A 57671-nucleotide genomic window follows, 5' to 3' on the forward strand; every position below is an offset into this window, starting at 1 on the left:
ATTAGCTTGAAACCTGCCTCTTTCACACGTGCAAACCATTCAATCAGTTCGGGCGTAGCGTCAGGGGCTTTGGCTCCAACGAGTGTGTTATCCAGATCAGTTATAATTCCACGGTAGCCTTGAGCGTACAGCTCTTCCAGATTAATGTCAAAAACCGTGTCTACACGCAGCTTGGGCATTAACATTTTAAACAAAGAAGTCACCTCAGTTTCATACGACACACTATATCACAAATCCGTCTTTCCTGAAAATGCATACAGCGCCTGATGGCATAGGAAAAAAGGAAAAACGGGACGGGCAACAACTATGCCCGTTCCGCTTTCAGTTCCTTCCGCAGCTTCAAGGCGGTCTGATAGACGCCCTTCCAGTCGTCGGCAGTTACGGACGCCGGACTGTAACGAGTCTGTTCAAACTTCGTGAGAAGCTCATAAAATATTGCTTCTGCAGCAGGTTTTGCCTGGCTCCAGCGGGCTACCGATTCACGAAGTGTCTCGTCTCCGCTCCGGGTCAACCCTTTGCGTTTCACATACTGAATCCAACGCTCGGTCTCTGCCACTACCTTCTGTTCAGGGGTGAGCGGTCCACCTGTCCGTAGACGAAGCAGGAAGAATCGCATGGAGAAACGATTACGCCAGAACATGTATGCTACCCACAATACTATAATGGCTCCTGCAGCCCAGATAACAAAAGTTGGGATGGCAGACGAAGTCTGCTCAGGTGCAGGGGTCTGCTCTTCCTCTTGTACCGGCTCCTCTTCTGGCTCTTCTTCAGGCTCATCTACAGGTTGTACATCAGGCTGTTCCGTCAGCAGCGGCATATCAAAGCCCGGCGTTGCTTCAACAGGAATCCAGCCATACTCACCAAAATAAACCTCTGCCCAGGAGTGTGCATCTGCATTGGTAACGGTGTAGGTCGTCTCAATCTCCGCACCAGGTTGACGTGGGGCCTGCATGTCCGAATTCAGGGACAATTGTCCAGGCGCATAACCTTTAACCCACCTTGCAGGAATGCCCTCCGAGCGCGCCATCATCACCAGCGCAGTGGAGAAATAGTCACAGTAGCCTTCCATAATATCAAACAGGAAACCTTCCACAAAGTCGCTGCTTACTTTTCGAGATAAATCCGGATTGTTCGTGTATTCAAAATTAGTTTGTAAATAGTTTTGCAGTAATGCCACTTTTTCATACGGAGTATTGGCAGATGCCGTTATCTCGGCTGCCAGATTCGACACCCGGTCAGGGAAACGGGATGGTAACTGCAAGTACATATCATCTGCCGGATTACTGTTATACAGATCTTCAAATGACTTCGTACGAAGCTCATCTTCCACAATCACAGGGGCTTCCGATACGATAGTATACGTCTTGGGATACTGTGGTTGCTGACGGTCTGTCACCACATGCAGTTCAGCCTGTTCAGCATTCCACAACATCCGTTCCGTTCTGTCCTCACCATTAATCGAGCTCACTTCCGAGATCGAATAAGCACCAAAGAGAATGGGATAGACATTATCATTCAGCATCGTTACGTTCTGAGTTACTTGTTTGGTATTCACATTACCGGATTCTTGGTTCTCCAGAGGCTGTCCGGCTTCAACATTCTCTGTCGCACCCCGTCCACGGTCATCCCAGCCTGTGCCTGTATACTCTGCACGTGTCTCACCACGCCAGTAACTGCGCTCATTGGTCGTGACAGACATGACAGGGGTATAGTCGAAGTTGAATCCTCCACCAAGCTGATTGTCTTCCCTGCTGTATCCCGATTCGGTAGCCGCGGGAATATCAAGGTTTCCGTTACCAGCCTGACTTGTGGAAGTTCCGGTATAGTTACGCCACGCAGTATATGGGTCCGTCAAGGTGGGTGGGATCTCCGGCATATTAACGCTGGCTACAATAATCAAAGAAAAGATAATGGCAATATTGGCCAGGACTTTATAAGGATACCGGATGATTCGTTTCCAACCTTGTGGATACTGTAGCTGATAGTTACGGAAATGCTGACATACGAGCCATCCCATCCCCGCAAACATCACCCACGCGATTTCAATCCAGAGTGGAATCTGAGTGAAAGAATCGAGAATCCCCATCGAAATGATGTTAACACCCAGAAAAACAAGAATACGACGTGTTGTGGTCACGAGTCGAAGTGCAGCTTCAAGCATCACCCATGCACACAGGGAGAACCAGATGTACGGCGTCATGTGTAATATGAATTGTTCCGCTCGGTCCGTTAAAGAGCCATAAGGGATGTACACCGTATAATCAATCAGCGTTTTATGCAAAATGTAACCAACAACGACCGCCTTGATGATCGCCCGATACATCGTTTTGAAGGGCAGAATGACCTCCAGCACACTGACCGCTGCAAGTGTCCATAACACCAGAGAAGTTGTCTCCGTGTACCACGATTCCTGCGTAAATGAAATCCACTGCATTCCAATCAGGAAAATCCAGAGCAATGACGCTGCATGATACCAGGATCGTTTGCCTGCAATACTTTCATTTCCTTTTGTACTCATACAGAACCTCCCCCCATCACCGTTGGAAGCTCCTGCAAGTGAGAAACAGTGAATGACCTCGTGCCTCTTCCACGCAACATGGCATTCCACTCGGCACTCCGGCGGGATTCACTGGTATCGATCAGAATATGACATGGCGTCATGCCCCGCGTATCGGCCCAGCGCAACAGCTCCATTATTTTTTCATCCTTCTGGGGAGAAATCACGACAAAGTAAGCTCCCTGAGGCAGTTGACGTGCGATTCTTTCCACGCCGGGCAACAGATGGGTATCCTGACCGTTGTATTGAATATCCACCAGATGATGCATCATCTTCTGTCGTTCCATCAGACTTTCACTGGGGGCCATGAAGGATGTCTCGTCGGACAATGTCAACAATCCCATCCCCATTCGTTCCCTGACACCATACTCCAGCAGAGAGGCAGCCGTGGAAACGGCAATTTCGAATGCATCCCCATGTTCATAACTTGATGCCAGCGCATCCAAAACCAGAATGGTTTTGGGCACAGACTCATGTTCAAACTCCTTGGACTTCCAGTTCCCTGTCTTTGCCGTTGCATTCCAGTGAATGCGGGAAAGTCGATCTCCGTATACGTAGTCACGTACACCATTGATCTGAGTGGTCTCTCTCCGTGAACGGGTTAACGCCGTCTGAGGACCGGATAACCGTGATTTGCGGTCGTAGAGCTGCCAATATGGAATAAATACCGTTCTTGGCAGTACGCGAAACTCACCTTTGGCCTTAAACTTTCCCCGATGTTCAATCAGTCCAAATATGTCCTCGCTGGCACATTCCGTTTCTGAAAAAACATACTTTCCCCGCTCAAGTGGCGGTGTCTGAAAAGACAACTCGCCATTACCTCGCATATTGGGAATCAAACTTTCCTTGAACGACCACGATTCTCCGTTATGCCGATGCAGCATTTCACGCACAACAACATAGGGAAGCGGGAGGAATCCCGGAATCGTCAGACTCAGCTGTACTTGAACCTGGTCACCCGCATGCAGCAATTCTTCGTGGTCTGGACCAGAAGATAACCTACGAACTCCCTGAGCACGTCTTACTCCGCTAAAACCAGCAATGGCAAGATACACACAGAGCAGGGTCACCATCGACAGCAACATAAGGGATGTCTTCCCGCCCTGAAACAAAACATAAGCCAGACAGCACATCCACACCATTGCGATGCTCCATACGCGTGGGTGGCGTAACCCTCTATTGACTGTTCTCAAAAGCGGCTTCATGAACTATTGCCCCATGGAGACGGGCACGCGTACTTGCTGGAGTACGGCATTCAAAACGGCCTCGGAACTCATACTGTCCAGTCTCGATTCGGGACGAAGCACAATACGATGAGAGATCACATAAGGGGCCATCGTTTTCACATCATCCGGAAGCACATAATCACGTTCCTGCAAGAAAGCAAAGGCTTTTACGGCCATCATGAACGATATGGCTGCCCGTGGGCTGGCACCCAGCAATACAGATGGGTGGGAGCGGGTTTGACGAACAACATCCAGCAAATAGTCCATAACCGGATCACCGATAAAGACCTCTTTAATCTCCTGCTGGATTGCCGAGATCTGGTCCATATGAGTCACGGATTCAAGACGATCTACAGGCTGACCGAGCTGATGCTGTTTCAATAGGATTTTCTCAATTTCCTTATCGGGATAACCTAGACTTATTTTCAACATAAACCGGTCGAGTTGGGCTTCCGGCAATGTATACGTACCTTCAAAATCAATCGGATTCTGAGTTGCACAGAGCATGAATGGATGTGGCAGATCATACGTATCGCCATCAACGGTTACGCTGCGCTCCTCCATAACTTCGAGCAGAGCCGATTGGGTTTTTGTTGTGGCACGGTTAATCTCATCAGCCAGCAAAATGTTGGTCATCACAGGACCTGGTCGGAAATAAAAACGCTCATCCTTCGGATGGAACACAGATACGCCCGTAATATCACTAGGTAAAATATCAGGATTACATTGAATACGCCGGTACTCACCGCGCATGGATTTCGATAATGCCTTGATCAACTGCGTTTTGCCAGTTCCCGGTACGTCTTCAATCAGAACGTGCCCGCCTGCAAGCAAAGCTGTAAGTAAAAGTTGAATTTCAAAGGATTTCCCCATAATACAGGATTCCAGATTCGAACGAACTGCGGATATGATTTGGATCGACTCTTTGCGCACAGGCATGTGGTCTAACCTCCTAAAAAAGCATACAGATTTCCTTTTATTGTACATGATCCAGAGTCACGAGTACACTCGAAGGAACTCACAATTTGTTTCCAGCCCGTCAGATTCACCGCAGTTCTCGCATGAATACGACAAAAAGCCCCGGATAGAAGTTATCCGAAGCCTCTGCTGAACCGCAATATGTTCAAGTAGATTTCTTATTCTATGTTAGCCTTTTGGTCTAACCACCAATGCCGCGAGAAAAGAAAAGATAATCGCTGACGAAATCCCAGCCGCGGTCAGATCGAAAATCCCCGTAATGACACCAAGCCATCCCTCTTTCTCCAGCTCCGTCAATGCTCCGTGCACCAAGGAATTGCCGAAACTTGTAATGGGGATTGAAGCTCCCGCACCTGCAAATTTAACCAAGGGGTCGTACAAGCCAAATGCATCAGCAACCGCCCCTGCCACAACAAGTGTACTCATGGTATGTGCCGGTGTTAGTTTGACACCATCCATTAGAAGCTGCCCCACAACACAGATCAAACCGCCAACGATAAATGCCCACAAGAACTGCATGACTTTTATCCCTCCTTTTCTATAGCTACCGCATGTGCAATACAGGGAATACTTTCACCCTGCTGGTACGAGAGCGGAGATAACAGCGCCCCGGTAGCAACAACGAGCACCCGTTTAAGATCACCCTTCTGCATCCGGTTCAAAATGTGACCATAGGTGACGGTGGCAGAACATCCGCAGCCACTTCCCCCGGCAACAACATAAGGCTGTTTCTCCCGATCATAGATCATCAGGCCGCAGTCATTAAAAACCGTCTGTTCCATGGGAATGCCTTCTTTTTGCAGGAGTTCTTTCGTAATCGGCAGACCGACGGAAGCCAGATCCCCGGTCACAATGAGATCATAATAGCCGGGTTCCAATCCTGTATCCCTGAAATGGGAGATTATAGTGTCGGCTGCTGCTGGCGCCATGGCTGAACCCATATTAAAGGGATCTTTGATACCCAAATCCATAATGCGTCCAATAGTGGCTTTGGTAACAACGGGACCAACACCAGTACGGGAGACCACACCACACCCTGATCCTGTGACGGTATATTGCGCATAAGGCGGCTTCTGGGAGCCATACTCCGTCGGATACCGAAATTGTTTTTCCACCGTACAGTTGTGGCTCACCGTTCCTGCAAGGACATAATCTCCAGCTCCGGAGTCAACAATCATGGACGCTAACGCTAACGTTTCCATGGAAGTTGAACAGGCTCCAAAGACACCCAGGTAAGGCACACCCAGTTTTCGCGCTGAAAAGGAACTGCTGATAATCTGGTTCATCAGATCTCCACCAACAAAAAAGTGAAGCTCTTCCTTGGTGATATTTGCATTTACCAAAGCCAGTTGGGAGGCCTGTTCGAGCAATTTGCGTTCTCCCTTTTCCCACGTTTTCTCGCCGATCTCGAGGTTGTCATAGACATAATCGAAATCAGATGACAGTGGACCCTCGCCTTCTTCTGGTCCTACAACTGCGGCTTTACCGATGATCCGCGGACGATTCTCAAACTGCCATGTCTGGCGACCCAATCGTTTCATAGATGTCCACCTCCAAATCCCAAAAAGGCGTAAACGATCCCTACGACAAATGCTGCCACGACACCAAACACGATAACGGAACCAGCAAGTTTAAACATGTTGGCCCCTACACCGAGCACCAGTCCTTCAGCACGATGTTCCAGTGCAGCAGAACACATGGAATTGGCAAAGCCGGTAACCGGCACAGCAGTTCCTGCTCCTGCCCATTGAGCCATTTTATCGTAAACGCCGAGACAGGTTAGAATAACCGATATGAGAATCATGACCGCCACCGTAGGACTGGAAGCTTCCTTCGATGTCATGTCGAAACCGGCCATAAAAGCCTCTTGAATGGCCTGTCCAATCAAACAGACGGTACCCCCAACCAGAAATGCTTTGAGGCAATTTTTCAGGATTGGACGAGGCGGCTCATGTTTTTTTGCGACTTTTTTGTACTCCTTTTCATCCATGGACAGGGACGACGATTTTTTTTCGCTTCCGGATGCAGATTGAGCTGGCAAGATACAAGACCTCCTCTATGTGAAATGGTTCAAAGCTACGGCTGAATGCCAATGTGTGTAATCCTATATTCATTGTTTGTTAATAATCAGAAGGTTATGTATCCGGCGACAGACAGCATATGTTTCCAACAAGATCATGTTGTGGAAGCAGGATGGGAATACGCCGGTGCTGAGGACGTTTAGATACGTTCTATAAATAAAGAAGAACAATCACGAGCAAGATAAAAAGAACGATAAACAGTACTTTTTCCGTGCCCTCTTCTGGAGGCTTCATTGGATATATAGCTCCTTCCTAATAAACAGACCAACAAATATTGAACAAAAAGAACATCACAAAATGATGACATCTCCTCCATATATTCATATTCATTGAAGTGGCATCAGGGTTACGACTATAGCGGATAGAGTCATGAAAATTGGAAAGGTAAGCGCCCAAAACATGCCTTAAATACGTGACATAAACATGGACAATCACTTGCGCAAGGTTCATACTGTAATGTGACCAGTGGTTAAATAACAAGTCCTCAGCATATTAAAGTGCATGTTCAAAAAGATAAAAGACTTTATGAACTACATTTAAAGGACAACAGGCGGGTAGCCGTTCTACTGTGACCTGATTTACATACCAACAGAGGAGTTGTTGACACATGAATGAAAAAACGATGGATATGTTTCGTACGTTGACGGAATTTCCTTCCGCATCCGGTTTTGAACGTGAGCTTCGCGGCTGGATGAAAGATAAGCTTTCCGCTTATACCGATGAGTTCGTCCAGGATCGCCTGGGGAGTCTATTTGGTGTATTACGCGGGGAGGAATCCGGTCCCAAAGTTATGGTAGCCGGACACTTTGACGAAGTGGGTTTCATGACTACTGGCATTACCGAAACAGGTATGATCAAGTTCCGTCCACTGGGTGGATGGTGGAGTCAGGCTGTACTGTCTCAACGATTGGAAATCATCACACCTGATCGTCGGATTACCGGAGTTGTAGGTTCTACACCTGCACACTTGCTGGACGAGTCCCAGCGGAATAAACCTGTGGATCTGAATTCCATGTATCTCGATATTGGAGCAGACAACCGTGCGGAAGCAGAATCCTGGGGCATTCATCCAGGGATGCAGATCGTGCCGATCTGTGAATTTACGCCTATGGCGAACCCGAAAAAAATTATGGCCAAAGCGTGGGATAATCGTTACGGCGTAGGACTTGCACTTGAACTGGTTGAAGCGCTGCACAAGGAAAAACTGCCTAACACGCTTTATGCTGGTGCAACGGTTCAGGAAGAACTGGGGCTTCGCGGTGCACGTACGGCGGCCAATCTGATTCAGCCTGATATCTTCTTTGCACTGGACTGTAGCGCGGCAAATGATATGACAGGTGACAAACAGTCATTTGGACATATTGGAGAAGGCGCATTGCTTCGTATTTTTGACCCGGGTATGTTCACCCATCGCGGAATGGTGGAATATGTTCAAGATACGGCTTCATCCAATCAGGTTAAAATGCAGTATTTCATCTCACCAGGTGGTACCGATGCAGGTCAAGTTCACCTGAGTGGCATTGGTGTACCATCAATAGTTGTTGGTATCTGCGCACGTTATATCCATACCTCATCTTCCATCATTCATACGGATGACTACGATGCAGCCAAAGAACTGATCGTGAAGCTGGTCAAAGGTCTTGATCGGACAACGATGAATACCATAATTAATAACGCGTAAAAGTTGACAAGAGACCTCCTAACCATCGGGAGGTCTCTTTTTTATATTCACAACGATATCAGTTAGACACGTAGATTAATAGGCCGAACATTATAGGGAATTACACATAAGATACAATAACGGAAGATGGAATTAAACACCAAACAGCGGGGGACCTGTTATGGCAGTGAGAAGGAATGGAAAATCGAATAAAGGTTCCAAAAAAACAAATGCCGCAAACACCCTTCTCAATGGCAACCTTAAAGGAAGAAATCTGGAACTTATCGTTGCAGCATTACTGGTAAGTGGGAAGTTAAGAGTGGATGCGGTCACGTTGTTTCGAGAAGCTACACTGGTCGTTGAACTGGTTGGGCAGTATAAATCGCTACAAAATATTACACCATCGAATCAAGACAAACTGGTGCAATTCCTCGATGAGATCGGTGGCGATATGACGTTGAATGACGTTATACGGGCTTTCCAACAGAGAATCAATTCCTAAACGCCAAGAAATGAGGTAGAAGTGATGTCTGACTTTGACGGAAATGGGTTCGCTGAACTACTGATCATTGTCATTCTTGTTGTTTTATTTGTATTTGGTTCTTCCGATATTGACGACCTGACTGATTCTCCTTCTCAATCCTGAATTGGCTAAGTTATTACGATCCATTCATATGAAATGCATTCCTGTAAACGCCAGCCCACAATATGCGGGCTGGCGTTTTTGGATGGCTATAGAAATAGCGGTGAGAATGCAATCCAGGCCAAAATAAGAGTAAGCACAATGCAGACATTCTCTACAACGGCACCACGCTTGGTCCCTGTACTCATCAGATTCACCCGTATGCGCCACTTGAGCGGTGGTAACGGACGAATACCCCGATTGGTTAGTGAATCAGCCAACAGATGCATCGCATATGCCGTGCCTCCCGCTACCCAGATCTCCGGGCCCTGCTGCTGGGTCGTGCTGTACAACAAGCCAGCCCATATTGCGGTTCCGTACAGAGTATGTGTCAGTCCCCTATGAGTCAGTGTGGTGCAGAGCATTAACAAACTGCCTGCAATCAAGTTCCACGGTGCGAACGCGTGACCATAGAAAACCAGCCCAAGTCCAATCGCAAACATCAACACTTTGCGAAGCGAACGCGAAGGCAGGAATGACACGAGCGCTATGAGGATCGCAAGCAACAGGTTCCATGGTTTGGCATGAACATAGAAGTACACAAATACAGCTGTGGGCAACAGAATCGTCTGTAACAACCTGATCAGACTGTTAGGCAAGGCTCTGGATACCAGCAGCGAATTTGGCTCATCAATGTCAGGCAATAACGAACCAATCAGAGCAACCGTAACGGCCGGCGCAGTCACTGGCATACCGGCCAACTGCAGAACAGAAAGCGACACGCCTGTCCCGATAATAAGGTGGGATCTTCCCATCATGATGCAAAAACGTCCTTTCGAAGAAATCGGGAACAATACGGCCCAGTTCCGATTTTACAACGAAAACAAAATAAGAACAATAGTTCGCATTTCTTATTTGTATGAAAATAAATATAACTTTCTGTGATGGGGCTCACACTATTATATTTATGACTCTTCTATCTTTATTAGTGAATTAAATCACATAAACTATCTTCAACTACTTGTATAATTTCAAATATAAACCACTAAAATTGTTGGTAATGTACAGCGTCTATCCAAGGAGGCATACACACATGAACGGAAAAAAAGAGAAACTCGTTATCATAGGTAACGGAATGGCAGGAATTAGTACCGTTGAGCAAATTTTAAAATTAACTACGCGATTTGATATTACCGTTTTTGGCACAGAGCCCTATCCTAACTACAACCGCATTATGTTGTCTTATGTACTGGAAGGAAGCAAAACACTGGACGATATCGTGCTGAACGACCTTCACTGGTATGAAGATTACGGCATTACGCTGCACACAGGCACAACGGTTACACGAATCGATGCCGAGACACACGAAGTTGTGACTGAAGATGGAACTCGCGTTCCTTATGACAAAATCATCATTGCGACTGGCTCCAACTCCTTTATTCTCCCCGTACCAGGACATGACAAAGAGGGTGTTGTCGGTTTCCGTGATATCGCCGATTGTAATGTCATGCTGGAAGCTGCTAAGCAGTATAAAAGAGCGGCCGTTATCGGGGGCGGACTGCTAGGCCTTGAAGCTGCCAAAGGGTTGGTACAACTTGGCATGGAAGTTACCGTAGTGCATCTGATGGAAGATCTGATGGAGCGTCAGCTTGATCCGCAAGCTTCAGCCATGTTGAAGGCAGAACTCGAACGTCAGGGTATCCGCTTCAAAATGGGTGCGCAGACTTCCGAACTGCTGGGCGGCGAACGCGTTGAAGGGATACGTTTTGCAGATGATACGGTTCTGAATGTTGATTTTGTGGTCATGGCTGTAGGCATTAAACCCAATACGGCTGTAGCCCGTGAAAGCGGTATGGAAGTGAACCGGGGTATTGTCGTGAATGACTATATGCAGACTTCACTTGAGAATGTGTACTCGGTCGGGGAATGTACAGAGCACCGCGGGGTATGTTACGGCCTCGTTGCCCCATTGTTCGAGCAAGGTATGATTCTGGCGAAACATATCTGTGGTGTGGAGACCGCTCCTTATGAAGGTTCAGTTGTATCCACGAAATTGAAAATTTCGGGTGTGGACGTGTTTTCAACTGGTGAATTCATCAACAGCCCAGAGCACACCGTCATTTCGCACAAAGATGACTGGAAACGGACTTACAAAAAAATTCTGCTTCGTGATAATAAAATGGTTGGCGCCGTTCTCTTCGGTGACATTACGGATTCTGCCGAATTGCAGAAACTGATTAAAAATCAAACCGTAATGACCGAGGAATTGTATGGTTCACTCATGGGTACAGGCTGCGGCGGTCATAAGAAAGCAACCTCTGTTGAAACGATGCCCGAGGACGAGATCGTCTGTGGATGTAACGGGGTAACCAAAGGAACCATTGTTGATGTCATTACAAACCAGGGCCTTACCACTGTTGATGAAATCAAAGCCTGTACCGGTGCAACACGCTCTTGTGGTGGGTGTAAACCGGTTGTTGAACAGATTCTGCAATATGTACTTGGAGACAGTTTCAGTACTGGAGCCAAACAGGGTATCTGCGGATGTACTTCCATGGGACGGGATGAGATCGTAGCCGAGATTCGTGAAAAAGGATTACAAACGACCAAAGAGGTCATGAATGTACTGGGTTGGAGTCAGCCAGAAGGTTGTTCCAAATGTCGTCCGGCGATCAACTATTACCTTGGCATGATTGCACCAGACACACACGAAGATGAGAAAGAATCCCGTTTTGTTAACGAACGGATGAACGCGAATATTCAAAAAGATGGAACGTATACGGTTGTACCTCGGATGTACGGCGGGGTGACTACACCAGCGGACCTCAAACGTATCGCTGACGTTTCAGTCAAATATGATGTAAAAGCAGTCAAAGTGACTGGCGGTCAGCGTCTCGATTTGATTGGTGTTAAAAAAGAAGATCTGACCAAAGTCTGGGCTGAACTGGATATGCCTTCAGGTTATGCATACGCCAAATCGCTGCGTACGGTCAAAACATGTGTCGGCTCCCAATTCTGCCGATTCGGTACACAGGATTCCATGGCCATGGGCGCTCGCATCGAACGTAAATTCGAACGTCTGGATCTGCCAGCCAAGTTTAAATATGCCGTCAACGGTTGTCCGCGAAACTGTGCAGAGGCATGTACCAAAGATATCGGTATCGTTGGTAACGACGGAGGCTGGGAAATCTTCATCGGTGGTAACGGCGGTATTAAAGCAAGACTGGCTGATTCCTTATGCAAAGTGAAAACGGATGAAGAGTTGATTGAACTGTGCGGAGCCATCATGCAATATTACCGCGAGACAGGTAACTATCTGGAACGGACGTCCGAGTGGGTGGAACGCATGGGTCTGGAGCATATCCGTTCGGTTGTTGTGGATAACCTTGAGGAACGTAAAGCGTTGATGCAGCGGATTGAATTTGCACTTGAGCATGTTGAAGAACCTTGGCAAAAAGCGATTCGCAATGAAGAAGGCCAAAGTAAAATGTTCCATGGCATCGAAGTATCAGCTCGTCCATAAGTAAGCTTGCAGATTAATACTGCCGGAATGTTAAATATAGATAAGGAGTGGTTTAAGATGACGACAAAACAATCAGGCACCTACTTCCCTGCCGGAGTAGTTGAAGAATTCCTGCCACGAATCGGAAGAGTAGTTGAGATTAAGGATCATCAGCTTGCTGTCTTTCTTGCATCGGATGGTACCATCTTCGCTGCGGATAATCACAACCCCCATCCTAAGGGTGGGCCGCTGGCTGAAGGCATCGTGTCCGGGCATTATCTGTACGATCCGCTGTATGATTGGAAAATTGACCTGACTACAGGTCTTGTGCAAGCACCGGACAACGGTCAAGTACAGATGTATCCGGTAAAGGTAGAGAACGGCCAGGTTTGGATCGAAATATAGCGAAACGTTCAAAGATTGATGCAAAATAATGGGGGAAACCGTGATGTATACACCAAGTGTTGAGGGAATTATTGAAGCTGCGGTTAAAAAACGGGATCAAATGAACGCAAGCCTGTCACGATATATGGTTGCTGCCTTGATGGCTGGTGCCTATGTAGGGCTTGGCATCGTTCTGATCTTCAGTATTGGTGCTCCGCTCCTAGCGGCACAGTCACCACTGCAAACTATGTTGATGGGTATGTCCTTCGGACTCGCGCTCACGCTGGTCATCTTTGCCGGATCGGAACTGTTTACAGGTAACAATATGTTCTTTACCATGAGTACACTGGCAGGCCGAACCACAGTGAACGAAACGCTGAAGAACTGGGGGCTCGTCTTTGTTGGTAACCTGCTCGGCGCAATTCTATTAAGTCTACTCATTGTCGGTAGCGGTCTGTTCAAAACGGCCACACCGGAACATCTGTTATTCGTTGTCTCTGCCAAAAAGATGGCGGCGCCCGTGTCTGAGTTGTTCTTCCGCGGCATTCTCTGTAACTGGCTCGTCTGTCTGGCGATCTGGATGGCAGCTCGCTCCAAAGAAGATATCGCCAAACTTGTTCTGATCTGGTGGTGTCTGTACGCATTTATCGCAAGTGGTTATGAGCACAGTGTTGCCAATATGACTTTGCTGTCTTTATCCTGGTTGCTGCCAAACCACCCGGATACAATCACGATGGCAGGCTGGTTCCATAACATGATTCCGGTAACGCTTGGTAATATTATCGGCGGTGCCCTCTTTGTTGGAATGGCGTATTGGTATACTTCTCCGGTACGAAAAAAAGCATAATTCTTGATTCAACTGCACTTATGTAGCCTAGAGCACAACATCTACACACACTGAAGCCACGATGGATGCCGAACTCACGTTCAGTCACACATCGTGGCTTTTTATTGTTTGTCAATAAGCTGCTACTCTCTCGTACGGTTACCTTTAATCCTCCCGTAATCCTCTCGTCCTTCTATAGAGAATTAAAACTTCATTTTACCTTCGTCGCTATCCGCGTTAATCCACAGTTGACATAACTGGCGTATAGTCGACTCATACTCACACTTATACTCAACCAGCAAAGGATGAACGCTTATATGGGGATTCACACATACTTCAGGTCACTGAATGATCTTGAACGTATTATTCGTACACCTGGCAAATTCAAATTCGAAGAACATAGCGTATCCGCTCATTCCTGGAAAGTGGTACAGTACGCCAAAACGCTCGCAGATATTGAGGAGCAACATGGAACTACAATAGATTGGAAGAAGTTATACGAAATTACGAGCAGTCATGATTATGGCGAAATCTTCATCGGTGATATTAAAACACCCGTCAAACATTATTCACTGGAACTGCGTTCGATGCTGCAAAAGGTGGAAGAAGGCATGGTTGAACATTTTATTAATGAAAATATTCCTGAAGAGTTCCAGCCTATTTTCCGCAGACAGCTGCGTGAGGGCAAAGACCAATCGGTTGAAGGACTGATTCTCGAAGTCGCAGACAAGATGGATCAGGTATATGAAGCCTTTGCTGAGCTCCAACGTGGCAATACGGAGAAAGAATTTATCGTTATGTACCGTTATGCGTTGGTCAAAATCAAAAATATCGACCTCCACTGTGTGCAGTATTTCCTGGAACAGATTCTCCCCGACATGATCGAAGAAGGTATCCGCTCCCCGTTTGATATTCGCAAAATAACCGAAGAAGCTCTGGCCCAGTAATCAGCTCAAGTCAACATCGTGCTCATCATCCATGGACAGGGCTTTTTTTCGTTCCTGCAATTGCAGTCGGTACTCGCTAGGGTACATGCCCGTTTTGTTTTTGAAGATCCGGCTGAAATAGTGGGAATCACTATACCCTACCGCTCCACCAATAGTCTTGATATCCATATTCTCGTGCGTGACGAGCATACGTTTTGCTTCATTAATCCGCAGACCTGTCATATATTTTAGCGGAGTCTCACCCGTTACTTTCTTAAAACACTTCCCCAGATAGTCCACACTAAAATGCATCTGTCCCGCCATGTCCTGGAGTGTAATCTCATGCATGTAATTCTGCTTCAAATACAACTTAACGGCCTCTGCGATATCCTCCGGCTTCACCTGCTCATCCAGCACGGCACTGACATGCGCAAGCGAATCCACAGCGCTCCCAAGCTTCAATTCCATCGCATCCAGCAGTGTCCGAAGCTGTTCTTCCGATAATGGTTTGAGCAGATAATCCTCCACCTTGTAACTGATCGCCTGCCGTGCATATTCGAATTCATGATAACCACTCAGAATGACAATTTTCACATGCGGATAGGCAAAGTACAGATGTTTGGCGAGTTCCAATCCATTCATTACCGGCATCTGTATATCAGTTACAACCAGATCAGGTACGGAATGTTCAATGAGCTGTAACGCTTCCTGACCGTTCCGCGCCTCACCGATCACCTCGAACCGGGTGCCCAGTTCCCTGAATTTGCGTGAGACATTCCGGCGAATCAGGGCTTCATCTTCCACAATAATCGTTCTATATTTGATTGTCATGGGTTCAGTCATGCTCCTTTCGAATGGAACCACCTATGGTAATCTGGACACCGCCGGAAGGCTTGTTCGTAATCTGCATGTGGGCTGCCGTGCCATACCATAATTTCAATCGGACCCATATATTTTTGAGTCCCATGCCGTTGATTTCGAGGTCAGGCATACGCTCCCACTCCTGTGACTGTTCGATGTAATGCATGATCTTGGCAAGTGCCTCGGGTTCCATGCCAGGTCCGTTGTCTTCCACGTGGATCTGCCAGGTCTGCTGTACCGCATCCATATCTCCAGTAATATTCAGTTTCCATGGAGGGGTATCACCCAGTCCATATTTCATGGCATTTTCGAGTAGTGGTTGTACCATCAGCATCGGAACCTGGATATACTTCATCTCTTCCGGAATATGAAACTCGTAGTGCAGATCATCCTCAAACCTAATCTTCATACACTCCAGATATCGCTCACAATAATCCAATTCTTGAGACAGGGGGACCCCGTTCTTACCCGGAGTAGAAATATAACGCAGCATAGACGCAATATTGGCGCAGAACGCGACAATCTGCTCATTCATGCCTTCTTCCCCCATGATGCTAATATTAGTGATGTTGTTATAGAGAAAATGCGGGTTCATCTGGGATTGCAGCGCCAGTAATCTCGCTTCTGTCTCCTGAGATTTCATCGCCAGCCTGTCCTGAAACGATTGCACAAGCTGTTGATTCAGCCGGATAAACGTATCATTCAGCTCATCCATCTCCCGAATAGAACCGGGATGCTCCAGCTTGAACAACTGACCCGAATCCTGACCCGATACCAGATCATTCTCACCCGTTTTCTGAATAATACGCTGCAAACGATGTAGCGGCAAAGTAACCCGTTTGGAGATCAGATACGAGAGAATCAGAATCAGCATGAGAGTAGCTAACGTGGCACCGATAAACATCACAGCCATCCGGTTGAGACTCGCGAAAAGGGACTGTTTGGACTGCATGACAATAACGGTCCATCCCGTCTCCTGTGACGTCATGTACGTCATCATTTGTTTGGACTGACTCAAAGGATCGGTGATCTCCTGCATCGTATCAGGCGGAAATGAAAGATTTTGAATCAAGTCCACATCATCGAAATGGCCTGCTTGAGAAGCATCGGCATCCGAAGAAAGTGGATACAACCTTGTATTTTGTTCATCCACTACATAGATCCGAAGATCGTCGTTATTTGTCTGCAAATCATTCAAATGCTGGAACAGGGTTCCGGCATCCTGCAAAATCTCAACGACGCCCTGACTGACATAGTTGCCATCTTTGTATACCCGTGTAAGCGAAATGTAAGGTTGATCCGTTTTCCCCTCGCCGGTCGGCATGGGCAAGGCTCCGCCCTCTAACAATTGGATCACTCGCCAGCCACTCCGCTCCCAGGTTTCCTTGTACCACGGTCGCTGAGTCAGGTCTACCGACAGTTGACCGTTGAATGCACCCGCTCCCAGCATCTTGCCATTCACATCATAGATATTGGCCTGTTTGGCTGTATTGGAGCTGCTGATGATCGCGAGAATGACATCAATTAATGTGGTTGTATCCTTATACAATGCCGGATCACTCGTCATTGTCTGCTCACTGCCTTCTGCTGGTGCCAAGTAGTGACTGAAGTGTTCTTTGACCAGATTGGAATACACAATATTCATGGAGAAGTTGTTCATTTTCACCACTTCCTGATCCAGGTTACTGACAATTGATACCCCCAGTTGTCTCTGCTGTTCTTCACTTCGCTGACGAATGTCACTTGCGAGAAAAACATACAGAAGCCCCGCCACAATCAGCGAAAAGATAATAAATACCGCAGAGTAATAGGCAAACAGACTTTGCTGAAGCGTTCCAAATCGATATCGCAATCCTCACACACCTCGTCCTATGATGATATCTGTCACACCATTCGAAAATGTCCACCCAACAGAACGCTTTTGTCTATTGAGCACATCCCTTGTTCACAGTAAAGTTATCCACATAAGAATACGCTTACATTAAGCGTTTCGGCAAGTGACAATTTTCTTTATATTCCGGGAGGTTCAATGATGAGAAAACGATTTCTATTTTCACTTGCAAGTGTGCTCCTGCTCTCCACTCTGCTGCTTGCCGGGTGCAACTCAGGTAAAAGTACGGAAGGTTCGGGTAAGGTGACTCTCACGTTTGGAACAAGTCAATCCGGTATTCCGCGTACAGGCATCATGCAGACGATGGCCAAGGAATATGAGCAAGAGACGGGTGTCAAAATTGACTTTCAGGTCGTCCCTGACGCACAGTGGCGGGACCTGATCAAGGTGAAGCTGGCCTCTGGCGAAGCACCTGACATTTTCAATGTCGATGTGGACCCACTGAGCATGCCGGCTAACGTAAGACCGGAGGAAAATGCCATTGACCTGACCAATGAGGAATTTACAGGTCGGATGTCTGAAGAGATTTTGCCAACCGTCAGTCACAATGACAAGGTGTACGGAGTTTCTTTTGCACCAACGAAAATCTGGTATGTGTACTATAACAAGCGTATCTTCCAAGAGCTCGGCATAGAGCCTCCTACATCCTATGCCGAATTCAAGGCAATCAGCCAGAAAATTAAGGATAAAGACATTATTCCGTTCTATCAGGCACCTGCCAGCGGCTGGTATCAGGTTCTGCCTTTGTTCGAAACGGGACCTAACTATGAGCAAACAACAGCGGGAACCTACGAGAAATTAAACAACAATGAGATGAAAGTCGCAGATATGACACAGCTTAGGACGGTCATTGAACAGTTGAAAGAATTTGCGGATCTCGGTTATTTCGGCAAAGACTTCTTGTCCAATACGGTAGAAGCGGGCATTGAAGCGTTTGGTCAGGAGAAAGCGGCCATGCTGCTACGGGTGCCAGGTACGGAAAAGGAAGTGTCCGAAGCGTATCCGGAAATGGAAGACAATATGGGGTTCTTCGTCATGCCGTGGGGAGATAATCAGACGATTGGAGTGAATCCGGGCGGATCGGCTGCGATGTTTGGTAACAAAAACAGTAAACATCCCGAAGAAGTGCTGAAATTCTTCCGCTGGATTACCAAGCATGATCATCTGCAACGTGTGTTCGATGAAGGTGAAGGTAATCTGACGATCTGCTGGCCGGAAATTGAACCAAAGCTGACACAGGACTATATTGATTATGAGAAAAATCATGAAAAAGGTACGGTCATGCAGGCCGCTGTAAAATACATTGATCCACAATGGATGGATATTGGCAAGGACTTGTCAGGCATGTTCGCTGGCGCAATGACACCGGATCAGATTTTGCAAAATATTGATAAACGTCGTGCTGAACAAGCCAAAGTGCTGAAAGATGAGAAGTGGCAGTAACAGCGCAGATCACAGATAAACATAAACGCTGAACAGCGTTACATGCAGCGGGCATTTGCCCGCTTGTGTATTTTGGCAGGAAGGAAAGGTGTTACCGGTTATGAATGCAAACAAAATCTATCCCTGGTATTTCTCATCTGGAGCGATTGTATTATATCTGCTGTTCATCGTTGCTCCCGCCCTGCTGGGCATCTATTATTCCTTCACCGATTGGAACAGTTATAGTTCGGAAAAGAACTTTATTGGTCTGGAGCATTTCCGTACCATTCTGGCGGGTGATCCGACCTATCTTCTTTTTATCAAAAACACAGTCCTGTTTACCCTGGTTACATCCATCGCCAAGACGGTTCTCGGCTTGTTTCTGGCCCTGCTGCTGGTCAGCGGTGTAAAGGCCGCCAATCTGCACCGGATGATTATCTTCTCACCACAGGTGCTATCGTTCCTGATTGTTGGACTTGTGTTCAAAAGTCTGCTCGACCCCAACAACGGGTTCGTTAACGTGACTCTGCGTTCCATGGGACTAGACGTTCTCGCCCAGAACTGGCTGGGCTCCCTGACCTGGGCCATGCCATCCATCATGGCAGTGGACACGTGGAAAGGCATGGGGTACATCATGGTGCTGTTCATCGCCGGACTGCTCGCGATTCCACGTGATTATTACGAAGCAGCATCCATTGATGGCGCCGGCTTCGGGCAGAAGTTGTTCCGGATCACCATTCCGATGCTGATGCCTACCATTACCATCGCCACGGTACTTAATATTACATACGGGCTGAGAGTATTCGATGCCGTATACGTGTTAACCAACGGTGGCCCCGGTAACGCGACAGATGTCATCAATACGGCTGTCTATTCCTCTTTTGCCAAAGGATATTGGGGACTGGGCAGTGCGCTATCTACCATTCTGTTTGTCATCATGGCAATCATCTCCTTTTTCATCATTCGTTTGATGAACCGAAAGGTGGAATACTGACATGCGATTGAGAAAAAGATTGGCTTCGATCGGGTTAAATGCTCTCGCCTGGCTGCTCAGCCTGGTGGTCTTGATTCCTTTTGTCGTCATTGTACTGAATTCATTCAAGTCGGACGCCGAGGCCAAAGTGCTGAAACTGACGCTGCCCGAGAAGTTTATCTTCGAAAATTACAAAATCGTCTATGAACAAGGACACTTGGGAGGTTCCTTTTTCAACAGTCTGCTGCATTCCGGGGCTTCTTCCCTGCTATTGGTGTTTGTTGTGGCCTTCTCGGCCTTCACGTTATCCCGCAACCATTCGAAGCTCAGCAAGTTTCTGTACTTTTTCCTGATTCTTGGTATCACACTGCCGCTCAACTACATTCCGCTGATGGAAGTCATGAAGTCCATGGGTATGATCAATTCACATGTCGGCATGATTCTGCTCTACACGGCTATGGGTATTCCAATCTCGCTGTTCATTACGTATGCGTTTGTGTCTAACATCCCGAAGGAGCTGGATGAAGCCGCGATCATGGACGGATGTAATGGGATCAAGCTGTTCCTGCGAATCATTGTACCTTTGTTAACCTCGGTGCTGGTAACGGTATTTGTTCTTAATTTCCTGAGTGTCTGGAATGAGTTTACTGCCCCACTCTATATGCTGAATACAGTGGAGATGTGGCCGATGACGCTGGCTGTATATAACTTCTTTGGACAATTCAGTGCCCAGTGGAATCTGGTCAGTGCCGATATCGTGCTCACGTCATTGCCTGTGTTAATTGTGTTCCTCATTGGGCAAAAGTATATTGTAGGAGGACTAACTTCAGGGGCGGTTAAAGGGTAAGCTCCACCGACAATCCAAATACACAAACACTCTTGTCTAAGTACATCTTCTGACTCCTCAGCACAAAAAGCCCTTGTCTGCTCATCGTGTGAATAACTTCTTCGTACAGAAGAAGTATCACACGCTGCTGCGGACAAGGGCTTACACTGTTGGATTCGAATTAATCGTGCGCCAACCCGCCAACATCGGATGGAGCTGTTATATCTGGGCTCTGCTCCAGAGATTTGATCATTTTCAAACGGGATGTGATTATTGCGATCAGAATAACAAACAGACCCGCGATGATAAACAGAAAGGCAATACCTCTGCCTGGCCCAGTTCCAATAATTTGACCAACAGACGAAGCCAGTGCTCCCCCCTCCATCAGTAACGGATTAAACACATGGTCGGCCAGAAAACCAGCCAAACTGTACGCGATAATAAACCCGAGTTGTGACAGAATACCAATGATTCCCCATACCCTGCCCTGCTTATCGTTGGCGATATTGTTTCGCACCAGTACATCTGCGCTCATATTGACAAACGGCAGTGATGACAGGAACAGAAAACCTGCGAAGATAATAAAATAAATGTTGGTGGATATGCCCAGAAGTGAAAAGGACAAACCGCACAAAATCAGACCCATCACAAGCACACTTGCGTATCTCTTTGTTATTGTAAATATGCCGATGCACAAGCTGCTAATCAACATGCCGATGGCGCTAACAGACTGAAACGTTCCAAGTGTCTTTGCATCCGTGAATGACAGAAGCATCGGACCAATGAGTGTCTCCAGGAATCCCAGATAAAAGGTGACAAGTGAAATAATCACCACCAGCAACAGTACTCCCTTGTTGGTTACAACTTCTCTCCAGCCCTCTTGAATATCGGTGATCCAGTTTTTTCCTTCTCGATCCTCTCGCTCCACCTTCATGCTCTTCCGAATAACCAGCACAGCCAGAATGGCAACCAGGAATGTCAGAATATTAATGACCAGAATGACTTCAATGGTTGTTATACTAAGCAGAATGCCCGCAATGATCGGTGAAAACAGAAACTTCGAGGATTCAGCCAGTTGTACAAGACCGCTTCCTTTCGAGAATTGTTCCTTATCCAGCAGGTCCGTAGCAGAGGCCTTATATGCCGGGCTCTGCAACGCGGAAAACACGGAACTAAAGGCCACTCCCACATAGATATGCCATAATTGGATATCACCTGTGAGCATAATGGACAGAATGAAAATCAAACCGGCTGCCGACCCCAGGTCGCCGATAATCATCATCGTTCGACGGTCGAATCGGTCTGCCAGTACCCCTCCAATAGGTCGAAGCAGGATATTCGGCAGAAACGTGAATAAGGTAATCAATGCAACACTTGTTGCCGTATTCGTTTTTTCGAAGGCATACACCCCCAGGGAGAAGGCTGTAAGTCCAATCCCAATCATGGAGATGAGCTGACCGAACCATACGACCAGAAACTTTTTAAATGATTTTTGAACGGTATGTTCCATGGATGATACTCCTTTCTCGGCTAACCTTGATTCGGAAAATAGAGACGAGTGACGTAGGCGAAGCTTCCTTGTTCTGCTCCCAGCACACGTTCCATAATATGTGTGAATGCTTCAACCTTTTTTTGGAGTTCTTCCTCCTCCCATTGAAAGATGCCTCGATCCAGCAAAAATTGTGACGATACGAGCAGGAATTCGATGGATTCCTTTGGGTTAGGTGTATGAAATACACCCTCCTGAATGCCCTGCTCTACCACCTCGGCCAAGATGGGACTTAATCGAATTACCGTCTCTACAAGACTCTTTTGGTGCATCTCCACATTATGAACACTGTGCAATTGCTCGATGAGATCATGTTTTCTGCCGTCAGGCTGATTCTGCGCCATCATGATGCGAAAAATTTTGTCATGGGCGTTCATTTTGGGATCGGACACCACGTGCCTGGCCGATGCCTCCCCGCTCAGAATAAAACGCATCACGATGGCGTTCATAACCTCTTCCTTGGACTGAAAATAATAATAAAATGTACCCTTGGCAATGTTGCACGCCTGTAGGATATCCATGACCGTAGCTTTGGTATATCCCTTTGTTACGAACAGAATCTCGGCAGCATCCAAAATCTCGTTCCTGCGTTCTTCCGGGTTTTTTATCAGTCTCATATCCTGGCCTCCGATACGTTCGACCGACTGTCGGTCTATTGTAGTCATGGAGTTCTTTTTTTAGAACCCCATTTCAGTCAACCATTGCGCCAAATGGCTTTCCCTTGTTTTTAGATCCTGACGCTCTCTTGCATATTTTCCAATATTTCTGTCTGCAACCAGCTTACCGTCCATCATAAACAGTACACGTTCCGATCTGGCAGCGACTTTCACATCATGGGTCACCAGCAGAATGGTTGTACCCGTTGCATTAATATCGCCCAGAATATCCATGATCTCATACGTTGATTTGGAATTCAGCGCCCCCGTTGGTTCATCGCCGAATAAAATATCTGGATTATTGATCAGTGCACGGCAGATGGCAATCCGTTGAAGCTGTCCGCCTGAGGCTTGGGTGATGTTATGCCCAGCAAGCTCATCAATCCCCATTTTTTTCATTAATGACATCGCCCGTGTATTAATCGTTTCTCTGCTGCTATTCTTGGCCAGATACGCGGAAAGTACGATATTGTCTAATAGATTCAGATTCTTGAGCAGATGAATATTTTGAAAGATGAATCCCATCTTGGTCAAACGTAGACTTGCCAGATCCCTCTCCTCAAATGCAGATATTTTTTTGCCATTAAAATAGACACTTCCAGCACTAATCTGATCCATACCACTTATGTTGTACAGTAAGGTAGACTTGCCTGAGCCAGATGGCCCCATGATGGAAACAAATTCTCCCTTTTTTAATTGAAGGTTGATATCTTTTAAGATGTTATGTTCTTCATTCTCGCCGATCGCTACGGATTTATTCACGTCTTTAGCCTCAAGTATAGTTGTCATCGTTGATCCTCCCTATTCGACAATCATTTTGGATATGCTCGTTTCCTTGATCGATTGGATACTAATCCATGCTGTCAGTACAATCGTGCCCGCAAGTAACAAAGGACACAAAATATATGCCTGTAACGGGTTAACAACAAAGACGATATTGGAAGCACCAAACGTCGACATAATGGCACTAACCAGCAACGGACCCAACGTATTGGACAATATCGTTCCAGTAACAACCCCTAAGATTAATATGACAAGTGACATCACGACATACTTGAACTTGATTTTAGACAAGGCAAACCCAAGGCTTCTTAGTACAGCAATGTCGTTGTTGTCCTTGGCTACTAACATCTGAAGGAACAGTGCTGTAATTAAAATAGATATGAAGACACCGATGACCAAGGCCAGCATCGTCACCATTTTCAATTGTTGGATGGTTCCGCCTAATGTCTGATCCAGATAACCTTGAAGATCGGTTACTTTGGCTGGCGAGAAAGCCGCCTCATATTCAGCAATTTTGGTAGCCATGTCCCCGCGATTATTCAGATCCAAACTGACCACATACCACAACACACTATCCTTGTTGTAAGGTAATAAGGCCTTCGCCGTTTTCCCACCATTCGTTACGTCCTGGTATATTCCGCTGACCGTCATCATCTGGTCCTTGCCATTAACCAGCAAGGTAAGTTGCTCACCAGTCTTCAGGCGCAGCTCGCTACTATTTGCATCAGATAAAGCAATTTCATTCTCGGTTGTTGGCGCATTACCGCTAACATATGACAATGGGAAAATACTGAAATCCCCAGTTTCTACACTCAGATTGTCGTAACTTCCTTCCGCATTTTTAATCTTGAACTGGCTTGTTACCAATGGGGAATACGTTTTGATGTCTTTATCATTTTGGATCTGGGCAACCAGATTGTCATAACGCTGCTCCACATCATCTGTGTGCCTCAAGTCAATGCGAATATCACTTTGTCCAACACCCATATAAGAAATAAAACTTGGCGCCTGCAAAGTGTTCAGGAAGTTGACCGGCACAATCATGATAAATGAACTGACTACAAAGACGAACAACAATAATCGGAACATCTTGATTCGCTGTATGACTTCCTTCAGACCAAGAAAGACAGGTACGGAAGACCAGCGATTGCGGGACAAACTAAGCCGGTTTCGAATGATCTGTGTATCTCCCAGGCTCCCGGTACGGAGAGCATCCACCGCGGAGAAGGAACGAAAACGCCGCAGTACCGTTCGACAGAACAGAACAACCATGGCAAATATTATTCCAGCGGCTAATAACGGAATCGCGAAATGCAACAAGGTTGCAGGTGCTTTTCCCATATACAACATGATGTTGGAAACAAATAGTCTGTTAACGCCAAGTGATGCAATGTAACCAAGCACGGATGCAAATCCCGCCATAAATACATACTTCATCAGATACAGTCTCTTAATATCCTTCTCTGCAATCCCTATCGCTTTCATGACACTAATCTCACGATAATCCTCTTCGATGGTCGCAAGCATCGTGAATCGGATGCAAAGCATTGCAATCAGAATCAGCACAAGACTGACCAGAATAATAACGGCTGCAATAACTCCGTCGGTCATCGCATTCAGTACCTGGAACAGCCCATAGGTTACGACTGGACCCGCGTTAGGAAGTCCGGCATTTTGGTAAGCCTGGGTAAATTCACTCGTCAGTCCGGGATCCGTCAACCGGAATTCAATGAGGTACTCCATCTCTCCGATGCTCTGCTTCAGTTCCTGCAAATTCCCTGCACTCACAATAAAACGTTTGGAGTGGACAACCGATGGATTCATCTGAGCATCACGGACAAAATCAACGATGGTGTAAGAACGCTCAAATTGACCATTATCGATCCGAACCTGGTCGCCCACGCTCAATTTTTTTTGCTGCATGTAATATACCGGAACCGCGATCTCCCCATCGTTCACCTGAATAATCTCACTGTCCAGATTCAACAAATAGTCGAAACCCTGATTCTGTGTAACAAAGTCAATGTCCATAACGCTGTTCTTTTCGGACTCTGCTCCGAGAAACAGATTAGAGCCGTCAATGTTGGCCATTTCCACAATCTGATGCTGCTGGACCATAGCATTTTCTTCAGCCCATGTGTTCACTTTGACCTGATCGAGTTCTCCGGCATGCATTTGCACAAAGTGTGGTGTTTTGGATTCAGAAAATAGATATTGGATGGAACTCGTCAGTTCCATAATCATTCGTGACCCCGAAGATACCAGCAATGCGGCCAGCAGTACAAAAATAAACAACGCAGCCGTAATCCCTTTTTTTCTCGTTATATCGTTTCTCAGCATTCGTAGCAGCATAAACGAACATGGCTCCTCTCATCTACAAGTTGTTCCTATTTATCTGGAGTCATAAAGCTTGTCAGACAATGCGCCACCGTTGAAGGTTGATGCATCATGAACATGTGAGCACCCTCTTTGATGGTTTGAAGCTTCATGGATGTGCCGAAATATCGGCCCCATCTCAACGCTGATTGAAGGGTAACGGTACGATCCCGTTCTCCCCACAGATACAACACCGGCAATGAGAGCGGCTCATATTCAAGCGTTGCTGCAGATTCCAGCATCCTGAAATCCGCCCGGATGACGGGCAGAAAATAATTCAATAATTCTTTTTCATGTATCAGTTCTTGCGGGAGAGCTTCATAGGAAAACAGATGATCAATCAGATTTTCGTCTGACATCCGATCATAATTCTGCATCCCGCATTCGTCAGGCGTGTTGCAGGCAGATAACACAAGCCGTAGCGTTTTAGCTACATCTGGACGTTCCTGACATAAGCGCTGCGCAACGAAGTAGGCTGTAATCCCTCCCAGACTATGTCCAAATAACAGACTGCCGGGCTGTATAACATCCAGGAGCTTGCTGGTATACAGTTCTACGAGTTGCTGCATATGCTCCAGGGGTGTTTCGGTGTTCAGACCATGACCCGGGGGCGTAAACGCCCAAATTTCCGTGTCAGGAAGGTACGGCACTAGGGGCTGAAAACTGTTGGAGTTGCCACCGAGATAAGGAAAACAGACCATTTGTCTGTTTCCCTCCCCCTTTTGTAGCTGCTCCAAATAGATCGGTTCCATCACTTATCCACCACCATAACCAGGCTTACTTTCTTTCCAGAACATATGCAGGGAATGTCTGAAGTGAAGTATCCACATTTTTACGCTTGAAGATGACATGTATGACAATAGCCGATATTGCAAAAAAGAAGAATTGCATAATTTGAACTTGCGGATTAAAGTAGTACAAATCAATTTGACTTCCTGTGGCTACAAGCCAGAATGCAAGCAGATAAAACAGAAGTGTACCTTTGGTTGCATTGAAGATATAACTTTGGAACACGATAAATGCCATAAGCTGAACAACGTAGTATATGTAAGTGGTTGAGGTGCCAAAAGAGGAAATCAAGTATCCTGGAAGCACCCATAATCCGAACAACAGGCCGGTAATCAGACCACTTGTTATATTATTTTTTAACTTCCCTTGCAAGAATGGAAGCAAAAATCCGATCCAGCCAAACAGCCCACCAATCAGCCCCGTCTCCTTGATCAGATTCACAATCCCCAACCAGATCATTTCAGGTACACTATATGTCAGTTCAGGGACCGGTATGCCGAATAACAAGGAACCAAAGTGCATTGTTGATGCAAAGATGATGGAAATTCCAATAATGAGCGGTATCCAGAACAGGTCCTGTCTGCGCGGAACCAGCTTCATAAACATTCCTTTTAGTGCTTCCGTTCCGCCCATCACATAACATGTAATTAATCCGGCAATGGAAGGTGAATACAGAGCAACGATCGCAAGTGGATGCATCAAGGTTAACTCACCTGTTATGGGTACAATAAAATCCGCAAAGAACATGAACAAACTTGCGATTCCATAACATGTGCCAAAGGAAATTCCCAAAAACAAATACATATATTTGTTGGACGGGCTGGTTGCCGGACTTGTGACTGGACGAATGGATGCCTGATTAGCTGTAATCATAGTGCCGCCTCCTTCTCAGTCAACTTTCTCTCAATAAGATCATGCAAACGGTTAATCGTGCAGAAATTAGCCAAATCCAGATCTTCATTTGCTATCTCAATCTGGAATCTACGCTCTACAAAGTCCACCAAACGCATCGCAAAGAGCGAATTGACGAACCGCTGCTCAAAATAATTGTCATTATCATTAATTTGAGTGTCCTCATGATCCATGGTGAGGTTGTTCCCGATAAACTCCCGAATTTCCTGACGATAATCCACTGCCCTTCCCCCTTGTTATTGATGTTGCCCCTCGGGCACTAAAACCTCAATGTAGTCTGGAAATTCTACAGCCTGCTGCAAATCATGATAAAACAGTACTCTTCCTTCCTGATCTGCAGATTGCTGCTTGAAACCGGCAAAGCGATAGCTGATATTCATCATCCGGTTCCTTCCGGTATCCCTAAAGTCCGCAAGCATCTGTTTGCCCTGCTTCTGAGCTTCACGCATGATATACGTTAGCAGTACACTCCCTGCTCCCCTGGACATCACTCTGCAAGACATCAGAAGCATGTTTAGCCGCCATACTTTCTGCTGCATGTGAATTAGTGCAAGCCCAATTTTGCCATACGTACCGTATTTGTCTTCGAGTTCACACACCAATAACATATGGTCCTGCGAGGTCATCAGTTGGTGCAGCTCCTCGTAACTGTAGGTAATTCCCGTTGCATTTAGCTGATTGGTGCGAACGGTAAGTTCCTCTGCACGTTGAAGGTCATCCTCAGTAGCCTCGTAGATGGAAAATTTCATGTCGAGCGTAGCCAGAAATTGTTCTGAAGGTCCCTCATACTGTTCCTCAGCCTGTTTACGGAGCGTATCCGCCTGGTACATCTGCCTTCTGCACGCAGAGTCGGCTGTAATGAATCGAGGCATCAGCCTTGGGTCATCAAGCATGGTTTCATATTGATCCGCATGAAGTACCTGAATGTCAGCATGTACACTTTGCACTTCTTCCAGTTCAAAAGGTTGATCATCCACAAACAAAATCGCATCCATGCCGATATTAATGTTCTGCTGAATCCGCTGAACAGAGACGGACTTCGCATCCCAATGGATTTCGGGATATAGAAAATATTCGGCGATGCCCAGTTCGTTTAGTTTCGCCCAAGCTAGCTCTGCATCATTTTTACTGGCAACAGAGTGCAAAATACCTCGCTGGTCCAGTTTTTCAATCACCTCCTTTAAGTCCGGCTTCAGTTGCACATCTGCAGATTCAAGCAAAACCCCATCCCATATGGTGTGGTCCAGATCCCAAACAATACACTTGATATCCTTGAGCTTTTCCATGGTCATGCCACCCTTCATCTTAGTAGGCATAGAATCCTTGACCCGTCTTCCGCCCCCACTGTCCTGCATCAACCATTTTCTGCAACATCGGACAGCATCGGAATTTGGGGTCCTGATAGCTGTCGTACAATACTTTCAATGAATGCACGACCGTATCCAGACCAATCAGATCCGCCGTCTCCAGAGGCCCCATCTGATAATTGAAGCCCTTCTTCATAATGGCATCCACCTGCTCGGGTGTAGCAATTCCATCCTGTACAATGTACGCCGCTTCATTCATTAACAAGTGCGAAAGGCGATTAGAGACAAACCCGGGCAGATCCTCTATGACAACTGGACTTTTATCAAGAGTTTCCAAAAAAGCTACTATCTCATGTTCCGTACCCTGCGTTGTATGATGTCCTTTGATCACCTCCACCATGGATTTAACAGGAACTGGATTCATCAGATGCACCCCAATGACTCGACCTGGGTCAGGCAAAAATGAAGCGAGCTTTGTCACGGAAATACAGCTTGTATTTAGCGCAAATAAAGCATCCGGACGAACCTTGTGGGATAGTCGTGCGTAAACTTCCTTTTTCAACTCCAGGTTCTCGGTTACATTTTCAATAATGATACTTGCCTCTTCCACACCTTCATCTTGTGTCTGGAACGAGATTCGTTCCATGATCTGATCCAGGGGCACCTGACCGTACCCTTGCTTCAGAAAGCAAGCTGAACGATATTCACGACGTATAACATCAGGGGCATGTTCGATGACCGACGCCGAAATATCCTGCAAAATTACACGATAACCAGCCCTCGCGACATCCAGTGCTGTGGCGCATCCCATCACCCCTGCGCCAATGATTGCAATGAGTCGATTATGCATACCTAATCACCTCCTTATTGAGCTACCATTAGATCAGCTCGTCGTAGATCTCTTTCATTTCTGCAAGTGCTGCAGGGACACGCTCACCGAACCAGGCAACATCTTGCATATCAAGCAGGATATTCGGATACATCCGCGAGAGCGTAGATACCAGAACACCGTGCTCAGCAAGCTTGCTATTTAACAAAATATCAAAAGACATTAATTCAAACGTATAATCAGCCGTATCCGTAAGCGGCTCCGTGCAGCAGTGATAAGAAGCACAGCCAGACGGCCCTTGAACAATTAAAGGCAGACCTACCTTCACTGCTTCCTGGCAGAGTATGTCATGCATCATCTCAGCGTGGCGGTTCATGCTGTGCATCGCCTGTCCTCCATTGCGTCCCAACATTTCCAGCGTAGCTTTTACAGCAGCTGTACCTAATGGATAGCCATTAAACGTACCCGCATGAATTACTTTTTTGTCTACAAGCAACTTCATGATATCCGCTCGGCCAACCAGGGCTGACACCGGAACTCCGCCACCCGCGATTGCCTTCCCAAGTGTAGTCAGATCGGGCGTTACACCGAATAACTGTTGTGCACCACCGAGTCCCATACGGAATCCTGTTATAATCTCATCAAAAATGAGCACGACCTGGTACTGATCACATAACTGTCTGACTTTTTGCAGATAACCCGGAGCAGGCATGACTCCGCCTCCATTTACACAAACCGGCTCCATGATTACTGCTGCAATGTCGTCTCCATGCTGGCGAAATAGTTCCTCCAGACGGGGTGCGTCATTCCATGGCAGGAGGTAGGATTGAGATTCCATGGCATCCCTTGCCCTCCCCTTTGTTCCTTTCATGTCACCAGGATAGTCTGAAGGTACCGGCAAACCTGTACGTGCAGTCTTGCCACCCATAATATTGTCCGCATTGCCATGATAATGGCCTTCAAAACGTACAAAGCGATTTTTACCTGTCCACGCCCGGGCAAGACGAAGTGCATTCTGGACAATCTCCGTGCCTGATAACCCAAAACGAATCATCTCTGCTGAAGGTACATATTGATGGATCAGTTCCAGAGCCTCTGCATCCAGATCGCAATGACTTACGGAAAGAACACGGTCAATGGTATCCTTCAGACACTCGTTATACTCCTCGTTGCCGTGGCCAACAATGAGGGCACCAAAACGGGCATATAGATCCAAATACTCGTTGCCGTTCATGTCCGTCACTCTGCTTCGGGAAGCATGCTTGAAATGGAGCGGTGTCTCTTCCCAAGGAAGGTGGAAATTATAGTGCACACCGCCAGGCAGCCATTGTTTCACCCGCTGATTGTACTGCATCATCTCCGTGATCATCCCTTATCGCCTCCCCCACTTGTCTGGTTTACTGCTTCATATCGGTCCAGTAACCTGGACCGATCTTGCGGATCATCCAGCGAATAGGCTGCAGGCAAGGTCTTATTCTCAGCCAGCATATTTCTTACGCTCTGGCCTGGACCGATATCGATCCATACCGTCGCTCCCAGATTTTGAACACGTGCCAATGCCTGATTCCAGCGAATGGGTTGCAAAAGCTGGCTGCTCAGCAGCTTAGGAATGTCCTCGGCTCCGCGAATGAACTCACCATGTACTGTAGAGCAGATGGGAAACACCGGTGCAGAGAAGGAAATCCCTGCAAGCATCTCTTCAAGCTCAGGCTGAATGAACTGCATCAACTCGCTATGATAAGGTGCATCTGCCTTCATTGGCATCATGCGAAAAGGAATGAATTCCCCACCGTAGCCATCCACCTGATCATCCAGCAATTTAAGACCCTTCGCAGTACCTGCGACGACAAACTGTCCCGGTGAATTATAACCGGAGATCGTCACATACTCGTTCTGACGAATATTCCCGACTAATTCTTCAAGCGCTTCTTGGGTTACATCAACGACAATACCCGCTCTTCCTTTTTGCTCCTGAATGGAGCGATGCATCAACGCACCACGTTGAGCTGTAAAACGGATTCCATCAGCAAATCGCAATGCTCCCGCCGCTACTAAAGCCGAAATCTCCCCCAAACTGTGACCTACTGCATAATCTGGAGTCATTCCAGTCCGCCGAACAAATGAGTCAAATAAAACGTAGCTTGCCGTCAGTACAGCAGGCTGAGCATATTCAGAGACCGTCAATTGATCCAGGGTCCCTTCCATAACCAGTGCCTTCAAATCAAATCCGATCACCTCGCTCGCTTCCGCAAAGATCTGATTCGCCTCCGGCTCACTGCCCAACAACTCGCTGCACATTCCGATATACTGGCTTCCCTGGCCGGGAAATAGCGCACAGAACGTCATACGCTACTGCCACGCTTGTAATAGGCTTTTAATCCGTAATGCGAGATCATCTCCTGCTGCATCTGAGAAGAACCTTCAATAATCTCCAGAATTTTGGCTTCCTTATACAGCCTGGCAACAGGATATTGGTTACTAATTCCATTCGCACCATGAACCTGTAGCGCATCACTTGCAACTTCAACAGCAACTTTGGACGTAAAATATTTGGCAATCGTTGTCTCCATGGCGGCCTGCGGGTCCTTGGCTTCTCTCAGCTCGGCTGCACGTAAACATAATGCTCGTGCTGCATGGACTTTTGTCACCGCATCTCCAATCATGCCGCGAATCAGCTGAAAATGACTCAGCTTCTGATCAAATTGCTTCCGCTTCCTTGAGTAAGTCACCATGGCATCCAGCGCTTCCTGCGCAATCGCCAGCCCTGCCCAGGCAATGCTATATCTGCCCTGGTCCAGCGCCCCGGTTACGATGTACTCAAAACCTTCATTCAGACGTCCAATAATATGATTCTTTGGTACACGCACCTCATGGAGATCAATCTCAGCTATACCTGTCTCTCCCGCAACCATGACACCTTCGATAGGTTGGGTCTGTACACCCTCAAACTGGCGTTCGACCCAAAAAGCAGTGCTTCGTCCCTGATTCGAGGCAATAATGATAAATACATCTGCCAGATGTCCAAACGTGATCCACTTCTTTTTTCCATTTAAAACATAACAGTCCGATTCTTCTCTCCACTCGGTCTTTACACTTTTGGCATCCGAACCAACTTCCGGTTCAGTCAGACCAAAGGCAGCAATCCATTCTCCCTTCACCAACTTGGGCAGCCAGGACGATTTTTGCTCAGGCGTTCCGAAACGTACCAAAGTTTCACTTACAAGTGAAGTATGTACCGTTAACAAGCTGCGAACGGCTGGAAGAGCCTTGCCAAATACTTCAGTCAACAGCCCGTACGCCTTAGGGCCGAGACCCATGCCGCCATATTCAGCCGGGATCGAGGCAGCCAAGTAACCTTTTTCAGCCATGGCACGGATCAATGTTCTGGGAATGGCTTGCTGCTCTTGAATCTGTTGAGCATAAGGGCGAATTTCACGGGCAGCAAACAATTCAGCTTCATGAATGATCTCTTGCTCTACATCCGCTTCAATCATTCGGCAACCCCCTCTTGAAGAAGAGATTCATTGAGATAAGTGGCGAATTCGGCAATTGTTTTGTATTCAAACAACGCAACCGGACTGATGTCAACTTGAAGATGCTTACGCGCACGGTTAATGATCTTGAGCGCCTGCACAGATGATACGCCAATTTTCAGAAAATTCATCTCTTCATCGATGTCCTCTGGCTCCTGATTCAACGCTGCAGCAATCTCGCTTTTAAGAAAAAGCTCAATTTCTTCTTTTGTCATATCATGACCTCCGTTCCCTGATTCACATCTATCCAATGTACATACGGCTCGAATGGGTGTGCTGGCAGATGTACGATCTGGCCAGAGCCATTCGGATGTAACTGTTCCCAATCCAGCGCAGCACCACGTACATAAAGCTGTCCCAGCAATAAAGCAAGCTGATCCTCCATGGTAAGTGTCGGCTCGGCAGACAAGCGGATGAAGCTCTCCTTGCCACTGTATTCAAGCTGCTGCTCTGTCTGATCTGCAGCAATCATAATTACAATGTCGGCGTTTGCCATCTTGCCAGGTGTGTCTTGCAGACTGTCTAACGTCACTCTGTTGTTCACTGGAATGGATTGGCTTGCATGAGCGCTGTGATGTTCCTCGCCATCCAGATGTAAACTGGATACAAGTTCCTCTCCTGCAGCTATTCCTCGAATCTCTTGAATGGAAGGGACCAGACGTACAAGTGTCTCAAGCAAGGTCACCCAGTAGTTCAAGGTTGATACCGTATCTTCATTAGAATCGTCTGGCCTGATTACCTTACGAGCTTGAGCTTCATCTTCTCCGCGAATCTCATGCCCCCCAACCACAATATTGACACGAGCAGCTCGGTTTCTAGGCTTGAAGCCAAATTCCATCTCTTCGATGTTCCACTCTCCGGTTGAGCTGACAGCTACTGCTGCACGATACCGATAATGTTTTCTATATCTGTTCCGGGTAAAACAAAGATCCTCTAGTGCCAGGTCCGCATGTTTCTTCACATATTGCTCCGTGTTATCAATCAGCTTTTTTAAAGCCTGCTCTGATTTCGCAGAGAACGTTAACAACTGGCCGCGTGCCGGGGCATCTGCACGGACAGGGGCTTTCCATTCTTCCAGCACAATGTGGGCATTCGTACCTCCCAGGCCAAATGAACTGATGCCTGCCTTCCGTGTTTTTCCTTCAGGTACATCCCACGTTTTATGCTCGCTAACGATATGGAACGGCGATTGCTCCAGTCGGAGGGCCGGATTCGGATTATCCATATGCAGACTTGGTGCCAGTTCCCCATGCTGCATACTGAGAAGAACCTTGGCAAGACTGGCTCCACTGGAGGCTGCAAATAAATGACCAATATTGGTTTTGACTGAACCTAATCCAATCGAATTATCGCTTGTATATCCCTTTTCCCGGAACAGTCGGAGCAAGGCATTCACCTCAATTGGATCTCCAATCCTTGTCCCCGATCCATGTGCTTCAATATAAGAAATCTCGCTGGGGTTTAGGTTGGCGTCGCGATAAGCGGCACGGAGTACCTCATATTGCCCCTGAGGGTTGGGTGCCATAATGCCCAGGGAATATCCGTCGTTATTCACCGCTGTCCCGCGAATCACACCATAAACATGTTTATTGTTGCGAATTGCCTCTGTTAGCGGCTCCAGATATACAACAACAGCACCTTCTCCCAAGACTGAACCATCTGCTTCCCGGTCAAATACCTTCGTATGTTGAGTGGAAGAACAGATTCCAGCATTGCGTGATAGTTGATGAACATGCGGTGTAGCCAAAATGTTTGCTCCACCTACAACTGCCCCAGAGATACGCTTGTCCTGAATGGCCGCCACAGCTTGTGTCAGTGCTACCAGAAAAGAAGAACATGCTGTATCTATGGACAGTGCCGGCCCTGTAAAATTGTACATGTGTGAAATGGAGGCCGCTGCAATATTGGACATATTGCCTACCATAGCGTGAGAATGAACAGCCTTTCCAAGACTCCGGTTCATATAATCAATAACCAGATCGAAGTATGTGCTTGGGTTAATCCCTACATACACACCCACATCACGCTTATCCTCATGATCCACGAGCATACCCGCATCCTCCAGCGCCTCATGAGCAACTTCCAGCAGCTTGCGATGTTGCGGATCCATAAATGCAGCTTGTTCAGACGGGATTTCAAAGAACTCATGATCAAACGTATCCGGTTGCTTCAGTTCTCCAATCCAGTCATCCCAACCGGGTTGCTTGGAACGTGTTGCACGCTCTAAACTAACCCGGTCAACACTATCTAACCCGTTAACCAGATTGCTCCAGAACTGTTCTTGGGTGTCGGCATCAGGCAGACGCAGAGACAGTCCGGTAATCGCAATAGCACGATGTACATTCAGGTGATTATCTGTTGTTTCAGCTTGTTCAAAATCCTTCGTATCTGCTGGAAGTTCCTGCAGATATTCCACCATCTCACGTACTGTACTGCAAAAAACAAGTAGTTCTTGTCCTAATTCACGCCCCATATGTGCAGACAGCTTGTCTAGTAATTGATAGGAGAGGATGGAATTGCCTCCAAGTGAGAGAAAAGAAGTATCCATCTCAATCTTTCCTGTGGGCAATTGAAGAATTTCGGCCCAGGCTTTACGTACGGTATATTCCAAAGACGATGCGGAAACCGTCTCGTGTCCTTGCTGTTCTGTGTTTTGGCGAATCAGCTCTTCAATGGCCTCGATGTCCTTGGTAAATACTCCACGCTCATATTCGTTTCTCAGCATGAAGCGCTGAACCTTGCCACTCGTCGTTTTGGGAATAACCTTGATTGGGAGAACATGGGTGATCTCAATACCCAATCCAGCCCTCATACGTTGGATCAGATCCTCTCGTACATCCAGAAACTGTGGAGTGCCCGATTTGTATTTAACAAATACAAGCAGCTCCTCAACTTGTTTGAGGCTGTTAAAGTGCCCGACTACCGTCAGATTCCCTCTCGGAATGCTGCTATTCTGGTACAAAATTTCTTCAAGATCATGCGCATAATGGTTCTGTCCCCGAATAAACACAATGTCCTTGATTCGTCCGCTTACAACCAGGGAGCCGTCAGCCATATAACCCAAGTCTCCAGTGCGAAGCCACCCATCCACATACATTTCACGATTGATCTCCGGGAGACTGTAATATCCGGAGGTTACCGATTCCCCACGGATCTGGATTTCGCCAACAACCCGTTCATCCAGCACTTCCCCCTGTTCATCCGCAATCCGGATCTGAATCCCTGTCATGGGATATCCTTCATGAACAAATTCGATCACATCCGAAGTATGGCTATCACTGCTAGGCAGCTGTACTGGCACAGCCAGTCCTTCCTGCACCAGCCGCGAACGCGAAATACGTTCAATTCGCGGCTCTTCCCCCAGTCTGGAGGTACATACACCTACTGTCGCTTCTGCCATGCCATACGCAGGAAACATCATATTGGAACGATAGCCACAAGAGCTGAATTTTTTGACAAATCGCTCGATAACAGACGTTGATATAGGCTCTGCACCATTCAAGGTCATACGCAGTGAAGACAGATCAAGCGTTGAGAGCTTGGAATCCGGGATCTTCTGAACCATCCATTCGAAACCGAAATTGGTACAGCAAAACCATTTTCCCTGATGCTCCGTAATCTTGCGCAAGAACAGATAAGGCGACCGTACGAAGGTATAAGGTGACATCACCATGATGTTGGCTCCACTCAGGACGGGTGTCAGATGCTGTCCAAATATCCCCATATCATGCGTATGCGGCAACCAGGTAAACACATTATCTCCTTCTTCAGCTCCAAGAAAAGTCTTGCATGCAATACTGTTGGCGATAATATTGTGATTTGTTAACTGCACACCTTTGGGAATTCCCGTGCTTCCTGATGAGAATTGCAGGAACACAATGTCATCAGGAGAGGTTGGGCATAGATCAGCCATCTGCTGGCCTGCTTGAAGCTGGTTCACGCTAATCAACATAAGACCTTTGAATACCGGACTTTCCGCAAGCTGTTTATACTTGGGCATGTAGGCTTCCTCGACGATAACGACTGGACGCCCGAGTACCTCCCACACTTTCGTGAATTTCTCCAGACCGGCTGAGCCTGGTTCCCAGGCAGCCGGAGGACTGACCGGGGCGACAATAATGCCCCCCAGCATACAAGCCCAAAATGTACGGTAAAATTCCTGTGACTGGTCAATTTCCAAAATAACAACCTGTCCTTGTTGAATGCCTTGCTCCTGAAGAGACTGCAGGTACTTGCGCGCCTGCATCAGTAATTCAGGATATGATTCAAACTGTTCGTCACCTGAAGAGCTGATATAGGTCATTCCCTTTTCTGGATGAGTATCTGCAATGTAGATTAGCATCTCAGCCACTGTTGAATAATGTTCTGGCACAATCAGCTCGGGTCCTCGCTGTATGGATTTACTGGACATGTTGCACCTCCATTGCCTCATTGTGAACTACCACTCTCACATCGCTACCAAGCTTGTCATCAATCAGCTGTTTCATACGTTTGATGTCCAGACCAGCCTGACAGGCCAGATGTACGTACAGACACTCTTCGTCGTAGCGAATAACCCATTCGAATTGGGCGAGTCCCGAATTCGAATCTTGGTCATCCGACGACTGAGACAACATTGAGATCGCTTCGCTGCTGGAGATGAAGCCTTGATAATTAAACAGAATCATCTGACGCGGCTCCTGTTCTGCTTGCCTGTAGGCAGTTCCCAATTGTTCCTGTATGCCATCATATTGTGCCGAGAGGGAAGAATCATGTGTAATTGCCATAAAGTTAATGCTGTGTCGCTTCGTAAATTCCAGACGTTCCAACAGATCTTCCTGTGTGAATTCACTGTCTACCAGCACTGGAATCAGATCAAGGAATTCTCCCACATAATCATAGTAGGATTCTTCGCCATACTCCCTTCCGTAATGCACCAGGGCTATTGGCAATTGGCTTATGTTCAGATAAGCCGCAATGATGTTGGAAAAATTTTCAAAGCATGTCCACCAAACATCTGCAGGCTCCTTCCCTGCAAGGGACAACTCAACAGTCATCGCTGAAGGCGACAATATTTCTGTTTCCTTCAACTTGTTCATGACGATGGTGTTACATCTATTCCATGCCTGAAGCGAAAATTGTTTCTCCATTTCATCTTCTGATACCCCTATGGGGCCTTGAGACAGAAAATTTACATAATCCTCATAATTTCGTACTTGGTACAGAAGATCACTCTCGATCTCTATACCTTGCGGTCTATATAATGCCTTCGATTCAAGTTGCTGCTTGATGATCTGGGCACTCATACCATCAAACGCAAGGTGATCAAAACTCCAAATCAGCTTATGCTCTGTGGCTCCTGTACGCAAAATACACAGACGCCAAGGTAGTTCCTTCAACGTATACGTTTTGTGTAACAGAGACTGAACCAGTTTGTACTCCAACTGCTCAATCGTAGCCAAAGCATAATGACGAATATCAAGATATGGGATAAGCTGTTGCAGCATGTCCGCCGCTAACGACATATCACATGGATGCCAATACAATTGTTCTTCCTCATATATCATGCTGTGCAGCAACTGATGCCGGGATATAACCCCAAGAATCAGGTGTTTTACAGCTTGTTCATTCAATTCGCCTTCCAGGGTTGTTGTAAATCCGCTTGCTCGTGAAGTCGTAGAAGCATGTGCTTGTTGAATTGGAGATAGTGGGAATTGACCCATAGGGGTCATGCCCGCCATAAAAAGTGAAACCTGATTGCAGCTGTTTAAGACATGCAGGACCAGGCTGTCCAGTTGTTTCTCATGAAGTGTTATGTCCTGTGGTATGACTATCGGGGACTGAATATGCAGGCTATCTTCGGACCAAACTGACGCCGGAGGATTAATGTCTACCAATTTGGCAAGTCCTCTAACTGTCGGATATTGGAATAATTCGTTCACATTGATGGCAATTCCTTCTTTTGCCAAAATTTGAGTGAATGCAATCGCTTTGAGCGAATGCCCCCCATTTTGAAAGAAGTGATCTTCCACACCAATGCCTGGATTACCCAGGATCTGTCGCATGGCGGCAAGAATGACACGCTCTGTTTTTGTCCGAGGTGAACTCACTTCCAGAGACCTCTGCTGCTCTTCAACCAAATGCTCGGACAATGCCCTTCGGTCCACTTTGCCATTGGCATTAATCGGAAGATGATCCATTCGAATAATTCGTGCAGGCACCATGTACTCTGGCAGCTGCTGGTGAAGTTCTCTTCGAATATACTCAGCATCTGCTCCAGTATCGGTTGTATAAAAAGCGGCAATGTATAGACTTCCTGATGGTTCTGTAGCTGTCATGACAAAGGCATCACGAACTCCCGAAAGACGCTCCATGCAATTGCCTATCTCCGATAACTCAATGCGGAAACCTCTAATTTTGACCTGGAAATCCGAACGTTCAATAAAAATCAGACTGCCGTCAGCCAGACGTTTGACGATGTCACCTGTCCGATACATTCGTTCTCCCTTGCGGAAGGGATCATCAAGAAAGTGTTTTCGGGTAAGATCCTCACGGTTAAGATATCCAATACCTACCGCATCCCCACTGATATACAGTTCCCCTGGAACGTTGGGTGGCACAGGCTTCAGCTCATCATCCAGAACATACAAAGCTGTGTTAGACAGGGGGTAACCTATGGGCAGTGAGCCAGTATAAGGCTCTGTTTGCTGTAATAAGTGGTAGGAGGCAAAAAAGGTTGCTTCCGTTGGCCCATATCCATTTAACAGCCTGCCCGGCCCCACGCATGCAAGCGCTTTGTTGGCATGACTCACCGATGCAGCTTCACCACCAAACATCACTCTACGCACATTCTTCAAGCAATCAGCATCCCAATCCACCAGCATATTAAACAAGGATGTTGGAATATAAAAAACTGAAATCCGTTGCTGTTGGATGACATCGGCCAAACGAGCCATATCCAAAATGGTCTCTTTTGAGATTAATACAAGAGTAGCGCCATTTATTAATGAAGCAAAAATATCGAAAATGGAACCGTCAAACGCATAATTAGAAATTTGCAGGATACGATCCTCTGGCACGACGGTGACAAAATTACTATTTTTCATGACTTTGGTCACATTGCGATGACTCATCACAGTCCCTTTTGGGGTTCCTGTTGACCCTGATGTATAAATGATATAAGCCGGGTCAAGAGCGGTCTTGTTCATATTTTCAACGGGCTCCTGCATGTCTCCTGAATCAAATGCTGCCAGTTCATCTGCCGGCACGATACAAGGAACTACAGATTGCCATGTGGAGGCATAAGCCGTTTCAGTCAATAACACAGCCGCATCGCAATCTTGCAAAATAAATTCAATTCTCGATGGCGGCGAAGCCGGGTCGATCGGGACATAACTGCAACCCACTTGGAGTGTAGCAAGAATACTGATCATCTGGTTCGGTCCACGGTCCAGAATGAGAGCAATACTGGAGCCTGATTTCACCCCTTGTCCAAGCAATCTGAACGCCAGCCACTGAACACGTTCAAACAGATCCGCATAGCTCCATTCACCGTCTTCCCAGACCAATGCTGTCTTCTGTGCATGCACATGAACTTGTTCCTCGAATAATTGGGAAATGGTCGCATCTCGCGGATACTGGGCGGCATTATCGTTGACTCCGTACAGCAGCCATTCCTCTTCCTCCGGTGTAGTGATCTTAATCTGACCAATTCGTTCAGTATCCCCTGTTGTGATCTGAGACAGGATATACCGGAATTTATCCAGCATCAGTTCCATGGACTCGGCTTTAAACAAATCTGAGCGATAGTCAAGTTCAACCGTGTAACATTGTTTATGTTCGACCAGTGTCCAAGTCAGATCAAATTTGGCATCCACCTTACCTTCGACCCATGGTTCAAGCATCAGTTCCCCGGCTTCAGGATCATCGGTTCCCATATTAATGTAATTTAGCACCACATCAAATAAGGGGTTGCGGCTTAAATCACCGAATAGACCAAGTTGTTCCACCAGTGCTTCATAAGGATATTGTTGATGCTCATAACAGGATAACAGCTTGCCTCGCATCTCATTCAAATACGCCTCTGTGGAGCATTCTCTGTCCATGCTGGTGCGAATGGCAAGCATGTTCACGAACATACCCATAACGTTATTGAGTTCTGGCTTCTCACGCCCCGCAACCGCTGTACCAACGACCAAGTCGTCTTGACCCGTATACTTCCAGATTAATAGATTCAAAGTTGCCATAAACAACATATAGGGTGTAAGCCCTTGTTGAGTACAGAAGTCATTGACCTGTGTGCTTAACGACTCACCAAGTTCAATGGAACGTCTGTCTCCGCTGTAGGATGACGCGCCATGTCTTGGGAAGTCTGTAAGCAATTCAACCGGTGCAGGCATGTCCTCGAATTCCCGTATCCAAAAATCGGCGTCTTTAACAGATTGTCCATGTGACGTAGCTTCATCACGCCATTCCGCATAATCCTTATACTGAATATCAAGAGATTGCAATGTTTCTCCTCTGTACATGCGAGCAAAATCCTGCATCAGGATAGCAATGGAACTCTGATCCGAAATGATATGATGCATGTCGATGAATAAGATGTGTTCCTCTTGAGAAAGGCGAATGAGCTTAACACGAACCAATGGTGCGCTGGTCAGATCAAAAGGCTTGATCCATTCCATGACCTGTTCTAACCCTGCCGTTTCTAATTCCAGCAACTCCACCACGCTTGGAACCTGATCCTCCACAATTTGGAAAAGATCACCATCAATCATTTCAAATCTGGTACGGAATGCTTCATGTCTCTCTACCAGTGCATCCATTATTAATCTGAATTGCGTAGGGTCAAGTTTTCCCCTTACCCTATAAGAGCTGGCGAGATTGTATGCCGTACTCTCACCTTTCATCCACTCATGCACCACATACACTCTTCGCTGTGCAGAAGTGGTCTTGTATTTCTCTTTCTTAGTTACAGGCAAGATTGGGTCCACTGAATCAGAGTCACTTGTAACCTGATGTTCAGCAATCCATTGAACCATGTGTTCAAATACAGAATGATCAAAAACCTCTTCCAGCCCCAAATTTAATCCAAACATTTCTTTAATCCTCGACGTCAAGGAAATCGCTTTTAATGAATGACCTCCAAGCTCAAAGAAATCATCTTCAAGGCCGACTGCTCCATTACCAAGCAACTCCTGCCACAATTGCGATAATACATGCCTTATCTCATCATCAGTCCGTTGAACCCTGACTTTCCCGGATGGAGATTGGTCTAATGTTGCGATAGAACCCGCTGCAACCTGCGACATACCTGCAAGCTGATACAACGCAACATCATGTTGATGAACAATGGGATCAAAGGAATACGTCGGCAGGGAGATTTTTTGCCTACGGCCCGTTCCGTTTAACTGTTCCCAATCCAACTCCATGCCAGAGCACCAGCAAAAAGCAAGTACTTTCATTAAATACACGTCTGCCTCAAGCAAGCTCTGACGATCTCCAGTAAGAGCAATGATGTTTGGCTCTGAAAATGAATCCGGGGCTGTTTGTTCTGTATCCTGCAGCTGATTCGAAACGATCCACAGCGTATGCCCAGCAGATTCAGAAAGCCTCTTGCGATTTAGCAGCGTAAACAGGAAATTTGGAGATAACAGTGGTGCAATACTCGACGCAAGATCTGTTACAGTTGCATCTGTCATCCTTCCTGTCAAAGCATCTGACAATGCTCCTTCTTCTAGTGACCAATGCTCCAGATTGTATAGAAGCCCCACGGCATGTACTGGATCAAGTGCATCACTAATAACCAACCCCACGAGTTCGCCAACGCCTTGTCCACAGACAGCATCTGGCTTGACACCAAGCTGCATCACGGTTTTATAAAGAGCATATTGCACAACAAAGCACTGCATGCGCTCAAGCCTTGAATCAGTTAACGATCGCCCTATGCCTTGGCGAATGGCATACTGTTCCTTGGACTCAAAGAGGTTCAGTATCTCTTCAAAGTGCTGTTTGAATATCTCTGAGACCTGACTGCGATACACAGAAGCGTATAGTTCCCGAATCTTGCGAGCTTCCCAACTTGCATTTCCGCTGAGATAAAACATGACCTTAGGCTTCCCATTCATCACACTTGCCTGTGTCTCGAACTCTACAGACTGCTCGCTTGGCGGAATATAACCATCTACAACGATCAGCGCTTTACGATGAATGAATCTGCTTCTTCCCTTCTGTAGCGTCCACGCAGCATTGGGCAACTGCTCCGGCAATGCATGGATCGCCTGTAGAACCGAATCGTACGTGCGTTCCAGCGCAGATTCACTCTTGGCCGAGAAGGGCAGCAGAAGCAAAGATTCATACTTGGCTTGGCTCTCTTGGACGGGCGGTTGCTCCAGAATGACGTGAGCATTGGTCCCCCCGATCCCAAACGAACTGACACCTGCTCGCAGGATACGCTTCGCGTCTTCTAATGGCTGTGGCTCCTTGTTGATATAGAAGGGACTATGCTCCAGCTCCAACATCGGATTCGTCCGATTCATGTGAATCTGTGGCGGAACCACCCGGTGGTAAAGCGTCAGTACGGTTTTAATAAAACCGGCGACACCTGCTGCCGCATCAAGATGCCCAATGTTGGCTTTCACAGAACCTAGAGCACAATAATTTCTACGATCTGTTCCCCATGACTGCCTGAGCGCTTCGATTTCAATCGGGTCCCCCAGTTTGGTTCCTGTTCCATGCGCCTCCAGATAGGAGATCTCTTTTGGAGACACTCCCGAACGATGCAGGGCTGATTGAATAACCTTGACCTGCCCAGCCACACTCGGTGCCGTATATCCAATTTTGTCCATGCCATCATTATTAATCGCTGAACCTTTAATGACAGCATAGATATGATCTCCATCTCTCTGCGCGTCGCGGAGTGACTTGAGCACAACCATTCCGCATCCATTACCAGACACAGTACCAGATGCCTGCTCATCAAACGGTCTGCAATGACCATCCTTTGAATAAATCATGCCTTCATGCCAGTGATAACCTTCTTTGAGCGGATAGGAGATAGAGACACCTCCCGCAAGTGCCACATCACACTCTCCCCGAATCAGCGATTCAGCAGCTTGGTGGATAGCGACCAAAGAAGTTGAACATGCGGTCTGTACGGCCATACTCGGCCCTCTCAGATTTAATTTGTGAGATACTCGGGTTGTAATATAGTCCTTTTCATTTAAAGTCATAGCTTCAAAAGCCTGTAACAAATTACCGGAACGACCCAGAAATTGCACCATCCATGGTAAGCTCAGTCCACTTCCGGCAAACAATCCTATAGCTCCCTCATAACTGTAAGGATCACACCCGGCATGCTCAAGCGCCTCCCATGAGCACTGATGCAGCAGCCGTATTTGCGGATCCATCATGTTGGATTCCTGATGCGGATATTCGAAAAATCCGGAGTCAAAATACTCAGTATCTTGCAGTACACCTTTGGCCCGTACATAATCGGGATGTTTGAAGTCTTCCGGTCGTACACCCGCAGCGGTTAGATCCTCCTCATTCAGACGGGTGATACCGTCCTTACCTGCCATTAGGTTATCCCAGAACTCCTCAATATTTCTTGAGCCGGGAAAATGCCCTGCCATACCAATGACTGCGATATCCGACGAAGAAGAAATTCTGCTACTGTGTTCTGAAGCAAACGGAATACTCTGTTCCGGTCTGCTCTGCTCCACTTCGCTGTGTCCAACTGTGCTCATCACATACTCTTTTGGAGCTGTTGTCGGCTCCGGGTTCGTAACAGGATATCCAGCCGAAGCGATATGTCCGCTCTCCTCTTGTACCTGTTGTGTAACTGTCGGCAGCATCTGCTCAGCCACCAGATGATTGACCAGTGATGCAATGGAGGAATGCTCAAACAATTGCACCAGCGGAACGCTTTTATCCAGATAGGTATTCAGGCGATTATTGATCAGAATAAGCCCCAGCGAATTGCCTCCGATGTCAAAAAAGTGATCATGGATATTAACCGTATCCAGATTCAATATTTCCTTCCACGTTGCAATGAGCATCTGCTCCAGGTCAACTTTTGCCCGCTCCATTCCTTGAATCGATGAGCCATAAACCAGAGCCGGGTTATCCCTCTCTGCCGTTTCAAAATCAGCCAGACGAAGGGCATTGCGATTCAGTTTGCCATTAGGCAGCACAGGCAGATTTTCCAGACGAATCAAGCGAGAAGGCATCATGTACTGTGGAAGCCGCTGCTTTAACCAGGTCCGAAGCTTTACGTCTTCATCCCCCATAACGGAAGGCCCAATCCCAGGCTTTAGACTGTAGAAAAGGATTAATTGCAATGAATGTGGCTCGGCCCCTTCTACCTTAACGACAGCTTCTCTTACACGTTCATAATTCATCGCTGCCTGCTCAATCTCATTCAGTTCAATACGGTAGCCACGAATCTTCACCTGCTGATCTAACCGTCCCATTAACTCAACATCCCCATCCGGCAGTATACGGGCCAGATCGCCAGTTCGGTACAAACGGCCTCCCAAAACATTGGAGTTTGCAATGAATCGGGCATCGGTCTCAGCTGCATTGTGCAGATAACCGCGGGATAATCCTTTTCCTGCAATGCACAGCTCTCCATAACTTCCAGGTGGCAGTATTTCACCTTCATCATTCAGAATATAAATCTCTGTATTGGTAATGGGCTTGCCAATGGTAATCGCGGCTGTGTCATTCAATTCTTTGGTCGTTGACCAGATCGTAGTTTCCGTTGGTCCATACATGTTAAAGACTCGAGCGGGCGTAAGCCGCTTCAGATCGGTGAGGAGTCCCACAGGGACGTTTTCCCCTCCAGTAAGAACACACCGCAGATTGCCCAGCGCCTGAGCGAATTCCGGATTTTCGACAAATGCCTTAATGCGTGAGACCGTGCTAAGAATGTGTGTAATACCATGTTCACGTATTCGACGTGAAGCAAGAGCCGGGTCAAGCTGCTCCTGCTCATTGGCCAGATACAGCGAATATCCGGTGCATAATGGTGTCCACACTTCAAATCCGAAAATATCAAAAGATATGGTCGTTACACTGATGATGCGATCTGTCTCATGTGCAAAAATATGTCGGTGCCTGATGTCCTCAACAAAATTGACCATCGCCTCATGAGTAATCATGACCCCTTTGGGACGACCGGTCGATCCTGAGGTGAAAATCACACAGGACAGATCCGAAGACAGGAGGCTTACGTCCGGGTTAACGGATGAGCGCACATCCTCGGCAGTTGGATCATACACAAATCGCTCTCCGCTAAAAGTCACTGTGCCTTCTTCATCAGGCGTACACAGCAATACGTTCATTCGGCTGTCTTCGATCATATTCACGATGCGCTGTGGCGGAAAAGCAGGGTCCAGAGGCACATAAGCCGCCCCAGCTTTCAGCACCGCCAATAGCATAATGATCAACGATTCATCTCGTCTGGATAATATGCCTACAGGTTCATCCCGGCGCACACCTTGATCAATCAGCTTCCAAGCCAGCGTATTAGCTTTTTCATTAAGCTCCCTGTAGGTAAAAGAGGCTCCGGATGATACAAGGAGAGCTTTCTTGTCTGGCGTGTGTTCTGCCTGTAGCTCGAACAGCCGATGCAGACCTACCCTAGGATTGTAATCCAGACGTGGACCAGCAAGACGATGGACTGGGTGCTCATGAGAACGTTCGTTTCTCTCAAACAGTTCGCTCACAGACAGGTCAGGCTGTTTTACAACCTCTTGGCAGAGTCCGATAAACTCCTGCATCATACCTTCAACTGTGTCCCGGCGGAACAGATCGAGCGAGTATTCGATATATCCTTCAATCACCTGCTTCTCCCTGTTTTCTTGACAGGTCATTAACAGATCATAAGTAGACGTACCCGTCTCCACCGGAAAAGAACTGAATTGCAAACCATGAAGTTCAAGTCCATGCATATCCATGTTCTGATAATCAAAACAAACATCAAATACCGGATTTCGGTTCAACTCACGTGTCACGCCCAGTTGTGCCACAAGCTCATTAAACGGATACTCCTGATACGCAAAAGCATCCAGTGTATGTTGTTTAAGTTCGCGTAAAAAATCAGTGTACGTACGATCAAACGTTGGAAAATTCCGCATCGCAATCATATTGACAAACATGCCTACCGTCTCTTTCCACTCCTCTTGCATCCTTCCTGCAACAGGCGTTCCTACCACAATGTCCTGCTGACCTGAGCGGTGTGCGAGAAGAAGATTCCACACACTTAGCATTACCATATACATGGATGCTTCCGATGAGGAAGCCAACTCGTGCAAGTGTTGTGTTAACGAACGATTCAACGTGAAATGAAGACGTCCCCCTTGCATGGATCGCTGTGATGGACGCTCCTGGTCTAGTGGAAGCTCCAGCACAGGTAAAGAAGGTCCAAGATGGTCCAGCCAGTATGTTTGATGTGAAATGTATTCCTGTGAAGCGAGACGTTGCTGCTGCCATACCGCGTAATCTTTGTACTGCAATCGGACTGCATGCTCTTTGCCAAAATATAAATCATTGAAGTCACGAGTAATGATTTCGACAGATGTACCATCCGCGATAATATGGTGAATATCAAAGAATAACAGATGCTTGCGCTCGCCTATTTTAATCAGTTCAACCCGCATAAGCGGAGCACTCCCCAGATCAAAAGGACGAATCAATGTCTCGATCATCGCAGGCAACTCTTGGTCATCTGCCACATGCTGCTCTGCGTAGCCCATACTTAAGCGAACCGAAGGTTGGATGATCTGAACGATCTCAACGCCCCGTATCTCAAACGATGTTCTGAGCGCCTCATGATGCTGCATCAACTTCTGCAAAGCAGCCTCAACTCTTATACGGTCCAATTCACCTTCAATAATGGTTGCAGACGGTAGGTTGTATGCCGTATTGCCTGGATCAAGCATCGCTTGTGTGAACATACGCATCTGTGCAGAAGAGATTGGATACGCATCCATAGTGGGTGCAGATTGAATTATCTGTTGGTCTACTTTTGGTTTCGCCATGACATAGAGATGCTCCGCCAGTTGAATAGGCGTTGAATGATTGAAAACATCTGCTACCTCAGGCTGAATTCCTAAATGAGACCGGATCCATGCAGACAAGCTGACTGCTTTGAGAGAATCTCCTCCGACCGCAAAGAAATTAACCTCTTCATCTAGATCATCGATGCCAAAAATCGTTCGATATGCGTCCAGGACAATCTGTTTCAGTTGGTCTGAACCACCAGTATAAACTGTCCCTTTTACTAGAGTAGAGCCACTTCCCTTACCCAGATCTGCATGCTGCCTATCATCCCCGGTACCCATTCCTTCCACTGCTGATGAGCCAGAAAGATAAACACCCACAGGATAGGATTGTTTGTTGAAAACATAAGTAGGCAGAGAGCATTTGCGTCGTACCGTCTGCCCTTTGAGCACCTTCCAGTCCGGTTCAATGCCTTCGCACCATAACTCCGCAAGTCTGCGGTTCACATAGATACTGTCCTGCTCCGTCTCCCTTACGTGACGTAGCATATTCAGTACCGTCTGGGAATCTCTTGATAGACTGTGCTGTCTGGCAAAGGAGCTTAGCGTTCGTCCTGCACCTACTTCAATTAATACAGCCCGCTCATCCTTCAACACTTCAGCCAGGTTTGATTCAAACAACACCGGCTGTAAAATATGACGGGACCAATAGTCAGGTTGTGTGATTTCATCTCCAAGCGCCCATGTTCCACTGGTGTTGGACAGTAATGGGATCTGTGGCGTATGAAGTGAATGCTCTGCTAAATAACGTCTAAATTCCTCGGCAGCCTGATTCATCATTGGCGTATGGAATGCATGGGAAGTCTTCACACGAATGCACTTCCAGCCCAGTCCTTCAGCCTTGGCTTCCATCCGTGAAATGGCTTCAGCTGTCCCGCCAATCACACTGGAACCTGTAGTATTCACCAGGGCAAGCCACATGTCTTCCTCCAGTTGTGACTTCACCTGCTGTGCATCCGCCATTATGGCAAGCATGACCCCAGGTTGTTGTTGCTGCATCAGACGTCCGCGAAGTCGAACTAACTTGACAGCATCTCTAAGTTCGAATACACCCGCTACCGCTGCGGCAGCCAACTCACCAATGCTGTGCCCGATCATGCCATCTGGCTTGATGCCCAGATCCAGCAGCGACTTGGCCAGCGCATAACTTGTCATGAACAGTGCGAATTGGCTGTACTCCGTCTGGTTTATTCGCTCAGGGTGCTGATTCCCGTATACAACAGACAGCATATCTTCTCGTTCTTCCGCAGGCAGAAGGTCCAATATTTCCTGAATATAACTTCTGAAGATTGGAGCTAGGCCTACTTGCTCTGTAGATCTGTATAGTTCTGCACCCATTCCCTGATACTGACTGCCCTGTCCGGGGAACATAAAGTATACGGGACGAGTGCCTTGAGCTGAATGGTATACCCGTGCTTTCCCCAGCTGCTGTATCAGCTTGTCCGGATTATCCTTCCATGTCTTATCCAGAATGAGTGCCTTACGATACGCAAAAACAGATCTACCTGATTGCAAGGTCCACGCTGCGTTCGATACAGATTGATCTGGCTGCTGAGTCAGATGTTCCATAATCCGTTCAGCGGTGCGGTTCAGCGAGTACTCTGTTTTGGCGGAAAAAAGCAATATATTTACGTCATCATCCGGACTGCACTTCTCCATCTCGGGAGCCTCCTCCAATACCATGTGAGCATTCGTGCCCCCCACACCAAATGAATTGATTCCTGCGCGCATGACTCCAACATTGCCCTGTTTCCAGTCCACCCCTTGTGCATTAACTTTAAAAGGCGTATTCAAAAAATCAATTTTGGGATTAGGCTGCTCATAATTCGCTGTTCCAGGGATATAACCTTGTCCAAGACTGAGCGCTACCTTGATTAAACCAACCACACCTGCGGCTGTATCCATATGTCCCACATTGCCTTTAACCGAACCCAGATAACAAAATTGCTTTTGGTCGGAAGCAAAGGCCCGAGTTAACGAGTTTACTTCAATTGGATCACCAAGCAACGTTCCCGTACCATGTGCTTCGATATAACTCACCGTTTCCGGGTCTACTCCGGCTACCTTATAAGCATCCTGAATGACTTCAGCCTGTCCGCTTACGCTTGGAGCAAGAAAACTGAGTTTCTCTTGTCCGTCATTGTTAATTGCTGAGCCTTTGATGACCCCGTAGATATGATCTCCGTCCCGCAGAGCATCGGTTACCCGCTTCAGCACCACAATTCCCATACCATTGGAGAAGACGGTTCCACTGGCTGCCGCATCAAATGGACGACAGTGTCCATCTGTGGAGAACATCATGCCATCCTCAAATATGTAACCCCCTTCATTGGGCAACTCCACGGTGATCCCACCAGCCACGGCCACATCACATTCTCCAACGATCAAAGATTGACATGCCAGATGAGGTGTAACCAGTGAAGTAGAACATCCCGTCAGAGCGGTATAGGCCGGCCCTTTTAAGTTCAGCTTATAAGCCATTCGGGTAGCGAGAAAATGATTGGTACTGAGGGTAAATGCTTCGTATTTACTGCTATAGTTAGCATCGTTAAAAAGTACTTGACGGTACCATTCGAAGTCATCGGACCCGCCAAGGAACACACCCACCTTACCCGCTTCATCCGGTCTGCAGCCTGCATCCTCCAGCGCTTCCCATATTCCCTGATACAAAAGTCTGAATTGGGGAGACATCATTTTGGCTTCACCGGGAGTATAATCAAAGAACCCTGCGTCAAACTCATCGATGCCGTTGGCACGTCCTTTTGCCTTGACATAACGAGGTGAATGCAGCAGTGCTTCTTCCACGCCAAGCTCCCTCAATTCATCATCACTATAAAAGTGAATACTTTCCCGCCGTTCAACAAGGTTACTCCAGAACTCCCTTATATCCTCCGCGCCCGGCACATTCACCGCCATGCCCACAATTGCAATGTCCTCACGCATAATGCCGTCTTTTCGTTGAAACAATTGTTCCCTTTCAGTCGGTATCCGAACTCCCTCATCTTTTGGTCCCATCGCGGCAAATTGACGCAATGTCGGGCATTCGAAAAAACGAGGAACAGGGAACTCAACATCGGTATAATGCTTAAGTTTATTGTGAGCCTGAATGACAGAAAATGAATTTCCGCCCAATTCAAAGAAATGGTCATCGCGCCCTACTCTCTCAACACCGAGCACTTCGGCCCACACTTCGGCTATAACCTTCTCAAGCTCAGAAGACGGAGCGGTATAGAACGTACTGGAAGCGTGAGGATGCGTGATATCTGCCATGAGTGCCTTCCGGTCAATCTTCCCACTGCTATTCAATGGAAATTCGGATTTATGTACAAAAACGGATGGTATCATATATGCCGGTAACAAACGAGACAGATGCTCTCTCAATTCGACAGAAGGCAGTTCCTGCTCTGACAGATAGTAGGCATACAGCAAACCGGACCTATTTTCAAATGATTTCATGACTACCACAGTCTGGATGACACCCGAATAGGATGACAGGGTATTCTCAATTTCGCCTGTCTCCAGTCTGGCCCCCTGAATTTTAACCTGAAAATCAATGCGTCCCAGATATTCGATCGTACCGCTTGGGAGTGAACGTACCAGATCACCTGTGCGGTACATGTACCTGAAATGCTCTGCATCCTGTCCTTCTTGAAAGAAAGGATTAGGGACAAACTTCTCTCGGGTCATCTGTTCCAGATTCAGATATCCACGTGCAAGTCCAACACCGCTAAGACAAAGCTCCCCTGGAATACCTAACGGCTGAAGCTCATCATGATTTCCGACGACATACCATCTGGACTCATTGAGCGGGTAGCCAATCGGTACATTGCCCAAGCCTTCGTAATGGCTTAACGGATAATGAGAAACCCATATGGTGCATTCGGTTGGACCATAAACATTTTCAAGACTTGCTCTAATGCCTAACCTGTTAAATTTCTCAATGATGTCTGGCGTGACTGCCTCTCCGCCAACAAACATCCATTTCAGCGTTTCCAATGCCGACAGATCGGAGCGAAGCTCCATCGTTTCCAGAAAGAGACGGAATAACGTTGGAACAAAGTTGATGTGTGTAACCTTATGTGATGCCACCGTAGACACAATACGAGCAGGGTCTTTTTCTGCTCCAGGCTCAAGAATACTTAGTGCGCCTTCACCCATGAACCAGCCGAAAAGTTCCGTGGCGGACACATCAAAGGTATATGCCGTTTTCAGCAAGTAAACATCCTGCGCCTGCATTGGAAAACGACGCTCCAGATCAAGCAGTGTATTGACTACGCTATGATTTTCAACCATGACTCCTTTGGGCTTGCCTGTTGATCCGGACGTGTACATGATATAGGCAAGGCTATGCGGATTCAGCGCCTCTTCGAGGTTTGAGACATCCCCCGTATAGGCCTGATCGCCCTCAACGTAGATGTACTGGACATCCAGAGTCTCGTCATCTTTTTCGGGCTGCATAGCCAGCACTATGGATATGTCTGCATCCGATATAATATAGTCCTTTCTGGACAAAGGATAGGAAGGGTCTACAGGCACAAAAGCACATCCGGCTTTTAATACAGCCAATAGGGCAATGACCATATCCGAGGAACGTGGCATCTGCACGCCAACTGCTGCGTTATCGCTTTTTTTACTCGCAACGATCTGCCTAGCCAATTGGTTCGCTTTTGCGTTGACCTGCGCATAGGTCTGATGCTCCTTGCCTTCCATTAGAGCTACCCGCTCCGGGAAACGTGCTACTTTATCGTGAAATATATCCATAATATGTTGTGGAGTGTAGGGAAAATAAGAAGTTTGATTGAATCGGTACAGTAGGTTTTCTTTCTCATCCTGCATCAGGAGGCTGAATTCACTGATTTTTTGCTCAGAATTGGTTACTAGTTGATTCAGCAAATATAGAAATCGTTGGCCCATTCGCTCCATTGAATCTTCACGGAACAAGCTCGGTTTATATTGCAGCTTCAACTGAGCACCTTGCGGTAAACGGCTCAACACCACCATTAGATCTCCTGGAAACGTAACCTTATCCTGATCCAGAATACGAGTTCCGAGCATATCTTCCTCATAGGAATCATAAACAAAGGAGATATCAAACAACGATGGTGATCCGGGTTGAGCCTGTAACATGCTGTCTCTGACAATGAGGTTATTGGGATATCCGATGTTCCTGTACGTATCCATCCAGGTTGTGGCTACTTGTTGCAGTAGAGGTTTTAGAGTTGATTCGAGGTCAATATGGAATCGCATAGGCAACATATGGACAAAACATCCAATCGTTTCTTCCAAGTCCATACCGGGACGATGAGAATATGGGGAGGCAAAGGTGATATCGTCTGTACCGACATATTTACTCATAAGAATGCCAAAGGCACCCATAAAGAACATAAAAACGGTTACTTCATTATCTTTGGACATCTGTGTAATATCAGCCATTAACGATTCCGAAATATCAAATCGCAGTTCATGACCAATTCCTTCTTGTACAGAACCTGCTGGAAAGTCATGTTTTAGAGAAAGAGGTTCCGCTCCCTTCATTTTGTTTAACCAGTATTCCCGCTCTTTGGAGTACTTGTTTTCGTGCAGTTTCTTGTTCTCTGCCTCAACATAAGAGATGAATCCTTCATCCAGCTTGACATCCACAGGCTGATCTTCAAGAAGACATGTATATGACTGGATAAGTTTGTTTTTCATCAGTTCAAGCGACAAGCCATCACATATTAAATGATGAATACATAAGGTCAGAATATATCGGCTTTTATCCATCTGAACAATCATTATACGGAACAGAGGACCTTTCTCCAGCTCAAAAGGTGTCCCGATGCATTCATCCACCAATGCTTCTAACTGTTGTTCCTTTGGATTCTCCTGATTCTCGCTACTTAGGTCCCACAAGGCAAGTGAGTAATCCATATCTTCATGAACGGATAACACGGGTACATCATTTTGAATCTCAATCCGAGTACGCAGCACCACTTGCTCATACATAAGCAATTCGATGGCCTGGCGAAATATCTCCATTTGAAGATGATCAAATTGTATTGAAGCTGAGATGTTATACGAAGTGGGATCATTCACCTGACAATCAAAATAGATTCCCTTTTGTGTTTCGGAAAGTTCAACGGTTTTTTGTACCATCACGACCACACCTCATCGTTTAATTGAGATTCAAGCTGTGTAAGGCAAAAAATCAATTACAGCTTAGTGCATTACCCAGATTCCACCAGCCAATACGGAGAGAACCGTGATAAACGTTTGATACACCACATCCATAATGAGATTCCCGATACTGTCTCCATCTGCCTTGCGATTTTTAATCATGACATAAGTATGTGACCAAAGACCACTTAATCCGTATATGTACATCGTTACCAATACACCAACCCAAAAGTTCCCTTGGAACCAGATGGCCATAATCCCCATAACTCCAAGCCCTACCTGGGAAAAACCGTATTTAACCTGAAATGGTCCACCAGGCCATCCTAACATTTTGGCTGTCTGATCCGCTCTGGCAATGTTGACAACATAACCAATCACTCCAACCAATCCAAACGTAACCACAAACTGATGAAGCAGTAACACTCTGCTAATCTCGCTCATTTCCCCGGGAAAACCTAACACATATAGGTGTACTCCCCCTGAAATTAGACCTAACAACCATAGAACCAAAAACCACATGCCTGTCCCACTCCCGCCGTTTGTTATTTGGAATCATTTGTAACTAAATGTACAATCTTGTAGTTAAACACATTATATAATCGCTTTTACATTTGTCAATTCATACATAATTTTCTAGTTTGTCGAAGCTTTTGTCATTTTTCTTCTTCTGTACGCAAACAAGAAAACCATATAGTTCCATTTAACTTGAAAATAATAGGAATTTAGCCCTATTATTACATTAAAAGGTTTGAAACCTACTTCTTTCTTAACGCTTCAAAAGAACCACAACTCATTTATTTGACATAGGTGATAGTTCAATTATCATCTGTTTGATCATCTACGATTACAGGATAACAGCAACTATCCATTAAAATATAATATAAAGGAATTGACATCCGATCGCTTTGTAACTATTATAGTTACAACGGTGGTGATTATCCCATGAGACAAATCAGCAGTCGCTTTTCCATTGCGGTTCATACCCTGTCCCTGATCGCTGTTATGCCCAATGAATGCACCGGAGATGTGATCGCGCAAAGTGTGAATACCAATCCCGTGATTATTCGGCGGATTATGTCCAAGCTGAAACAGGCTGGTCTGATTGACGTCAGACCCGGTGTGGGTGGTGCTTCCTTGTTGAAAGATCCGGCCAACATTACCCTTCTTGATGTATATCGAGCACTTGAGGTCGTGGAGGATGGGGAATTGTTTAACTTTCACAAACATCCGAATCCGAAATGTCCGGTCGGCAACATGATTGAACACACCTTGCGTGCCGAACTCATTGAGGCTCAGACAGCCATGGAACAGCGCTTGAATCGTGTAACCATACAGCAGATGATGGATCAGATTCATGTCTCTGAATAAAAAAGCTCATAATGAGCTTTTTTTAACCCTTTCGTTGTAATCACACCTGTTATAACATTTTTGATTACATCCATATGCAACCAACAACACATATCTAGGAGGAAAAGAAAATGAAAATTTTGGTTACTGGCGCAACAGGTCATTTGGGTTCACTGGTTGTAGAGGCATTGTTAAAAACGGATTCTGCCAAGGATGTGGCAGTAAGTGTACGTAATCCAGAGAAAGCGGAAGCACTCCGCACGCAAGGCGTTGACGTGCGTCACGGTGATTTCGATCAACCGGAGACTTTAGAGAAAGCTTTTGCCGGTGTAGACCGTCTGTTGCTCATCTCCACCGATGGTGACAATGATACGCGTATTCGCCAACATCAGGCTGCCATTGACGCTGCCAAGAGCGCAGGTGTGGGATTCATCGCTTATACAAGCGTTGTGAATGCAGAAAAAAATACCCTTTCCCTGGCGGAAGTTCACCGCGCTACAGAAAAAGCTATTCGTGAATCCGGCATTCCGTATTCCTTCCTGCGCAACAACTGGTACCTGGAAAATGAAGCAGGCAGTGTGCAAGCAGCTACGCAAGGTGCACCTTGGGTTCATGCCACCAACAACAGCCAAGTAGGCTGGGCTACCCGCAGTGACTACGCCCATGCTGCAGCAGCTGTACTCGCAGGCGAAGGACATGAGAATACCGTATATGAATTGTCCGGCAAACTACGCACGCAAGCTGAACTGGCTGCCATTGTTGGTGAAGTGCTTGGGCAGGAAATCAACGTGCAAAACGTGGACGATGCCGCTTACGCCGACATCATGAAAGGTGCAGGTCTACCAGACTTTGTCGTATCGATGCTTGTTGATATGCAAAGTGCCATCCGTGAAGGCGCATTGGCTGTAGAGAGTGATACTTTAGAGAAATTGCTTGGCCGTCCGGCTCAGCCACTTAGCGAAAGTATTAAAGCAATTGTAGGCAAGTAAGTTTTGAATATGAGAAAGGGACACACCAACAAATGTTGGATGCGTCCCTTTTTTTGGTTTGGTGTTGCTAACGATCAATATAACGATATACCCGTTGAACGGATGACCGTACACTCACCCGTTGATTGCGACTGCTGCAATTAGAGATAGGCATTTATGTTGTCCACAACAGTTCATCACTCATTGCTCACCAGTCACTGCTCAAGAATATAACGTGCAGGAATGTGATCGGCCAGCCAGATATTTTCGTTTCCATGATAAAAAAGGATTCCGTCTGTGGCCGCTTGAGCAGCATTGATTCTCAAAATGACAGGCTGATCATCCCGTCTTTGTCCCACCTGATTGGCCGTATCAATATCTGCGGACAGATGTACATATTGCCTTTGCCGCGGCTGTAAGCCATGTTCCATAATAGAATGCACTGCGCGTGCCGGGGTCCCATGGTACAGGGTTTCCGGTGGCTCGGCAGATATCTTCGATATCTTATGAGGAGTCGAATGTCCATACAATGCCCGGATGCGGCCTGAACGGATTTCATGTCTCTTTTTCTCCGAGGCTTGAATCATCTGCTCCAGATCAACTTGCGTGACTCCCTTCCACTGCGGACTTTCATGTAAAGCCACCAGCAATTGCGATATTTCCACCCAACCCTCTTCGTCCAGTTCC

38 protein-coding genes (2 of these 38 cut by a window edge) are annotated in these 57671 nt (G+C 46.8%); 11 read left to right on the forward strand and 27 right to left on the reverse strand.

Annotated features, from left to right (window positions below; translation table 11 throughout):
* The 7 genes from MHH92_RS21360 to spoVAC form a co-directional block, all read right to left on the reverse strand.
* Positions 1-194, reverse strand: partial view of a YqeG family HAD IIIA-type phosphatase gene (locus MHH92_RS21360; RefSeq protein WP_036668542.1) — the 5' end (the start) only. 334 nt of this gene lie to the left of the window's left edge; the window shows 194 of its 528 coding nt (coding positions 1-194); the start codon lies at positions 192-194; the stop codon falls past the left edge of the window.
* A 110-nt stretch (positions 195-304) separates the two neighbouring features.
* Positions 305-2518, reverse strand: coding sequence for a DUF4129 domain-containing transglutaminase family protein (locus MHH92_RS21365; RefSeq protein WP_340906134.1), 2214 nt, complete (start codon positions 2516-2518; stop codon positions 305-307).
* Positions 2515-3762, reverse strand: a complete 1248-nt coding sequence (locus MHH92_RS21370) for a DUF58 domain-containing protein (RefSeq protein WP_445744679.1) — start codon at positions 3760-3762, stop codon at positions 2515-2517. The genes MHH92_RS21365 and MHH92_RS21370 overlap by 4 nt, the downstream gene beginning before the upstream one ends.
* 3 nt (positions 3763-3765) lie before the next feature.
* Entirely contained in the window at positions 3766-4722 is a 957-nt protein-coding gene (locus MHH92_RS21375) for an AAA family ATPase (RefSeq protein WP_036615157.1), read from the reverse strand.
* Between the two features lie 207 nt (positions 4723-4929).
* On the reverse strand, positions 4930-5280 hold the full coding sequence (gene spoVAE / locus MHH92_RS21380; RefSeq protein WP_307416681.1) for a stage V sporulation protein AE: 351 nt from the start codon (positions 5278-5280) through the stop codon (positions 4930-4932).
* Between the two features lie 5 nt (positions 5281-5285).
* Positions 5286-6302 (reverse strand): stage V sporulation protein AD, encoded by a 1017-nt coding sequence (gene spoVAD, locus MHH92_RS21385; protein WP_340906138.1) that lies wholly within the window; start codon positions 6300-6302, stop codon positions 5286-5288.
* Positions 6299-6802, reverse strand: a complete 504-nt coding sequence (gene spoVAC, locus MHH92_RS21390) for a stage V sporulation protein AC (protein WP_036615164.1) — start codon at positions 6800-6802, stop codon at positions 6299-6301. The genes spoVAD and spoVAC overlap by 4 nt, the downstream gene beginning before the upstream one ends.
* 647 nt (positions 6803-7449) lie before the next feature.
* Between spoVAC and MHH92_RS21395 the strand changes: the two genes are divergently transcribed.
* Together MHH92_RS21395 and MHH92_RS21400 are read left to right on the forward strand one after the other, a co-directional pair.
* On the forward strand, positions 7450-8523 hold the full coding sequence (locus tag MHH92_RS21395) for a M42 family metallopeptidase (RefSeq protein ID WP_100527006.1): 1074 nt from the start codon (positions 7450-7452) through the stop codon (positions 8521-8523).
* Between the two features lie 160 nt (positions 8524-8683).
* Complete coding sequence (locus MHH92_RS21400; RefSeq protein ID WP_036615167.1) at positions 8684-9004, forward strand: hypothetical protein; 321 nt, start codon at positions 8684-8686, stop codon at positions 9002-9004.
* Positions 9005-9234: 230 nt separating this feature from the next.
* Here MHH92_RS21400 and MHH92_RS21405 read toward each other — a convergent pair whose 3' ends face one another.
* A complete protein-coding gene (locus tag MHH92_RS21405) occupies positions 9235-9942 on the reverse strand; it encodes a metal-dependent hydrolase (RefSeq protein WP_036615169.1) in 708 nt (235 codons plus the stop codon).
* Between the two features lie 275 nt (positions 9943-10217).
* Between MHH92_RS21405 and nirB the strand changes: the two genes are divergently transcribed.
* The 4 genes from nirB (at position 10218) to MHH92_RS21425 (ending at position 14783) form a co-directional block, all read left to right on the forward strand.
* A complete protein-coding gene (gene nirB / locus MHH92_RS21410; RefSeq protein WP_340906141.1) occupies positions 10218-12647 on the forward strand; it encodes a nitrite reductase large subunit NirB in 2430 nt (809 codons plus the stop codon).
* Positions 12648-12704: 57 nt separating this feature from the next.
* Positions 12705-13031, forward strand: a complete 327-nt coding sequence (nirD, locus tag MHH92_RS21415) for a nitrite reductase small subunit NirD (RefSeq protein WP_076254401.1) — start codon at positions 12705-12707, stop codon at positions 13029-13031.
* Positions 13032-13074: 43 nt separating this feature from the next.
* Positions 13075-13857, forward strand: coding sequence for a formate/nitrite transporter family protein (locus MHH92_RS21420; protein WP_076318837.1), 783 nt, complete (start codon positions 13075-13077; stop codon positions 13855-13857).
* Positions 13858-14153: 296 nt separating this feature from the next.
* Complete coding sequence (locus MHH92_RS21425) at positions 14154-14783, forward strand: YfbR-like 5'-deoxynucleotidase (RefSeq protein WP_074095934.1); 630 nt, start codon at positions 14154-14156, stop codon at positions 14781-14783.
* On the opposite strand, the gene MHH92_RS21430 is transcribed toward MHH92_RS21425, so the two are convergent.
* A complete protein-coding gene (locus MHH92_RS21430; protein ID WP_340906147.1) occupies positions 14784-15593 on the reverse strand; it encodes a response regulator transcription factor in 810 nt (269 codons plus the stop codon).
* A 4-nt stretch (positions 15594-15597) separates the two neighbouring features.
* The gene (locus tag MHH92_RS21435; protein ID WP_340906149.1) at positions 15598-17475 is read right to left on the reverse strand and encodes a cache domain-containing sensor histidine kinase; all 1878 of its coding nucleotides are present in this window, start codon (positions 17473-17475) and stop codon (positions 15598-15600) included.
* Between the two features lie 177 nt (positions 17476-17652).
* Between MHH92_RS21435 and MHH92_RS21440 the strand changes: the two genes are divergently transcribed.
* The 3 genes from MHH92_RS21440 to MHH92_RS21450 all read left to right on the forward strand — a co-directional run bounded on the left by MHH92_RS21440 (position 17653) and on the right by MHH92_RS21450 (position 20756).
* Complete coding sequence (locus tag MHH92_RS21440; protein WP_340906151.1) at positions 17653-18957, forward strand: ABC transporter substrate-binding protein; 1305 nt, start codon at positions 17653-17655, stop codon at positions 18955-18957.
* Between the two features lie 100 nt (positions 18958-19057).
* Entirely contained in the window at positions 19058-19930 is an 873-nt protein-coding gene (locus MHH92_RS21445) for a carbohydrate ABC transporter permease (RefSeq protein WP_017687164.1), read from the forward strand.
* Between the two features lies 1 nt (position 19931).
* A complete protein-coding gene (locus MHH92_RS21450) occupies positions 19932-20756 on the forward strand; it encodes a carbohydrate ABC transporter permease (protein WP_133385583.1) in 825 nt (274 codons plus the stop codon).
* Positions 20757-20916: 160 nt separating this feature from the next.
* Here MHH92_RS21450 and MHH92_RS21455 read toward each other — a convergent pair whose 3' ends face one another.
* The 16 genes from MHH92_RS21455 to MHH92_RS21530 form a co-directional block, all read right to left on the reverse strand.
* Entirely contained in the window at positions 20917-22245 is a 1329-nt protein-coding gene (locus MHH92_RS21455; RefSeq protein WP_340906156.1) for an MFS transporter, read from the reverse strand.
* 20 nt (positions 22246-22265) lie between these two features.
* A complete protein-coding gene (locus MHH92_RS21460; protein WP_340906157.1) occupies positions 22266-22901 on the reverse strand; it encodes a TetR/AcrR family transcriptional regulator in 636 nt (211 codons plus the stop codon).
* Between the two features lie 60 nt (positions 22902-22961).
* Positions 22962-23729 carry an ABC transporter ATP-binding protein gene (locus MHH92_RS21465; RefSeq protein WP_047843824.1) on the reverse strand — a complete coding sequence of 256 codons (768 nt, stop codon included), beginning with the start codon at positions 23727-23729 and terminating at the stop codon, positions 22962-22964.
* Between the two features lie 12 nt (positions 23730-23741).
* Positions 23742-26075, reverse strand: coding sequence for an ABC transporter permease (locus MHH92_RS21470; protein ID WP_340906161.1), 2334 nt, complete (start codon positions 26073-26075; stop codon positions 23742-23744).
* A 35-nt stretch (positions 26076-26110) separates the two neighbouring features.
* Positions 26111-26851, reverse strand: a complete 741-nt coding sequence (locus MHH92_RS21475) for a thioesterase II family protein (RefSeq protein WP_036615200.1) — start codon at positions 26849-26851, stop codon at positions 26111-26113.
* Positions 26852-26876: 25 nt separating this feature from the next.
* Positions 26877-27761, reverse strand: coding sequence for a hypothetical protein (locus MHH92_RS21480; RefSeq protein WP_179086485.1), 885 nt, complete (start codon positions 27759-27761; stop codon positions 26877-26879).
* Positions 27758-28021: an acyl carrier protein gene (locus tag MHH92_RS21485; protein ID WP_017687156.1), complete on the reverse strand. Its 264-nt coding sequence runs from the start codon at positions 28019-28021 to the stop codon at positions 27758-27760. The genes MHH92_RS21480 and MHH92_RS21485 overlap by 4 nt, the downstream gene beginning before the upstream one ends.
* Positions 28022-28036: 15 nt before the next feature.
* On the reverse strand, positions 28037-29086 hold the full coding sequence (locus tag MHH92_RS21490) for an HAD-IIIC family phosphatase (RefSeq protein ID WP_340906165.1): 1050 nt from the start codon (positions 29084-29086) through the stop codon (positions 28037-28039).
* Positions 29087-29105: 19 nt separating this feature from the next.
* Positions 29106-29957: a 3-hydroxyacyl-CoA dehydrogenase family protein gene (locus MHH92_RS21495; RefSeq protein WP_340906166.1), complete on the reverse strand. Its 852-nt coding sequence runs from the start codon at positions 29955-29957 to the stop codon at positions 29106-29108.
* Between the two features lie 28 nt (positions 29958-29985).
* On the reverse strand, positions 29986-31305 hold the full coding sequence (locus MHH92_RS21500) for an aspartate aminotransferase family protein (RefSeq protein WP_076254388.1): 1320 nt from the start codon (positions 31303-31305) through the stop codon (positions 29986-29988).
* Entirely contained in the window at positions 31302-32282 is a 981-nt protein-coding gene (locus tag MHH92_RS21505) for an ACP S-malonyltransferase (protein ID WP_340906169.1), read from the reverse strand. The genes MHH92_RS21500 and MHH92_RS21505 overlap by 4 nt, the downstream gene beginning before the upstream one ends.
* Positions 32279-33430, reverse strand: a complete 1152-nt coding sequence (locus MHH92_RS21510; protein WP_340906171.1) for an acyl-CoA dehydrogenase family protein — start codon at positions 33428-33430, stop codon at positions 32279-32281. Before MHH92_RS21510 ends, MHH92_RS21505 begins: the two co-directional genes overlap by 4 nt.
* Complete coding sequence (locus MHH92_RS21515) at positions 33427-33684, reverse strand: acyl carrier protein (protein WP_036615207.1); 258 nt, start codon at positions 33682-33684, stop codon at positions 33427-33429. Before MHH92_RS21515 ends, MHH92_RS21510 begins: the two co-directional genes overlap by 4 nt.
* Positions 33681-37880 carry a beta-ketoacyl synthase N-terminal-like domain-containing protein gene (locus MHH92_RS21520; protein ID WP_340906174.1) on the reverse strand — a complete coding sequence of 1400 codons (4200 nt, stop codon included), beginning with the start codon at positions 37878-37880 and terminating at the stop codon, positions 33681-33683. Before MHH92_RS21520 ends, MHH92_RS21515 begins: the two co-directional genes overlap by 4 nt.
* Entirely contained in the window at positions 37870-54648 is a 16779-nt protein-coding gene (locus tag MHH92_RS21525; protein WP_340907731.1) for a non-ribosomal peptide synthetase/type I polyketide synthase, read from the reverse strand. The genes MHH92_RS21520 and MHH92_RS21525 overlap by 11 nt, the downstream gene beginning before the upstream one ends.
* Positions 54649-54711: 63 nt before the next feature.
* The gene (locus tag MHH92_RS21530; protein WP_026080959.1) at positions 54712-55188 is read right to left on the reverse strand and encodes a DUF6790 family protein; all 477 of its coding nucleotides are present in this window, start codon (positions 55186-55188) and stop codon (positions 54712-54714) included.
* 423 nt (positions 55189-55611) lie between these two features.
* Between MHH92_RS21530 and MHH92_RS21535 the strand changes: the two genes are divergently transcribed.
* Together MHH92_RS21535 and MHH92_RS21540 are read left to right on the forward strand one after the other, a co-directional pair.
* Positions 55612-56037, forward strand: coding sequence for an Rrf2 family transcriptional regulator (locus MHH92_RS21535; protein ID WP_047843833.1), 426 nt, complete (start codon positions 55612-55614; stop codon positions 56035-56037).
* A 110-nt stretch (positions 56038-56147) separates the two neighbouring features.
* Complete coding sequence (locus MHH92_RS21540) at positions 56148-57005, forward strand: SDR family oxidoreductase (RefSeq protein WP_253502114.1); 858 nt, start codon at positions 56148-56150, stop codon at positions 57003-57005.
* Between the two features lie 194 nt (positions 57006-57199).
* On the opposite strand, the gene MHH92_RS21545 is transcribed toward MHH92_RS21540, so the two are convergent.
* On the reverse strand, positions 57200-57671 hold the 3' portion of the coding sequence (locus tag MHH92_RS21545; protein WP_340906180.1) for an RNA 2'-phosphotransferase. It continues 68 nt past the right edge of the window; the window shows 472 of its 540 coding nt (coding positions 69-540); the start codon falls outside the window, past its right edge; its stop codon occupies positions 57200-57202.

Source organism: Paenibacillus sp. FSL M7-1414, from assembly GCF_038003195.1.
In the GTDB taxonomy this organism is placed as follows: domain Bacteria; phylum Bacillota; class Bacilli; order Paenibacillales; family Paenibacillaceae; genus Paenibacillus; species Paenibacillus amylolyticus.

Coding starts and splice junctions, on each gene's coding strand:
- MHH92_RS21365 (WP_340906134.1), bottom strand. CDS start 2,518: ATGAGTACAAAAGGAAATGAAAGTATTGCAGGCAAACGATCCTGGTAT.
- MHH92_RS21370 (WP_445744679.1), bottom strand. CDS start 3,762: ATGAAGCCGCTTTTGAGAACAGTCAATAGAGGGTTACGCCACCCACGC.
- MHH92_RS21375 (WP_036615157.1), bottom strand. CDS start 4,722: ATGCCTGTGCGCAAAGAGTCGATCCAAATCATATCCGCAGTTCGTTCG.
- spoVAE (WP_307416681.1), bottom strand. CDS start 5,280: ATGCAGTTCTTGTGGGCATTTATCGTTGGCGGTTTGATCTGTGTTGTG.
- spoVAD (WP_340906138.1), bottom strand. CDS start 6,302: ATGAAACGATTGGGTCGCCAGACATGGCAGTTTGAGAATCGTCCGCGG.
- MHH92_RS21395 (WP_100527006.1), top strand. CDS start 7,450: ATGAATGAAAAAACGATGGATATGTTTCGTACGTTGACGGAATTTCCT.
- MHH92_RS21400 (WP_036615167.1), top strand. CDS start 8,684: ATGGCAGTGAGAAGGAATGGAAAATCGAATAAAGGTTCCAAAAAAACA.
- MHH92_RS21405 (WP_036615169.1), bottom strand. CDS start 9,942: ATGATGGGAAGATCCCACCTTATTATCGGGACAGGCGTGTCGCTTTCT.
- nirB (WP_340906141.1), top strand. CDS start 10,218: ATGAACGGAAAAAAAGAGAAACTCGTTATCATAGGTAACGGAATGGCA.
- nirD (WP_076254401.1), top strand. CDS start 12,705: ATGACGACAAAACAATCAGGCACCTACTTCCCTGCCGGAGTAGTTGAA.
- MHH92_RS21420 (WP_076318837.1), top strand. CDS start 13,075: ATGTATACACCAAGTGTTGAGGGAATTATTGAAGCTGCGGTTAAAAAA.
- MHH92_RS21425 (WP_074095934.1), top strand. CDS start 14,154: ATGGGGATTCACACATACTTCAGGTCACTGAATGATCTTGAACGTATT.
- MHH92_RS21430 (WP_340906147.1), bottom strand. CDS start 15,593: ATGACAATCAAATATAGAACGATTATTGTGGAAGATGAAGCCCTGATT.
- MHH92_RS21440 (WP_340906151.1), top strand. CDS start 17,653: ATGATGAGAAAACGATTTCTATTTTCACTTGCAAGTGTGCTCCTGCTC.
- MHH92_RS21445 (WP_017687164.1), top strand. CDS start 19,058: ATGAATGCAAACAAAATCTATCCCTGGTATTTCTCATCTGGAGCGATT.
- MHH92_RS21450 (WP_133385583.1), top strand. CDS start 19,932: ATGCGATTGAGAAAAAGATTGGCTTCGATCGGGTTAAATGCTCTCGCC.
- MHH92_RS21455 (WP_340906156.1), bottom strand. CDS start 22,245: ATGGAACATACCGTTCAAAAATCATTTAAAAAGTTTCTGGTCGTATGG.
- MHH92_RS21460 (WP_340906157.1), bottom strand. CDS start 22,901: ATGAGACTGATAAAAAACCCGGAAGAACGCAGGAACGAGATTTTGGAT.
- MHH92_RS21465 (WP_047843824.1), bottom strand. CDS start 23,729: ATGACAACTATACTTGAGGCTAAAGACGTGAATAAATCCGTAGCGATC.
- MHH92_RS21470 (WP_340906161.1), bottom strand. CDS start 26,075: ATGCTGCTACGAATGCTGAGAAACGATATAACGAGAAAAAAAGGGATT.
- MHH92_RS21475 (WP_036615200.1), bottom strand. CDS start 26,851: ATGGAACCGATCTATTTGGAGCAGCTACAAAAGGGGGAGGGAAACAGA.
- MHH92_RS21480 (WP_179086485.1), bottom strand. CDS start 27,761: ATGATTACAGCTAATCAGGCATCCATTCGTCCAGTCACAAGTCCGGCA.
- MHH92_RS21490 (WP_340906165.1), bottom strand. CDS start 29,086: ATGGAAAAGCTCAAGGATATCAAGTGTATTGTTTGGGATCTGGACCAC.
- MHH92_RS21495 (WP_340906166.1), bottom strand. CDS start 29,957: ATGCATAATCGACTCATTGCAATCATTGGCGCAGGGGTGATGGGATGC.
- MHH92_RS21500 (WP_076254388.1), bottom strand. CDS start 31,305: ATGATCACGGAGATGATGCAGTACAATCAGCGGGTGAAACAATGGCTG.
- MHH92_RS21505 (WP_340906169.1), bottom strand. CDS start 32,282: ATGACGTTCTGTGCGCTATTTCCCGGCCAGGGAAGCCAGTATATCGGA.
- MHH92_RS21510 (WP_340906171.1), bottom strand. CDS start 33,430: ATGATTGAAGCGGATGTAGAGCAAGAGATCATTCATGAAGCTGAATTG.
- MHH92_RS21515 (WP_036615207.1), bottom strand. CDS start 33,684: ATGACAAAAGAAGAAATTGAGCTTTTTCTTAAAAGCGAGATTGCTGCA.
- MHH92_RS21520 (WP_340906174.1), bottom strand. CDS start 37,880: ATGTCCAGTAAATCCATACAGCGAGGACCCGAGCTGATTGTGCCAGAA.
- MHH92_RS21525 (WP_340907731.1), bottom strand. CDS start 54,648: ATGGTACAAAAAACCGTTGAACTTTCCGAAACACAAAAGGGAATCTAT.
- MHH92_RS21530 (WP_026080959.1), bottom strand. CDS start 55,188: ATGTGGTTTTTGGTTCTATGGTTGTTAGGTCTAATTTCAGGGGGAGTA.
- MHH92_RS21535 (WP_047843833.1), top strand. CDS start 55,612: ATGAGACAAATCAGCAGTCGCTTTTCCATTGCGGTTCATACCCTGTCC.
- MHH92_RS21540 (WP_253502114.1), top strand. CDS start 56,148: ATGAAAATTTTGGTTACTGGCGCAACAGGTCATTTGGGTTCACTGGTT.